Genomic DNA, 57,671 nt, shown 5'->3' on the forward strand with positions numbered 1-57,671 from the left:
CCGTCCCCCCCCCCCCCCCCCCCCCCCCCCCCCCCCCCCCCCCCCCCCCCGGGCCAGCAGGCCGGCGCCCAGTGCGCCCGACGGGTTGGCTGCGGCTGCGCCGGTTGTGGTGGCGGGCATCGCAACGGGGACTGCGGCGGCCAGCGCCATGACCTGGCCGGGTTCGGCCTCCCACAGCAAATCGGCGATGTCTTCCAGCGTGGCGGTGTCGGCCAGCACGGTGGCGTCGCGGCCCCGGTACAGCAGGCGGCCGTCGGCGGCGGTGGAGATGGCGGACGGCAGCACCGGGTCGCCCCATTGCATCGCTTGCGCGGAGACCGCCTCGATCTTGCGGCGGCCGTTGCTGCGCGCGGCCATGCGCAGGATGTCGTCGCGGTGGTAGCGGCTGCGGCGCGGATCGACCTCGTCGGACTTGGCGCGTATCTTGCCCCGGCTGACGTTGGCGTACAGCGTTTGCGGCAGGACATTCAGTACGTGCAGCGCTTCCGCCGCTGTCATCCAGACCATCTCGGTTCCCTATGTTGACACTTCAAGTCAAGATTGACGCCCTCGGTGGGCGCTTCTAAGCTGGAACAGCATATCAATTACAGGAGCGTTCATGTCTAAAATGTTGGAGGCTATCGCGTCCGCGCTGTCGCTGCCGTCGGCGGAGTGCGTGACGTTGGTTGGCGCCGGCGAGCTGCCGTCGTGCTACGCGGTGACGGAGCTGGCGGCGGCGTCGGTGGGTGCGGCGGCGCTGGCGGTGCGGCAGCTGATCGCGGCGCAGGGCGGACGGCCGGCGCGGGTGGCGGTCGACCGCCGGCTGGCGTCGATGTGGTTCGGCTGGTCCTTGCAGCCGGTGGGCTGGGAGCGTCCGCCGTTGTGGGACCCGGTGGCCGGCGACTACCGCACGGCCGACGGCTGGATACGCTTGCATACGAACGCCATCCATCACCGCGACGCGGCGCTGGCGGTGCTGGTTGCGCCGGTGGAACGCGCGGCGGTGGCGCGGGCGGTGGCCGGCTGGCGTGGCGCCGATCTGGAGGCTGCGGTGGTGGCCCGTGGCGGCTGCGCGGCCATGATGCGCTCGGCTGAAGAATGGGCGGCGCACGAACAGGGCAGGGCGGTGGCGGCCGAGCCGCTGGTGGCCTGGTCCGCGCGGGACGGCAGCTTCAAGGCGGGCTGGGCGCCGACGCCGTCGCGCCCGCTGGCGGGGCTGAAAGTGCTGGATCTGACGCGGGTGCTGGCCGGGCCGGTGGCGACCCGCTTTCTGGCGGGTTATGGCGCGGATGTGCTGCGCATCGATCCGCCGTCGTGGAACGAGCCGGGCGTGATCCCGGAGGTCACCCTGGGCAAGCGCTGCGCGCGGCTGGACCTGCGTCTGGCGCGCGACCGTGCCGTGTTCGAAACGCTGCTGGCGCAGGCCGACGTGCTGGTGCACGGCTATCGCCCGGCGGCGCTGGAGGGGCTGGGATTCGGAGAGGACGCGCGGCGGCGCCTGAATCCGGGGCTGATCGACGTGGCGCTGGATGCGTACGGCTGGACGGGGCCGTTGAGCGGACGGCGCGGCTTCGACAGCCTGGTGCAGATGAGCGCGGGCATCGCCGAGCGCGGCATGCGTTGGAAGGGCGTGGACCAGCCGGTGCCGCTGCCGGTGCAGGCGCTCGATCACGCGACCGGCTATCTGATGGCTGCGGCAGTGGTGCGCGGGCTGGTGCAAAGGCTGGAAGAGGGACGGGCGACGCAGGCGCGGCTGTCGTTGGCGCGCACCGCGTTGCTACTCGCCGAGCTGTCGCCGGCGGAGGTGGCGCCCGCGCAGCCGCTGGCGCCGGCCTGCGACGCGGACCTGTCGCCGGAACTGGAGCAGACCGCGTGGGGCCCGGCGCGTCGCTACCTGCCGCCGGCAACCATCGACGGCGCGCCGATGGCCTGGGACCGCCCAGCCGCCGAGCTCGGCTCATCGCCCCCCGGGTGGGGTCAAGTCTGACATTCGGACACGAGCGCTGCCGTAAGCGGCGCCTACGGCAGCGCTCGTGTCCGAATGTCAGACTTGACCCCAATGTTGTTTGGCGGCGAGGAGGGCGGGAAAAGCCGCTCTGTTCGGCGCTTTGGAATACCGCTGGTGTTGCATACTATGTAACCAAATCAGGCGGAACGTATTATGGCGACCTCCAGCATCAACTCCAGCTCCAATACCGGCAGTTCGACGGTGTCGAACGATATCTACAATCGCGTCCAGCAGACCATGGCTTCGCAGAACAAGGCGGCGACCAAGCTCAATACGACGCTGAAGAACGATCAGACCAAGCTGTCGGCGCTGGGCCAGCTGCAAAGCGCGCTGGCCAACTTCCAGCAGATCGCCTCCGGGCTGACCGGCAGCGGCTTGAGCACCAGCGCTGCCACTTCGGTCAAGAGCGTGTTGACGGCCGCTTCCACCGGCGCGGCCAAGGCCGGCACCTATGCGATCAACGTCAAGCAGCTGGCCCAGGGACAGTTCCTGACCAGCGATGCTTTCGCGGCGGACGACACCAAGATCGGCTCGGGCGCCACCACCACCGTCAAGATCGATTTCGGCACCGCCGGCGGCGACAAGGGCTACGTCCTCAACAGCGCGGCGGCCGCCAAGTCCGTCACCATCGACAGCAGCAACAATACGCTGGACGGCATCGCCGCCGCGTTCAAGGCGGCCGGCGTGGACGTCAAGGTGGTCAAGGGCGACGACGGCAAGTTCTCGCTGGCGATCGCCGGCAAGAGCGGCGCGGCCAACAGCATGCGCATCAGCGTCAGCGGCGACGCGGCGCTGAAGAACCTGCTGGCCTTCGATCCCGACGGCGCCCAGAAACTCAAGCAGACCAGCGCCGGCATGGACGCCATCGTCAACGTCGACGGCAAGGACGTCACCAGTGCCAGCAACACCGTCGACAAAGCCATCCCCGGCGCGACGCTGACGCTGACCGGCGCCGGCAAGACCGACGTCACCATCACCCAGGACGCCAGCCAGATCGGCGCCAACCTGAAGTCCTTCGTCAGCGCCTACAACGATCTGAACAAGAAGCTGCAGGCGCTGCAAAAGGGCGACCTGAAGTCGGACACGGCGCTCGGCCAGGTCACCAGCCAGCTGGGCATGCTGCTGAAGACGGGCGGCGGCAGCGTGTCGCTGTCGGCGCTGGGCGCTGCCGGCGTCAGCCAGGACGGCAGCGGCCAGCTGGTGGTCGACGACAAGAAGCTCACCGCCGCGCTGGCCACCGATTCGGCCGCCGTCGGCAAGCTGTTCACCAATGGCGGCAAGGGCATCGCCGACCTGCTGTCGGCCAAGGCGGCGGCGCTGACCTCGGACAGCAGCGTGATCAGCAAGGAGGCCGGCCTGCTGGGGCGCGAAATCAACAGCATCAACGGCAAGCGCACCGTGCTGACCAAGGCGCTGACGGCCCAGGCCACCGCGCTGGTGGCGCTCTACACGGCCCAAGCCAAGACCGGCGCCGGCAGCGCGGTCAACGGCGCGGCCGGCAGCTCCGGCACGCTGTTCGATATCTTAGGCTGATTTTTCTAACGAATTCCTTGCGTCCGAACTGGCTATGCCCGATCATCACGGCTTGTGATTGATTCCAAACGGAGGGGCTATGGCAGGGAAGTTCGTTGGTGCGGTGCTGGTGGCGGCTGGCTTGATGGCCGGTGCAGGACAGGTTGCAGCTCAGGCGCAAGAGGAAAAAGTCCTCAACATCTATAACTGGTCGGACTATATCGCCGACGATACGGTTAAAAATTTTGAAAAAGAAACCGGCATCAAAGTCCGCTACGATGTGTTCGACAACAACGAAATCCTCAACTCCAAGCTGGCCGCCGGCAAGTCGGGCTACGACATCGTGGTGCCGACCGCGCAATGGGCGCGCCTGCAGATCGACGGCAAGCTGCTGCGCAAGCTGGACAAGTCCAAATTAAGCAACCTGAAGAACCTGGACCCGGCCATCCAAGCCAAGCTGGCCAGCATCGATCCGAATAACGATTACCTGGTCGACTGGCTGTGGGGCTATACCACGGTCGGCATCAACGTCAACAAGGTCAAGGCCGCGCTGGGCGGCATGCCGATGCCGGACAACGCCTGGGACCTGATCTTCAATCCGAAGTATGCGTCCAAGCTCAAATCGTGCGGCGTGTCCTTCCTCGATTCGCCGTCCGAGGTGCTGCCGGCCGCGCTGCTTTACCTGGGCAAGCCGGCCTACTCGAAGAACGCCGCCGACTACGCCGAGGCCGGCAAGCTGCTGCAGGCGATCCGCCCGAATGTCACGCTGTTCAGCTCGTCCGGCTACATCAACGACATGGCCAACGGCGCGGTCTGCGTGGCGCTGGGCTGGTCGGGCGACATCAACATCGCCCGCCAGCGCGCCATCGACGCCAAGAACGGCAACGTGATCGAGGTGCTGGTGCCGAAGACCCAGGCCGCGCTGATGTTCGACACCATGGCCATCCCGGCCGACGCTCCGCATCCGAACAACGCCCACCTGTGGATCAACTACATCATGCGTCCCGAGGTGCACGCCAGCCTGACCAACAAGGTGTTCTACGCCAATCCGAACACGGCCAGCCTGAAGTTCGTGCGCAAGGATATCGCCGGCAACAAGACGGTGTTCCTGTCGGACGCGGACAAGCAGCGCATGGCCGCGCCGGAGGCGGTGCCGGCCGATATCCGCCGCAACATCACGCGCATCTACACCAAGTTCAAGACCGGCCTGTAAACGACGATCGGCGCGAGAGGCGGGTCCTGCAGGACACGCCGCTGGCGCCGATGCTGCTTCAATGAAGCGTTTGCTATTCGTGATAGCGGTCGACCAATTTGTGTTTGCTGCCGCGCGTTTCCTCGACGATTTCATACACTACCAAGGCAATCATCCCGCCGAAGATGCCCATCGCGAGCAAGGTGAACATGGTAGCCCTCCCTCAAGTTGTTACGATTAAACTTTAGCAGATGGTTGCCGCTTTACAAGCTCGGCGGAAACTTTTATTTCACCACCAAGTCCGCCGCCATCACCGCCTTGAGGTAGACGCTCATGGCGTTGCCGGGGTCGCGCTGGGCGAACCACCAGGCGCTGGCCTTGCGGATGTCCCATTCCAGATCGTCGCCGGTCAGCAACAGCGAGGCGGCCTGGCCCAGCGTCGGCTGGTGGCCGACCACCAGCACCGAATCCTTGTTGGCCGGCCAGTTGGCGGCCTTGAGGATGTCGGACGGATCGGCGCCGGGCGCCAGGTCGCTGTGGATTTTGAATTTGCGCCCCAGCGCCTCCACCGTCTGCAGCGTGCGCAGCGCGGGGCTGCACAGGATGCGGCAGCTGTCGGGCAGCTGCGAGTCGAGCCACTGGCCCATGCGGCGCGCCTGTTTCTGACCCTTGGCGGTCAGCGCCCGTTCCAGATCGGCCATGCCGGGTTGCGCCTCCTCGGCCTCGGCATGCCGCCACAAAATGAGATCCATGTTTTTCTCCTGAACGACCTGTGAAAAAAGATCCCCTGGTCCGCCCGCGGGCGGCGCTGCCTGCTATTCCTCCAGATGGGCGCCGGCCATGCCCAGCGTGTCCATCAGGTGCTGCTGGGCGCTGAAGGGCAGCTGCTTGCCGCGCGCCTTGCGGCGCTGGTAGTGGCCGTCCGCTTCCAGCTCCCAAGCGTTGATATTGTCCTTTAAATAAGGATTCAAGCCTTCGTTCAGCACGCGCCGCTTGAGCGCCTTGTCGAGGATGGGGAAGGCCACCTCGATGCGGCGGAACAGGTTGCGGCTCATCCAGTCGGCGCTGGCCAGCATGACGTCGTGCGCCAGGTCGTTGCGGAAATAATAGATGCGGCTGTGCTCGAGGAAGCGGCCGATGATGGAGCGCACCTTGATGTTTTCCGACAGGCCGGGCACGCCGGGCTTGAGCATGCAGGCGCCGCGCACGATCAGGTCGATCTTGACGCCGTCCTTGGAGGCGGCGTACAGCGCGCGGATCACCGATTCGTCGACCAGCGCGTTGATTTTAACAATAATCCGCCCCGGCCGTCCGGCGCGCGCGATGCGCGCCTCGTTGCGGATGGCCTTGATGATCTCGTTGTGCAGCGCGAACGGCGCCAGCCACAGGTGCGTGAGCCGGTGCGGCTTGGTCAGGCTGGTCAGGTGGATGAACACCTCGTTGACCTCCTGGCTGATGCCCGGATGGCAGGTCAGCAGGCCGAAGTCGGTGTAGAACTTGGTGGTGGTCGGGTGGTAGTTGCCGGTGCCGAGGTGGGCGTAGAAGCGCAGCTTGCTGTCCTCGCGGCGTATCACCAGCGCCACCTTGGCGTGGGTCTTGAGGCCGACCACGCCGTACACCACCTGGGCGCCGGCCTGCTCCAGCTTGTCGGCCCAGTTGATGTTGGCCTCCTCGTCGAAGCGCGCCTTCAGCTCCACGATCACCGTCACCTCCTTGCCCAGGCGCGCGGCCAGGATCAGCGATTCCATCAGGTCCGAGTTCATGCCGGTGCGGTAGATGGTCTGCTTGATCGCCACCACGGCCGGGTCGAGCGCGGCGCTGCGGATGAAGTCGATCACGGTCTGGAACGACTGGTAGGGATGGTGCAGCAGGATGTCGCTCTCGCGCAGCGCGGCGAAGATGTCCGGGCTGCCCGGCTTTTGCGCGATGCCGGGGTAGAACGGCGGGAAGCGCAGCGCCGGGTTGTTGACGTGGTCCATGATCTCGGTCAGCCGCACCAGGTTGACCGGGCCGTTGACCGCGTACAGCCGGCTCTGGTGCAGGCCGAACTGGTCGAGCAGGAATTGCGACAGCTCGGGCGGGCAGTTCTTGGCCACCTCCAATCGCACCGAGGTGCCGAACTGGCGCCCCTGCAGCTCGCCCTTGAGCGCCTGGCGCAGGTTTTTGACCTCGTCCTCGTCGACCCACAGGTCGGAGTCGCGGGTGACGCGGAACTGCGAATAGGCGATCACCTCGCGCCCGGCGAACAGGTCGGAGATGTGGGCGTGGATGATGGACGAGAGCAGGCAGAACGACACGCCGCCGCTCTTGGACAGATGGTCGGGCAGGCGGATCACGCGCGGCAGCACGCGCGGCGCCTTGACGATGGCGATCGCCGTGCCGCGCCCGAACGCGTCCTTGCCGGACAGCGAGACGATAAAGTTGAGACTTTTGTTGACCACCTGCGGGAAGGGGTGGGCCGGGTCCAGGCCGATCGGCGTGAGCAGCGGCCGCACCTCGGTGTCGAAGTATTCCTTGACCCAGGCGCGTTGCGCCTCGTTGCGCTCGTTGTGGCGCACCAGGTGCACGCCGTTGGCGGCCAGCTGGGGCAGCACTTCCTGGTTGAGGATCTCATACTGGTGGGCCACCAGCGCGTGGCACTCGGCGCTGATGCGCGACAGCGTGGCCACCAGCGCCGGGTGGTTGGACAGCGAACCCTCGACGCTGCCGGCCGCCAGCAGGCTGGCCACGCGCACCTCGAAGAACTCGTCCAGGTTGCTGCTGGCGATGCACAGGTAGCGCAGCCGCTCCAGCAGGGGAATGCTCTTGTCTTCGGCTTGCGCCAGCACGCGCCGGTTGAACATCAGTTGCGACAGTTCCCGGTCCAGAAAAGCGGAGTTCTTGTTTACTTCAGCATGCAAGTCAGGCTTCATGTCTTTTTGTTCACTTTGCAGGTAGTCTCATTCTAGCCTGTATTGCGGCAGAATGATGCAACAGTGTAAAGAAGAAATATGACAAGTCCGTGACAACCTTTGTCATAAATGACGGCATGGACGCGCCAATTATGACATCGGCGGCGTAATATATGGCGGCACATGGCCTGTTTTCAGAGGGGCGGGGGCGCTGAAACCGGGGCGGATAACTATTTTTGACATATTTCGTTCATGTCATAAACCTGTCATATAGTCCCGGTAGACTGCGCAGCATCCTAACCTGTCATAAAACAAAGGACTTGAAATGCGACTCAAACAACTGATCTCTTCCCTGGTAGTAGGCGTGTCTGCCGTCATGGCATTCTCGTCCGCCGCTTCCGCCGCCGATATGACCGGCGCCGGCTCCTCGTTCATGTACCCGATCGCCGCCAAATGGGCCGATATGTACAAGAGCGCTTCCGGCAACGTGCTGAACTACCAGTCGGTCGGTTCGGGCGCCGGCATCAAGCAGATCAAGGCCAAGACCGTGGACTTCGGCGCGTCGGACAAGCCGCTGAGCGCCGCTGAACTGGACGCCGAAGGCCTGATGCAGTTCCCTGCCATCATGGGCGGCGTGGTCACCGTGGTCAACCTGGACGGCATCACCCCAGGCCAGCTGAAGCTGACCGGCCCGCTGGTGGCCGACATCTACCTGGGCAAGATCACCAAGTGGAACGACGCCGCGATCGCCGCGCTGAACCCTGGCGCCAAGCTGCCGGCCGAAGAAATCACCGTGGTGCACCGCGCTGACGGTTCCGGCACCACCTTCCTGTTCACCGACTTCCTGTCCAAGACCAGCCCTGAATTCAAGACCAAGATCGGCGCCGACGCTGCCGTGAAATGGGCCGTGGGCGTGGGCGGCAAGGGCAACGAAGGCGTCGCCGCCAACGTGCAGCGCATCAAGGGTTCGATCGGCTACGTCGAGTGGGCCTTCGCCAAGAAAAACAAGATGTCGCACACCCAGCTGAAAAACAAGGACGGCAACTACCTGCAGCCTGACGACGAGTTCTTCAAGGCCGCCGCCGCCAACGCCGACTGGGCCAAGACCCCGGGCTTCGCCGTGGTGCTGACCGACCAGCCAGGCAAGAACGCATGGCCGATCACCGGCGCGACCTTCGTGCTGATGCACAAAGCCCAGGCCGACGCGGCCAAGGGCAAGGAAGTGGTCAAGTTCTTTGAGTGGGCGTTCAAGAACGGCGCCACCGCCGCGACCGATCTGGACTACGTGCCTATGCCACCGTCGGTCGTCAAGCTGATCCAGGATTCCTGGAAAGCCAACCTGAAGGATGCGTCGGGCAAGGCCATCTACTAATCAGGACCTCCCTTCGCTGCCGGCCACGGCGGCGAGGGGGCTAGCCTGCGCCGCCCGACCGGGCGCCGCAGGCTAGCTTACATCAACGAGACAAACCACAATGAGCGCTGATATCACTTCCACGCCCCTGACCCCATCGGAGCCGCTTATGCAGGCCAGCACCGCCCAGGCGAGTGCCGCGGAGCACGCCGCGTTGCGCGCTCTGCAACGCACCATGCGCAACCAGCGCATCCAGGATTTCATCTTCCACAAGACCACCATGCTGTTCGCGCTGTCCGTGCTGGCGGTGCTGCTGGGTATCATCATCTCGCTGGTGGTGGGCGCCTGGCCGGCGTTCAAGGAATTCGGCCCGGGCTTCATCACCACCGTCGAGTGGGATCCGGTCAACGAAAAATACGGCGCGGCGATCGCCATCGTCGGCACCCTGGCCACCTCCGGCATCGCGCTGCTGATCGCCTTCCCGGTCAGCTTCGGCATCGCGCTGTTCCTGACCGAGATCTGCCCGGCCGGCCTGCGCCGTCCGCTGGGCACGGCGGTCGAGCTGCTGGCCGGCGTGCCGTCCATCATCTACGGCATGTGGGGCCTGTTCGTGTTCGCGCCGCTGTTCGGCGACTACGTGCAGCCGCTGCTCAAGAACACCGTCGGCCACCTGCCCATCATCGGCCAGTTCTTCAGCGGCCCGACCATGGGCATCGGCGTGCTGACCGCGGCGCTGATCCTGGCCGTGATGATCATCCCCTTCATTTCCTCGGTGATGCGCGACGTGTTCGAGATCGTGCCGGCCGTGCTGAAGGAATCGGCTTACGGCCTGGGCTGCACGCGCTGGGAAGTGGTGCGCAAGATCGTGCTGCCTTACACCAAGACCGGCGTGGTCGGCGGCGTCATGCTGGGCTTGGGCCGCGCGCTGGGCGAGACCATGGCCGTGACCTTCGTCATCGGCAACGCCAACAAGCTGTCGTGGTCGCTCTTCGCGGCCGGCAACTCGATCGCCTCGACGCTGGCCAACGAGTTCGCCGAAGCCGACACGCCGCTGCACACCTCGTCGCTGTTCGCGCTGGCGTTGATCCTGTTCGTCATCACGTTTATTGTTCTGTCCTCCGCCAAGCTGATGTTGGCGAGCATGTCCCGCAAGGAAGGCGTCAAATGAAGCAAGCCACTCACTCGTCGCCGGTCAATCCGGTTTACCGCAAGCGCCTGCTGGCGCACCGTGTCGGCATCGCCCTGTCCGTGCTGGCGATGTCGGTCGGCCTGCTGGTGCTGGCCTGGATCCTGGTCACGCTGGCCGTCAAGGGTTTCGGCGCGCTCAACCTGCACCTGTTCACGCAGCCGACGCCATCGCCCGGCAGCGAGGGCGGCGGCGTCTCCAACGCCATCGTCGGCAGCCTGATGATCGTCGGCCTGGCGACGCTGGTGAGCACGCCGATCGGCATCCTGGCCGGCATCTACCTGGCCGAGTACGGCGAAGAAAACAAGATCGCCAGCCTGACCCGCTTCGTCACCGACATCATGCTGTCGGCGCCGTCGATCGTGATCGGCATGTTCGTGTGGGCGCTGTACGTGGCCACCGTCAACCACTACTCGGGCTACGCCGGTTCGCTGGCGCTGGCGCTGATCGCGATTCCGGTGGTGGTGCGCACCACCGACAACATGCTGCGCCTGGTGCCCAACAGCCTGCTGGAAGCGGCCTTCGCGCTGGGCGCGCCGCGCTGGAAGGTGGCCATGCTGGTGCGCCTGCGCGCCGTCAAGGCCGGCGTGATCACCGGCGTGCTGTTGGCCGTGGCCCGCATCTCCGGCGAGACCGCGCCGCTGCTGTTCACCGCGCTCAACAACCAGTTCTTCAGCGCCGACATGAACCGGCCGATCGCCAACCTGCCGGTGGTGATCTACGGCTTCGCCATGAGCCCATACGACAACTGGCGCGAGCTGGCCTGGGGCGGCGCGCTGCTGGTGACCTTCAGCGTGCTGGCGCTGAACATCCTGTCGCGCACCCTGTTCAGCCAAAAAGTCCCGAATTAAACCTGATAAAAGCGATCAACAATGAATACGCAACTGAGCCAAGAGAATGTGGTAGCCGCGAACGGCAAACGTAAAACCATCGAGATTTCGGGTCTGAATTTTTTCTACGGTAAAACCCAGAGCCTGACCAACGTCAACCTGGACATCCACGAGAAGCAGGTCACGGCCTTCATCGGCCCTTCCGGCTGCGGCAAGTCGACGCTGCTGCGCACCCTGAACCGCATGTACGACCTGTATCCCGGCCAGCGCGCCGAGGGCTCGATCATGTACCGCGGCCGTAACATCCTGGAAGAGGGGCAGGACGTCAACATGCTGCGCGCCAAGGTCGGCATGGTGTTCCAGAAGCCGACCCCGTTCCCGATGTCGATCTACGACAACATCGCCTTCGGCGTGCGCCTGTACGAAGACTTGTCCAAGGGCGAGATGGACGAGCGCGTGGAATGGGCGCTGAAGAAGGCTGCGCTGTGGACCGAGGTCAAGGACAAGCTGAGCAAGTCCGGCCTGTCGCTGTCGGGCGGCCAGCAGCAGCGCCTGTGCATCGCGCGCGGCGTGGCGGTCAAGCCGGACGTGCTGTTGCTGGACGAGCCGACCTCGGCGCTGGACCCGATCTCGACCTCGAAGGTGGAGGAGCTGATCAGCGAACTCAAGCAGGATTACACCATCGCCATCGTCACCCACAACATGCAGCAGGCGGCGCGCTGCTCGGACTACACCGCCTATATGTACCTGGGCGAGCTGGTCGAGTTCGGCGAGACCGACCAGATCTTCATGAATCCCGCGCGCAAAGAGACGCAGGACTACATCACCGGTCGCTTCGGCTGATCGCACTTATAATAGCAAATCGACTACGGAGAGCAGCATGATCGGTGAACATTCATCCAAACAGTACGACAACGAACTGGAAGCCATACGCAGCAAGGTGCTGCTGATGGGCGGCATCGTCGAGACCCAGTTCCTCGACGCCATGACCTGCTTCCGCATCGGCAATCCCGAGCGCGCCGACCGCGTGATGCGCGAGGACGACGCCGTCAACCAGCTGGAAGTGTCGCTGGACGACGCCTGCAGCCACCTGATCGTGCGCCGCCAGCCGGCCGCCAACGACCTGCGCACCATCATGGCGACCATCAAGGTCATCACCGACCTGGAGCGCATCGGCGACGAGGCCACCAAGATCGCCCGCACCGCCAAGGCGCTGCACGCGCGCGGCGCGGTGACCGTCAACCACTACGAGATGGTGCGCGGCATCGCCAACAACACCAGCGACATGCTGCACGATGCGCTGGACGCCTTCGCCCGCAACGACGGCAAGCAGGCCCTGCAGCTGATCGCCCAGGACGCGGTGATCGACCACGAGTTCCGGTCTATCATGCGCAACCTGATCACCTTCATGATGGAAGACCCGCGCACCATCTCGGCCGCGCTCGATACGCTGTGGGTGGCCAAGGCCATCGAGCGCATCGGCGACCACGCCAAGAACATCGCCGAATACGTCATCTACGTCGTCGAAGGCAAGGACATCCGCCACACCAAGACCGCACCGATACCGGACGACGTGCCCGAGCAAGCTGAGTAAAAATAGAAGAACATGGCATCTGATAAAACCACCGTACTGATCGTCGAGGACGAGCCAGCCATTGTCGAGCTGGTGACGTTCTCGCTGCGCGAGGCGGGCTGGAACTGCTGCGCCGTGCAAAGCTGCGCCGAGGCCTGGGACTTCATCCAGACCAAGACCCCGCAGCTGATTCTGCTGGACTGGATGTTGCCCGACCAGACCGGCCTGCGCCTGCTGGCGCGCATCCGCTCCGACCGCCAGTTCAATGAAATCCCGGTCATCATGCTGACCGCCAAGAGCATGGAAGAGGACAAGCTGGCCGGCCTCAACAGCGGGGCCGACGACTACGTCACCAAGCCGTTCTCGCCGCGCGAGCTGCTGGCGCGCGCCAAGGCGCTGTTGCGCCGCAAGAGCCCGGAGCACGCCCAGGCCACCATGCGCGCGGCCAACGTGATGCTGGACCCGGTCAGCTGCACCGTGTCGATGGACGAGCAGAAGATCGACATCGGCCACGCCGAGTACAAGCTGCTCAAGTTCCTGCTGGCCCATCCGGAGCGCGTGTTCTCGCGCAGCCAGCTGCTCGACAAGGTGTGGGGCGACCATGTGGTGATCGAGGAGCGCACCGTCGACGTCCACGTGCTGCGCCTGCGCAAGGCCTTGAAAGAGGCCGAGCATCTGATCAAGACGGTGCGTAGCGTGGGCTACATGCTGTCGGAGAAATAATGAATCCAAAATTGGTGTTCTGGGTGCCGGCGGCACTGCGCACGGCCATCATCCTGGCGGCCTGCGCGGCGCTGGGTTGGATGTTCGGCTGGATCAACGGCCTGGTGCTGGCGCTGCTGGCCATGATGGTGATGGTGTTCGTGCAGCTGACCTATTTGTACCAGCTCAGCAACTGGATGGACGATCCGCAAAGCGCCAAGCTGCCCGACGGCTGGGGCGCGTGGACCAACATCTTCTCGCGCCTGTACCGCATGCGGCGCGACGACGAGAAGAACCAGGCCGAGCTGACCGAATGGCTGGCGCGCTTCCGCCAGGCCATGCATCTGCTGCCGGACGGCGTGGTCATCATGGACGACGTGCTGTTCCTGGAGTGGTGCAACCCGGCCGCCGAGAAGCACCTGGGCCTCACGCACGAGCGCGACAAGGGCATGCGCGTGACCAACCTGGTGCGCAGCCCGGATTTCATGGACTACATCATCCTCGGCCGCTACGAGCAGCCGCTGACGATCAGCTTCCGCGAGCGCAAGCTGATCGTGCATATCATCCCGTTCGAGAACCGCCGCCAGATCCTGGTGACGCACGACGCCACCGAGACCGAGCGCATCGAGGAAATGCGGCGCGACTTCATCGCCAACGCCTCGCACGAGCTGCGCACGCCGCTGACGGTGATCGTCGGCTTCCTGGAGATCGCGGCGTCGGAAGGGCTGGACGCGGCCACGCGTTCGGCGCACCTGAAGCTGATGACGGAGCAGGGCCATCGCATGCAGCATCTGATCGAGGACATGCTGACCCTGTCGCGGCTGGAGTCGGTGGACTATCCGATGCGGCCGGAGCAGGTCGACGTGGCCAAGCTGATGGAGCAGGTGCTGCGCGACGCGCGGGCGCTGTCGGCCGGCAAGCACGAGATCACGATGGCGGTCAACGGGCCCGACGTCATGGGCAGCTACGAAGAGCTGCACAGCGCGTTCGGCAACCTGGTGTCGAACGCCGTGCGCTACACGCCGGCCGGCGGCAAGATCCACCTGGTGTGGCGCGAGTTCGATGGCGGCGTGAAGTTCCTGGTGGAGGATACCGGCATCGGCATCAGCCCCGAGCACATTTCGCGCTTGACCGAGCGCTTCTACCGCGTCGACAAGAGCCGCTCGCGCGAGACCCAGGGCACCGGCCTGGGCCTGGCGATCGTCAAGCACGTGCTGCTGCGGCACGGCTCGACGCTGCAGATCAAGTCGGAGGCGGGCAAGGGCAGCACCTTCATCGTCTGCCTGCCGAAGACCGCCATCGTGCACGCCCAGCCGGAGCTGCTGCTGAACTAGTTATGGAGCCGGCACATTTCGAACGATTGTGCGAAGATTGCCCGACATATCCGTGGCTTCTATCACGCCGGATTGCACGCCATCTGCCTTCAGGATTTGCCCGATGATCAATGTCTCATGGCCCGTTCCGGCCAGACGCTCGCGATAAAGCTCCGAGGTGAAGATGATGTTGGCGCGGCAGTCCGGCGCCACGGTGAACTGTGCACGGGCCTCAAAGCGGGGAGCAATGAACATGTTATTCCCCGCAAAATTCAAATTTGCCGCATAAGACAGGCTTTCAAAACCGATATTGTAAAATTTATTTCCATTGAATGGATCTGTCTGGTACGCGCCCTTGGCGGTGGCGATACCGGTTTCTCCCCAGATGCCCCCGCCGGTGATGGTATTCTCGTTGACCCAAGGAAGATCACCATCAACCAGGTTGGGGGCATTGCTGACCTTTCCCGTCATGAGCAGAACACCGACCCTGTTGTGTTGCAGCGCGTTGAATGTGATCCTGTTGTATTGCGTGCCCAGCTTACGTCCTTGATAAGCCGAACCCTGCTGCCCCGTGGCGGTGAGTCGTATGCCGTTGAGAAAGCCCGCTGCGTAATGTACCTTCACTTCCGAAAAAGTGGCATCCTCCAGCGTGATGCCGGAGTAGGTCATGCTTGAATAATCCGGCGCATCGGTCCATTGCTGTCCTTCGATAGTCTCGAGGTCCACCACCTGGCGGCCGCGGATGATGAAACCGTCCGAATTCCGGAATACCAATCTTCCTTTGGACTTGATGGTGAGTACTTTATTCTCCAGCAGGACGATAGGCCTGGAAAACTGATAAATCCCGGGAGGAATAATGATTTCCGAGCCGGATGGCGCGTAAGCCAGAACCTTGTCCATCGCGTCCGAATTATCTGCCGCGCCTTGTTTGAGCCACCATCCGGCGTTGATGGGTCCCGTAACGTAGCGCGTGTACAGCTTGTTGGCGCCATCTTGAATGACAGTGGCCGAGTCGGCTGTCAGACCGGCAGCGGCGGACAAAATGAACAGGCCTTCCTTGCCTGCATCGGTCAAATAGATGGAATTTTGCGCGGTTTTTAAATTTGGCAGGGCTGCCAGGGTGGAAATTGCCTGTCCATATGCAACGGTTGCGGCTGGCAGTAAGGCTGCCATGAGGAAGATTTTACCGATTTTCATTTACAAAACTCCAAAGTTGACGGAGTTGCATTTTATGACTTATTTGCTATGTCGATTCTCTCCAATAGACGCTGTTCTCTATTCGCCCGGCGGCCGCTGCTTCCTTTCCAGTGCGGCCTCGCATACGGCCAGCTGGCGGATCACGATGGCGGTCAACGGCCCCGACGTCAAGGGCGGTAGCTTGATCGTCTGCCTGCCGAAGACCGCCATCGTGCACGCGCAGCCGGAGCTGCTGAACTATGGCGCCCGCTCAGGCGCGCAGGAACCAGCCATACGGAAATCCATAGCGCCAGACGTTCAACAGTTCGGCGCTATCGGCGACGCCGACGATGTCCATGATGCGCTGCAGGTAGGCTAGAAACTGATCGCGTTCTTCCGATTCGCCGCCATCGAATTTTTCCAGCGCGGCCTTGAATGTCTTGAGGACGAAGGAGCGCCGCGCATGGGACGGAAGATCGGCCGCCAGTGTGGCGATGAGCGCATCGACCTCCGCCTGCGAAAGCGACCGCACGTTTTCGTTCCGCGCCCCCGGATAAAAGCGCGGCAGGTCAGGCAGGAATTTCTGTTCCTGCTTCAGCTCGGCGAGCTGGGCCAGCATACGCGGCGTGACGGCGATGTCGTGGTCGGCGAACCCGGTGGGCCATACCTGAAAAAGCAAACCGGAGACACTACTGGCGATAACGGCGCCGACAGCCAGCACGGCCGCAAGCAGTATATTTCTGAAACAGGAAATCATTTAGTCACGGATAGCTGAAGAAGAGGAAATGCACGGCATTGAGCGCGAAGTGCACGAGGATGGGCGCCTCGATGCGCTGCGTGGCGTGATAGGCGTAGGCATAGCCCAGGCCAGCGATCGCGGCCAGCGCGGCGTACAGCGGGCCGCCCGCCAGGTGCGCGGCGCCGAACAGCAGCGCGGAGCAGATCAGCGCCACCCATGAACCGTAGCGCACGCCGGACAGCGCCGACGCCAGCCGCGCCTGCACAAAGCCTCGGAAAAAAGCCTCTTCGGCGACGACGGTAAAGCACAGGTTCACCGCGAGGAAGGTCGGCGTGGCCGCCGGCAGCTTGAACGCGGGATGCACGAAGCCTGCGCCGGTGGCCAGGGCCATTACGACCCCCACGGTGAGCAGCAGCACCGGCCAGGTTTTTTTCAGCACGCCGCCGAACTCGGGCCATGACGTCGCGCGCCGGCAGATGAAGGCCAGCAGGATCAGGCCGACCGCACCCTTATCGAAATTCGCGTATTGCGTGAACGGCTTGCCGCCGGCCGAGAACACGGCGTCCGCGATCACCACCGGGTTGTTAAAGCCCGGCAGCTTGTGGATCGCCAGCGCAAAGGCCAGCGCCAGCGTGGCCGCGCCGAACAGTATCCGCAGATATTTTTGGGAGACGCCGTCCGTCAGCCAGGCCGTGGCGGCGAACAGCGCCAGCGCCACCAGCGCGGGCGCCTGCAGCACGCCGGCCTGCCAGCCGCACAGCAGCGCCACGGCAAACACCGCTTGCCATGGCGCGAACAAAGAACGGGACGAGGATTGAATCCAGACCGCCCCCACGGACAGCGCGAGGACGATAAAGGTGAGTAGTGTGAGTGTCGGCATTACTGAAGGAATCGGTGAATTGAATTTCCTTCAATAATATCATCCGGCTAAGCCGTTTAGAACTTATACCCGAAGCCGGTCATCAGCATCGGCGTGGTCTTGCGCTTGGTCAGCGGGCTGTCGGCGGCGTCGCCGGTCAGATGGGAGACGCCGAGCATGGAGTACATCGACCAGTTCTTGTCCAGCACGTGGTTCCAGTTGACGCCGGCCGTGACGTTGGCGAAGCCGCCCTTGGCGGTGTAAGCCTTGTAGCCGGACGCGGCGCTTTGCGCGGCGGTCACGCCGAAATAGGTCTGCATGTGCTTCTTGTCGGCATACTGGGTCGAGACGCTCATGCCGACCTGGTCGCTGGCGGTGGTGTACAGCGGCATCGACGCGCCCAGGCTGTAGGTGGCGCCGTGTTCGCGGTGCGCCAGGTTCTGCGTGGTGCTCACGCTCAGACCGACGGTGCCGACCTGGTAGCTGGCGCTCAGCGCGACCTGGGCCGAGCCCGAAATGTCGCCCATGCCCTTGAGCGCGTCGGAGCCGTCGAAGGCGTTGCGCTTGTGGTCGGCGCGCGCGCCGCCGTAGCTCAGCGCCGCGCTCAGGCCGACGTTGGCGACTTCGGTCTGGTAGCCCAGGCCGCGCATGGTGCTGATGAAGGCGCCGTTGGCGAAGGTGCGCTCGAAGTAGGGCAGCGGCACCACGCGGCTTTTCTTGGCGCCGGCGTATTCCGGCGCGTAGGCGATGCCCGCGCCCAGGGTCATGCTGTCGCCGGCTTCGGGCGCGGCCTTGGGCGCCGGCGAGGACGGCAGTTCGAGGGCGTCGGCATAGCTGTTGCTGCTGACGGCGCAAAGGGAGGCGAGAGCGAGGGTGACGGCAAGGCGCATGGAAAATCCTGTGGTGTGGTGATTCGGAGGTCCGCCGGCGCATGGTTGGAGGTGGCCCGGCGTATGACGGAGCGCAGTGTCGCAACATTTCCCGTCCGCCGCTATCGGCTTGTCTGAAGTATCATCTGCTGAATTCTTTGGTACCGCGTGGCGGTGCCTGATACCTGGAGCCGACCATGTCCCTGACCCTGTACTACCACCCGCTGGCCTCGTTCTGCCACAAAGTGCTGATCGCGCTGTACGAAAACGCCACGCCTTTCGACAAGCGCCTGATCAACCTGGGCGAGGAGGGCGACCGCGCCGAGCTGGAGGCGATCTGGCCGCTGTGCAAATTCCCGGTGCTGCGCGACCACGAGCGCGGACGCGACGTGCCGGAGACGTCGGTCATCATCGAATACCTGGACCGCTATTTCCCCGGCCCGCAGGACCTGATCCCGGCCGACTGGGAGGCGGCGCTGGACGTGCGCCTGTGGGACCGCTTCTTCGACAACTATGTGCAGGAGCCGGTGCAGACCATCGTCGGCGGCCACCTGAGCGGCATGCAGTGCGACCAGACCAGGGAGCGCACCAAGCTCAAGACGGCCTACAAGATGATCGAGAAGCGCATGGCCACGCGCCGCTGGATGTGCGGCGACGCGTTCAGCATGGCCGACTGCGCGGCGGCGCCCGCGCTGTTCTACGCTGCCACGCTGCTGCCCTTCCCCGAGGAATACCAGCAGCTCAACGACTACTTCGAGCGGCTGGTGGCGCGGCCGTCGGTCCAGCGGGTGCTGGACGAGGCCAAGCCGTACTTCTCGCTGTACCCGTTCGTCGACGACATCCCGGAACGGTTCTTGTAGACAGCCCTCAGTTCTTGTTGCCCTTCTCCTCTGCGCTCTGCATGGAGGCGGGCTGCGCCATCGATCCACTTTGCGCCGCCAGGTTGGCGAACTGCCGCGATTGATCGTGGATCTCCTTGGACACCGCCTTGTGGGTGCGCAGCTGCTGGTCGGCCTGGTCGGCGGCCTTCTGCGTGACCGCCACCGCCAGCTCGGACGCGGTGCGGGCCGCCTGTGGCGCATGCTGCTGCACCACCCGGTTGATGCTGGACTGGAAGTCGGTGGCGATCTGGTTCACTTGCTGCTGCCAGCTTTGCACCTTCTGCATCAGCTGGTCGGCGTCGGGGATGTCGCCGGCGCTGCGCTCGGTGGCCGGGGTCAGCAGCGCGACGCGGCAGGCTTCGGTGGAAGCCTGGAGCCAGTTCCTGCCGAAATGCAGGTTCACATCGGACAGTTGGCGCACCGAGTGCAAGGTTGCGAGGGTCAGGTCGCTGAAGTAGTCGATACGGGCTTCCACGTGATTCTTTGCCGCTGGCGAAATGGTTTCCACAAACGAATTCATGTACTTCTCCTGGTGGGTGTGGGGCCAAACTGGGCGTGCTCGCGCAGGCGCTCTGGCCGGACGCCTGCGCTGTTATCTTCGCAGGTCGGGAAGCTTTTTGCTACACCAGAGCTTGCGGGCATGATTCGTTAAATCTGGCCAACAGATTATCCGCTTCGCCACGCCCTCGTCCGTCTCGCCACATAGCGATGGACCGGCGAACGGCCGCTGCGCTAAGGTGGCGTTGTCCCCATCACACATGAAAGCCACTCCATGAAAAGAAGAAGCTTGCTCAAGTCGGTCGCGGCCTTGCCGCTGATGTCGCTCACGTCGCTGCCGGCCTGGAGCGCAGCGCGCGCGCCGGGCCGCCGCGTGCGTCCCGGCGACGCCGGCTGGCCGTCGAGCGCCGCCTGGCAGCAGCTGCGCCAGCGCGTCGATGGCCGCCTGCTCAAGCTGGAGGCGCCGTTCGCCGCCTGCGCCGGAAACGCGGCCGCGCCGGCCTGCGTGGCCGCGCTGGAGCAGCTCAGCAACACCTACGCGATCGGCGACCAGGCGGCCCTGACCCAGACCAGCGGCTGGCTGGACGCCTGGTCCTCGCAGCCGAGCGCCTACGCGGTGGCGGCGCGCAACACGGCTGATGTGGTGGCGGCGGTCAACTTCGCGCGCGAGCACCACCTGCGGCTGGTGGTCAAGGGAGGCGGCCACAGCTATCAGGGCACCTCGGACGCGCCCGATTCGCTGCTGGTGTGGACCCGCCAGATGAACGAGGTGACCTTGCAGCCGGCCTTCGTCGCGCAGGGCTGCGACGACGCGCCGCAGCCTGCCGTCACGCTGGGCGCGGGCGCGATGTGGATCGACGCCTACGACGCCGTCACCACGCGCGGCGGGCGCTACGTGCAGGGCGGCGGCTGCACCACGGTGGGCGTGGCGGGACTGGTGCAGAGCGGCGGCTTCGGCAGCTTCTCGAAAAACTACGGGACCGCCGCAGCCGGCCTGCTGGAGGCCGAGGTGGTGACCGCCGACGGCCAGGTCCGCATCGCCAACGCCTGCACCAATCCCGAGCTGTTCTGGGCCTTGAAGGGCGGCGGTGGCGGCAGCGTCGGCGTGGTCACGCGACTGACGCTGCGCACGCGCGAACTGCCGGAGACTTTCGGCGCCGTGTTCTTCACCATCAAGGCGGCGTCGGACGAGGCTTACCGCGCGCTGATCGCGCAGGTGGTGGCGTTCTACGCCAGCGCCTTGTTCAACCCGGCCTGGGGCGAGCAGATCGGCTTCAACACCGGCAACACGGTGGACGTGTCCATGGTGTTCCAGGGCCTGGACCAGAAGCAGGCCGAGGCGGTATGGGCGCCGTTCCTGGCCTGGCTGGGCGAGCGGCCCGAGTATGCGCTGGAAAAACCGTTCCGCACGGTGGCGCTGCCGGCGCGGCAGTTCTGGAACCTGGCCTTCTTCAAGAAATATGCGCCGGGCTTCATGCTGGCCGACGAGCGTCCCGGCGCGCCGGCCCACCACGGCGTGTGGAAGGGCGACGCGGCCGACGCGGGCTGGTTCATCCACGGCTACCAGTCGGCATGGCTGCCGGCCGACTTGCTGGCGGCCGAGCAGCAGGCGCAGTTGACCGACGCGCTATTCCGCGCCACGCGGCACTGGCGCGTGGGCCTGCACTTCAACAAGGGCCTGGCCGGCGCCTCGGCCGCCGAGCTGGCCGCCGCGCGCGACACGGCGATGAACCCCGACGTGCTGGGCGCCTTCGCGCTGGCCATCATCGCCGGCGGCGACGGCCCGCGCTATCCCGGCATGCCGGCAGCGCCGGACGCGCAGGATGCGGCAACGGCCGCGCAATCGGCCGCAAAGCGAGGCCGCGAACGGGCCGCCGCCATTGGCCGGGCGATGGCCGCGTTGCGCCAGGCCGCGCCCAAGGCCGGCTCCTACGTGTCGGAGAGCGACTACTTCATCGCCGACTGGCAGCGCGCGTTCTGGGGCGCCAACTACGAGCGGCTGGCGCGCGCCAAGCGGCAGTACGATCCGGACGGCCTGTTCTTCGTGCGCCACGGCGTCGGCAGCGAGGCGTGGAGCGACGACGGCTTCACCCGCAAGGCCTGACGCCGGCCCGCCTCACGGCGCCACTGGAGAAGGGCGGCGCGGCACCAGCAGCAGCTCCTGCTGGCGCCCGCCGATGTAGCGCACGCCGGCCTGGTCGAAGTAGGCGTCTTCCTCCAGCATGATGCGCACCGGCTGCGCGTAGCCCGCGATCTCGCTCGCCGCACTGAGCTCGATCGAGTACGCGGTGCGGTGGCGCAGCGCCTCGTCGCCGGTGCCCGGCACGCCGCCCTGCATGTCCCACATGCCGATGGCGGGACCGGCCGCGTGGCCGTGGTAGCCGATCGGATGGGTGTAGATGATCGGGTTCAGGTTCTCGGCGCGTGCCTGCGCCAGCGCCGCGGCCAGCACCTGGTTGCCGATGCGGCCCTGGCGGAACTGCGCGGTCAGTATGTCCTGCAGGCGGTTGGCGCGGCCGAAGGCCTGCACCAGCGCGGCCGGCGCGGCGGTCTCGCCGGGCTTGAGCACATAGGCATGCTGCTGCACGTCGGTGTTCAGGCGCAGGTAGGTGATGCCGATGTCCACATGCAGCAGGTCGCCCGGCAGGATCACGCCGCCATCCGGCTGGTCCTTGCCCTTGCCCTGGCGCTGGATCTCGACCGACGGATGGAACCAGGTGTCGTAGCCCAGGTCGCGGATCTTCTGGCGGAACCACCACACCACGTCCTCGCTGGTGGTCACGCCGGGCGTGATGACGCGCTCCGAAAAACCTTCGGCGATGATGCGGTGCGTGGCCTCGATCAGCTGCGGGTAGATCCTCATCTCGCTGTCGGTGCGGGTCTCCAGCCAGCGCACCGCCAGCGGCTCGGCCGACACCACCCTGGCGCGGTACTCGGGCGGCAGCGCCTGAAGCAGCTCGGTATAGTCGGTGTGGTCGATGCCGTCGGCGTGGCCGAAATGGCGCGAGGTGTCCAGAGCGATCCGGTGCGGCTTGCGCTGCCGGACCAGCGCCACCAGCGCGTCCCACTGGGCGGGGAACTTCTTCATGTCCCACGCCGCCGCGATGCTGTCGCCGACGTTGTAGCGCGCCACCGCCAGCCGCTCCACGCGGCCGCTGGACGGATCGCGGTGGAACAGCAATATCGTTCGGCGTCGCGCGTTGAGCCACTCGGCCGGCAGCATCGTCTTCAGCACCGGGTCCTCGTTGTATTCGCGCGAGACCACGATCCACATATCGATGCCGGTCTGCGCCATCATATCCGGCAGCAGCGTGTCGAAGCGTTCGGCCAGCAACTGGTTGATCACGGCCGCTTGTTCGCGCAGCGGCAGCACCTGCGCCGGCGCGTGCGCGGCGGCCAGCAACAGGGATAGCGCAAGGAGATATTTTTTCATCCGCTCATTTGACCACAGCGCGTGGCGAAGTCAATCAGCCAGTTGCATGCTTGCCAAAAAAGCATGCCTGCGCTAGGCTGGAGCCATGTCCAAACAAGGAGGAACCATGACCTCGATTTTCTACCTGCATGGCGGTCCCGGAATGAGCGTCGCAGTCGAACGCACGCGCTACCCGCAGGCGCCGCAAGTGCAATGGTGGCAGCAGCCGCCGGCCGCGCCGTGTGCGCCGCATCCCTATCTGGATCTGCTGGAAGCCGCGCTGGTCGAATTGCGCCGCAGCGCGCAGGCGCATGGCGCGCCGATGACGCTGATGGCCAGCTCCTTCGGCGCGCACCTGGCCACCCACCTGGCGCAGCACGCGCCGGAGGCCGTGGAGCGCGTGGTGCTGCTGGCGCCGACATACAACCCCGAACAGGCCGCGCTGCGCTTGGCGCGGCGCGCGCTGGCGGTACACGCAGGCCACGCCGATGCGGACAAGGTGGTGGCGGCGCTGGCCGCCTACGACGCGGCGCCGGGCCGGGCGCGCTTCTGGGACGTGTTCGGCGCGCTGCAATCGCTGCCGGACGTGCCGACGCTGTATTTCGGCCCGAACGCCGGCGATGCGCCGCGCCACTTCGTCGAGGTGCTGCAGCAGCCGGGCGGATTTGATGGCCCAAGCGCGGTCGCCATCTCGGACGATTTCGCCGCCAGTTTCCGGCCACCCGGCCGCAGCGCCTTCAACGGCCCGGTGTCGGTGCTGTTCGGCCGCCACGACCCGATGATCGACGCCGAACACGATGGCCCGATCTGGCGCGCCATCTTCCCGCAGGCCAGCCTGCGCATGGTCGACAGCGGCCACTTCCCGTTGCTGGAAACGTCACTCGAAGCCTGCTTGGAGTAGTCGCCGTCATTCCCGCCTGCGCGGGAATGACGTTGTTTGGCGGCTCAGCGCGAGAAGTACGCGTCGATCTCTTCCAGCGTCTTGCCCTTGGTCTCGGGCAGCAGGAAGGCGGCGGTGAGGAAGTACAGCAGCGCGCAGCCGGCGCCGTAGAAGAACAGCGTGGCGTAACCATACTGTCCGACGGTGGGCAGAAACACCGCCGCAATCACGGTCGACACAAACTGGTTGATCAGCAGCGCCACGCTCATGCCGTTGGAGCGGATACGGTTGGGCATGAGCTCCGACAGCGCCAGCCACACGCACACGCCCGGGCCGACCGCGAAGCTGGCCACGAACAGGCAGATCGCCAGCGCCACCTGCCAGCCGTGCGAGGCCGGCGGCACCGCCGCCAGGTGGGCCTGTTCGATGCGCAGCGGCGCCCCGGCCCCCTCGGCCGGATCGGCGAACGGATTCAGATGCAGGCGGCGGAAAAAGGCGCCGATCACACTGTCCGCCTGCACCGTGTCCTCACGCGCGACATGCAGCAGCGGCAGCGCCGGATCGTCGCTGCGGCGGCTCTGCACATTGGTGAACGGCCCGTAGGAATAGGCGATCGACAGCTGCATGGCCGCGCCGTCGGTCGGGGTGGCGCCCAGCGTGCGCAAGGTCTCCGGGTCGAGACGCAGCTCCAGGCCATCGCCCTGGGCGCGCGCCTGCAGCATGGCGGAGACGTCGCGCTGCTCGCCCTCGACACTGCGGAACAGCAGGCCGGCCGTCACCAGCGCCACCACGATGCCGCCGGTGCCGAGCATCATCAGGAACTTGCGGCCCTTGCGGTCCACCAGCGCCACCGCCACCACCGTCAGCACCGCGTTGAGCACCTTGAGCGCGACGTCGGCCATGTTGGCGGTGGCGCCGGGCAGGCCGGCTTGATTCAAAATCGTGACCACGTAAGCCAGGATGGAGTTGATGCCGGTCGCCTGCGTCAGCGCCAGCACCAGACAGGCCAGCAGGAAGGGCAGCACGTAGCGGCGGCTCAGCAGACGGTCGTTGGCCGCCGCGCCATCGGCCGCGGCGGCGGGCGACAGCGCTTGTTCGATCTCGCGCAGTTCCGCGTCCGCCTCGGCGGCGGGACGGGTGCGCAGCAGCGCGGCGCGGGCCTGCGCGATGCGGCCCTTGCGCGCCAGCCAGCGCGGCGACTCCGACAGCAGCAGCCCTCCCAGCGTGAACACCACCCCCGGCGCAAGGCACATCCAGAAGATGCTGCGCCACGCGTGGTCCTTGGCCGCGAACACGGCGTCGGCGCGCGCCGACGCCTGCAAGGTTTGCGCGGCGGCGGTCGCGGTTTCCACCGCCTGCGCCTGGAACAATCCGATCAGCGCGGCCGCCACCAGGCCGATGGTCAGCAGCAGCTGGAACAGCGCCGCGCCGCGTCCGCGATGGCGCGCGTGCAGGCACTCGGCCAGGTACAGCGGCACCACCACGCCGATCAAGCCGCCGCTGATGCCCTGCAGCAGACGGCCCAGCATCAGCGCCAGGTAGCCGTCGGCCAGCGCGATCAGCGGTATGCTCAGCGTGAACAGTGCGCCGGCCAGCACCATCGCCGCGCGGCGCCCCACCAGGTCCGCCAGCGCGCCGGCGAACAGCGACGACAGCACGGACCCCAGCAGCACCGCCGCCACGATAAAGCCCAGCTGCTGCGCGCTCAGCTTCCACGCCACCGACGCCGTCGACTCCAGATAGGGCAGGGCGCCGGCGATGATGCCGACGTCGATCCCGTACAACAGCCCTCCCATGCCGGCTATGAACAGCAGGAAGCCCATGGCGCGGGCGGGGGCGTTGGACAGGGTGGCTTGCATCGGGACTCCGTTCAGTGGGAAGTAAGATCGATGGCCTGGCCTTCAACGAAGACGGCCACCGGCTGCAGATCGGCATTGAGGACTACGATGTCGGCCCAGGCGCCCGGCGTCAGGCGGCCCCGTTCCGGTTCGCCGATGTAGTCGGCGGGGTAGAGCGACAGGCGGTTGGAGGCGTCGGCCAGGTCCAACCCGAGGCCGACGAAATTGCGCAACGCCTGGTCCATGGTCAGCACCGAACCGGCCAGCGAACCGGTGGCCAGCCGCACGCAGCCCAGGCACTTGTAGACGCGCTGGCTGCCCAAGCCGTACTCGCCGTCCGGCATGCCGGTGGCCGAGGTGGCGTCGGTCACGCCGTACAGGCGCGGGATGGCGCGCAGCGCGGCGCGGATCGCGCCCTCGTGCACATGCTGCAGGTCGGGGATGATCTCGGCGTATTCGGCGTGCGCCAGCGCGGCGCCGGCGATGCCGGGATGGCGGTGGTTGAGCGCCGTCATGCCGTTGAACAGGTGGGTGAAGCCGGCCGCGCCGGCGTTGAGCGCGGCCACGCCGTCCTCGTAGCTGCCGTTGCTGTGGCCCAGCTGCACGCGGATGCCCATTTGCTTGAGCATGGGGATCAGCGCCAGGTGGCCGTCAACTTCGGTGGCGATGGTCAGCGCGCGGATCGGGGCCAGCTCGTGGTAGCTGCGCACCAGCTCCAGGCTGGCCACCGCCACCGCGTCGGCCGGCTGCGCGCCCAGCTTGTGGATGCTCAGGAACGGGCCTTCCAGGTGCACGCCCAGCACGCGCGCCGCGCCGTCCGGGCGCTCGGCGATCACGCCGGCCAGGCCGGTGAGCGCGCGGCGGATCGAATTGTCGGTGGCCGTCATGGTGGTGCCCAGCAGCGCCGTGGTGCCGTGGCGCGCGTGGCTGCGCGCCACCGTGGCGCCGGCGTCGCCGCCCTGCATGATGTCGACGCCGGCGGCGCCGTGCACGTGCAGGTCGATGAAGCCGGGCAGGATGGTCAGGCTGGCGTCTGCGCCGGCGTCTGCGTGGATGGATTGGATGCGCTGGTCGAAGGCGATGCTGCCCGTGATCCAGCCTTGTGGGGTAAGGATTTTGCCGCTGATTGACACTTTTATTCCGCTATCAGGAGTTCGATGCCCGCCGCCAGCAGGCCGTCGCGGTATTCCGCGCTGATGCTGGCGTCGGTAATGACGGTGTGGACGCGGTCCAGCTGCACGATGCGGTGCAGGCTGACGCGCCCGAACTTGGAGGCGTCGGCCAGCACGATGATCTTCTTGGCGCGCTCCACCATCTTGTGGTTCAGGCTAGCCTCGGCCTCGTGGTGGGTGGTGACGCCGAATTGCAGGTCGAGGCCATCGACGCCGAGGAACAGCTTGTCGAAGCTGTAGGCCTGCAGGCAGGCCTCGGCCTGCGTGCCCTGGATCGACAGCGACTGCTTGCGCAGCAGGCCGCCCGTCAGTATCAGGTCGACGCCGGGGGCGTCGGCCAGCTCCCAGGCGATGTTCAGGCCATTGGTCATCACCGTCACGTTCTGCGCCTCGTGCAGGTGGCGCGCCAGCGAGATGGTGGTGGTGCCCGAATCGATGATGATGTTGTCGCCCGGCTGCACCATGCGCGCGGCCCAGGCGCCGATGCGCTCCTTCTGCTCGTGGTTCAGCGCGTCCTTTTGCGGAATGGTCTGCTCGGGCGGCGGCGTGCGCGCCAGCGTGGCGCCGCCGTGGCTGCGCGTGGCCAGGCCTTGCGATTCGAGCGCACTGAGGTCGCTGCGGATGGTGACGGCGGACACGCCCAACTGGTCCACCAGCGCGGCCACCTGGACCGAGCCGTGACGGGTGAGCGCCTGCAGGATGGAGGCGCGGCGTTGACTGGTATTTCGCATTGTTCTGCTGTCAGATGATCAAAGATGTCGAGCTTAACAGATCGCGGCCGCGCTGCCAGCAGGCGCGGGGGCATTTGACGCGGAATCGTGCGCGGTGTTGCGGTCGCAGGCGCGCGCATATTGCGCCAGCACGCGGCCGATTTTGTGCTCCAGCAGCGCCTCGGCCCTGGCGGCCAGCTGGCCTTGCAGCACCTGCAGATACTGCTCCGGCAGGTGTTGGCTCAGCAGCGACAGCGGGATCGCCAGCGCATCGAGGTTGGTGCACAGGCGCTCGACGGCGGCCGTCACCGCCGGCTCGCCCCAGTAGTAGCGGCAGCGGTCACTGAGGCCGTAGCGGCGCAGCAGGCGCTGTTCGGCGCTGCTGCCGGGGTAGTGTTTGGACCAGTGCTTGGGCTGCGCCAGCATGGTCTCGTCGAGCACCTGCATCAGGCGCGAGGCCTGGCCGGCCGGCACCAGCTCCTCCTCGATGCGGCACAGCGCCTGCAGGCCCTCGCGCAGCGCGAAGGTGGCCGCCGGGCCGACCTTGAGGATGGCGAAGTGGTCGCGCACCATTTCGTGCAGCGCCGATTCGCGCTGGTAGTCGGTGGAGTGGGCCTCGAACACCAGGCCAGGCTGGCCGGCCACGAAGGCCGACAGCGCGACCGCCTGCGCCGCGTCGTAGTGCTGGATGTGGGTGTGGTCGAAGTCCACGCCCGGCTGCACCACCATCGCGATCACGCGGCGCCAGGCGTCGTGCAGCTCCATCGCGAAGAAGGCAAGGCGATGCACGTCCAGCGTGCGCGCGGCGGCCTTGGGCGAGGTGACCGCGCCGGCCTGCGCCAGGTTCGCTTCGCCGCCGGGGATAGGCACTTCGGTGCCGATCACGTACACCGGCGGCGGCAGGCCGGCCTGCGCGGCCGCCTGCTCGGCCACCGCGCACAGGCGCGCCGAGCGCGCGGCGATGGTCTCGTCGCTCAGGTGCTGCGGATCGTCGGCGCAGCGCATGCTGCAATCGAGGTGGATCTTGTGGAAGCCCGCGGCGGCGTAGGCGGCGATCAGCGTCTCCGCGTGCTGCATGGCGGTGGCCGCGTCCAGTCCCTGCCAGGCGTTGGGGCCGAGATGGTCGCCGCCCAGCACCAGCCGCTCCAGCGGGAAGCCCTGGCCCTGCGCCAGGTTGTGCACATAGTCGCGGAAGGCGGACGGCGTCATTCCGGTGTAGCCGCCGAACTGGTCGACCTGGTTCGAGGTGGCCTCCACCAGCAGCACGGTGCCGTAGTCGGCCGCCACCCGCATCGCCGCGCGCAGCACGCTCGGATGGCTGCAGCACACGCTGTACAAGCCGACGGCCTGGCCGCGCCGGTGGGCGGCGACGATCTGCTGGACGGGGGACAGGGATTCGGTAGTTTTCATGGTCGCTTGCTTGGTCGGTTGCTTGATCGGTCGATGACGGATCAGGGGTTGGGGAACTGCTGGCGGGCGAGCAGCGCGGCGCCGCGCGCGCCGCCGGCGTCGCCGAACTTGGGCGGCAGGATGGGCGGCACGCGCACGCCGGGGAACAAGTGGCGGCGCATCGCGGCCGGCAGCTGGTCGTACAGGTGGGCCAGTTGCGACAGGCCTCCGCCCAGCACGATCGCGTGCGGGTCCAGCGTCAGTACCAGCGTGGCCAGCGCGTGGCCCAGCAGGTCGGCGTGCAGCGCCATGGTCCTGGCGGCGATGGCCGAACCGGCGCGCGCCTGCGCCACGATGGCCGCCGGCGTTTCGTCGCCGCCGCCCAGGTGCAGATGCAGCCGGCTCATGCCGGGGCCGGAGACGTAGCGCTCCAGGCAGCCGCGCCGTCCGCAAGGGCAGTCGAGCACCGGCAGCGCGGCGGCGGCCGATGGCGGCGACAGCTGCGCGGCCGGCAGCGGCCAGTGGCCCCATTCGCCGGCCACGCCGTTGGCGCCGCGCAGCAGGCGGCCGTCGACGCAGTAGCCGCCGCCGGCGCCGGTGCCGATGATGGCGCCGAACATGGTCGGCTGGCCGTGCGCCGCGCCGCCTTGCGCCTCCGACAGCGCGAAGCACTGGCAGTCGTTGCCGATGGCGACCGGGCGCTCCAGTGCGTCCTTGAGCGCGTTGGCCACGGCGCGGCCGTTCAGCGCCGGCACGTTGGAACTGAGCTGACGCCCGGTGGCGCTGTCGATCACGCCCGGCAGGCCAACGCCCACCGGCGCCCGCAGGCCCAGCGCCTTGTCGGCGCGGCCGACCAGGCCCTGGATCGCCAGCAGGAACTCGGCGAAATCGGTGCCCGGCGTGGCGATGCGCTCGCGGTGGACCTCTTTCAGTTCATGGCCCGCTTCGGCAAACGCCACCAGCTCGATCTTGGTGCCGCCGATGTCGATGCCGTGATAGCCGCGTGGTTCAGAATTCGTCATGGCGGTAGATGGTGACGCCCTGCACGACACGGTTGACGGTGCCGCCGGCGAAAGGATTATCGGGACGCAGCTGCAGCAGCGCCGACTGGTGCAGCGCATACTGCTGCGCCATCAGCAGCCACAAAGGCGCCAGCCACGCATCGGGCCAGGCCGGCGCATCGATGCCGATGTCGGCGCCGGCGCCCACGGTCAGGCAGCGGCCCGCCACCTGGTCGCGCTGGAGCTCGAGCAGCAGGTCGTGCTCATAGCGGCGCGACAGCGGATCGGAACTGCGGAACAGCACCACCAGCGTCTCGGCGTTGAGCGCGGCCTTGGGGCCGTGGCGGAAACCGAGCGCGCTGTTGGCCATCGCCAGCACGCTGCCGGCGGTCAGTTCGAGGATCTTGAGCGCGGCCTCCTTGGCCAGCGCTTCCAGCGGGCCGCTGCCCAGGTAGACCACGCGCGACACGCGCTGCGCGGCCAGTTCCGCCACCGGCGCCGACCACGCGGCCAGCGCCTGCTCGCCCAGCGTCGCCAGCGTGTCGAGGCGCTCCGGCTGGAAGTCGGGATCGAGCACGCACAGCGCCGCCAGCAGCATGCAGGTGAAGCTGGAGGTCATGGCGAAGCCGCGGTCGCAGCTGGCGGCCGGCATCATCAGGTTGAAACTGGCGGCGTCGCCCTCGGCCTGCGTGGCCAGCGCGCCGTCGGCGTTGCAGGTGATGTTGAGGAAGCGCGCGGTCGGCACCATGTCGCGCACCAGCTGCACGGCCGCCGTGCTTTCCGGGCTATTGCCGCTGCGGGCGAAGGACACCACCAGCGTCGGCGCGCTGCGCTCCAGGTACAGCGCCGGATGCGTCAGCAAACTGGTGGTCGAGATGGCGCGTACCTGGCACGGCCAGGCCGCGTTGATTTCGTCGGCGATGATCTCGCCCACATAGGCCGAGCTGCCGGCGCCGGTCAGGATCACGCGCTGCTGCGGATTGCCCAGGGTGTCGCCGAGGAAGGCGGCGATGCTGTCTTTTTCGGCGGCGAGATGCGCCGCCAGTTCGCGCCAGAGGGCTGGCTGATGGACGATTTCTTCGGCGGTATCGAGGCCGCCGATATCGCGCCAGGCTTGGGGGGCACGCTGGAGTAGGTTGGTCATCGAAAGAATTAGTCTGGTTAGGTCATCGAAAGAATAAGGTTTAATTTTCGAAATGTCAAATTCGAAAGCGAAAAGAAAGTTATGGCATCGGCGCAACAACGTCTGTTGTACCAGTTTTGCCACGTAAACGAAAGTTTGTTATTCGATCAACTATCAATACGAAAGATTTGCCGCATATTTTTAAAATTTTCGCTTTCTTTTTGTTGACCTGCTTTGTTTTTATTCCTAGAGTAATTGCATCGCAACGGTTTTTCTTTCGAGAAGCAAACTATGAAACAGATTTTCGCCACCGCCGCCTTGCTGGCCAGCGCCCCCCTGCTGGCCGCCCCGATCGGCAATTTGCGCACCGTCACCGCAGGCGCCGGCCAGCAGTGGGACCTGCTTACCGACACCGGCGCCCACATACAGGTTAGCCTGCCGCGCGCCGACGTGCTGCATATTTGGGCCGGGCCCAAATCCGGCCTGACCGGCGCCGGCGACAAGGCCGCGCCCATCGTCGTCGCCACGCCGGCCGCCACGGTGGAGCACAGCGTCAGCGAGCAGACCGACCATATCCTGATCCGCACGCCGGCCCTGAGCCTGCGCATCGACCGCAAGCCGCTGCGTTTCAGCCTGTTCCGCGCCGGCGACGCCCAGCCGCTGTGGCGCGAGATCCAGCCGCTGGAACTGGGCGACAAGCAAAGCGTGCAGACGCTAAGCAGCGACAAGGCCGAGCGCTTCTTCGGCGGCGGCCAGCAGAACGGCCGCTATGAATTCAAGGGCAAGCAGCTGCAGGTGTCGTACTCCGGCGGTTGGGAAGAGGGCGACCGTCCCAGCCCCGCGCCGTTTTTGATGAGCTCACGCGGCTGGGGCATGCTGCGCAACACCTGGTCCGACGGCAGCTACGATCTGCGCCAGAACGACCAGATATCGCTGGAGCACGACGAGGCGCGCTTCGACGCCTACTACTTCGTCGGCAAGGATCTGCGCGACGTGCTGGCCCGCTACACCGAGTGGACCGGCCGCGCGCGCATGCTGCCGCGCTGGGCGCTGGAATACGGCGACGCCGATTGCTACAACGACGGCGACAACGTCAAGAAGCCGGGCACCGTGCCCAAAGGCTGGAGCGACGGCCCGACCGGCAAAACGCCGGACGTGATCGAGAGCGTGGCGCGCCAGTACCGCGAGCACGACATGCCGGGCGGCTGGATACTGCCGAACGACGGCTACGGCTGCGGCTATTCGGCGCTGCCGGAGACGGTGCAGGGCCTGGCCAAGTATGGCTTCCGCACCGGCCTGTGGACCGAGAACGGCGTCGAGAAAATGGCGTGGGAAGTCGGCACCGCCGGCACCCGCGTGCAGAAGCTGGACGTGGCCTGGACCGGCAAGGGCTATCAGTTTTCGCTGGACGCCAACAAGTCGGCCTACGACGGCATCCTGAATAACTCCGATGGCCGTCCGTTCATCTGGACCGTGATGGGCTGGGCCGGCACCCAGCGCTACGCGGTCACCTGGACCGGCGACCAAAGCGCCAGCTGGGACTACATCCGCTGGCACGTGCCGACGCTGATCGGCTCCGGCCTGTCCGGCCAGGCCTACGCCACCGGCGACGTCGACGCCATCTTCGGCGGCAGCCCGGAGACCTACACGCGCGACCTGCAGTGGAAGAGCTTCACGCCGGTGCTGATGGGGATGTCCGGCTGGGCGGCTGCGGAGCGCAAACATCCGTGGTGGTTCGCCGAGCCGTATGTCAGCATCAACCGCCGCTACCTGAAGCTGAAGATGCGCCTGACGCCCTACATGTACACGCTGATGCGCGAGACGGAGCAGAGCGGCGCGCCGCTGGTGCGCGGCCTGATGTGGGACAACCCGGACGATCCGGCGGCCTACACCGAAGCCTACAAATACCAGTACCTGCTGGGCCGCGACCTGCTGGTGGCGCCGGTGTACCGCAGCCAGGCGGTCAGCCAGGGCTGGCGCCGCGCCATCCACCTGCCGCAGGGCCGCTGGTTCGACTACTGGGACGGCCGCCAGGCCACGGCCGGCAAGGGCGGGCGCGATATCGACCTCGCCGTCACGCTGGACAAGCTGCCGGTGTTCGTGCGCGCCGGCGCCATCCTGCCGATGTACCCGGAGATGCTGTACGACGGCGAAAAGCCGAAGGACGTGCTGACGCTGGACCTGTATCCGCAAGGCGCCTCCGAATTCACGCTGTACGAAGACGACGGCAACACCCGCAAATACCAGGAGGGCGCCTACAGCCAGCAGCTGATCCGCATGAACGCCGCCGGCGACGGCGTGCAGGTCGAGGTCGAACCGGTGGTGGGCAGCTATGCCGGCCAGCCCGCGCGCCGCGCCTATGCCTTGCGCATGTTGTCCCGCCAGCGTCCGGCCGCCGTCAGCACCGGCAGCGCCGTGCTGCCGCCGCTGGCCGACCGCGCCGCCTTCGACGCCGCCGCCGAAGGCTGGTACTTCGACGCCGCCGAGCGACTGGGCACGCTGCACGTCAAGACGGCCAGCCAGGACATCCGCCAGCCGCTGCGCTTCAACGTGCAAGCCGGCGCGCCAACGGTGGCCGACGACGCCTTCCCGTCCGCGCCGGTGCTGGGCCGCGCCATTCCGGCCGACGCCATGATGGTGATGAATCGTCCGTCCGAGGAAACCGGCTACCCGCTGGAAAACGCCTTCGACAACAACCCCGCCACCTGGTTCCGCACCACGCGCAGCCCGGCGGTGCAGGGCGGGCCGCACGAATGGGTGATCGGCTTCACCGAGCGCCGCCTGATCGACGGCATAGAGATCGCACCGCGCAACGACCAGCACTGGCAGCACGGCCAGATCCGCGACTACGAGATCTACATGGGCGACAACAACGGCGACTGGGGCCAGCCGATCAAGCGCGGCCAGCTCAAACTCCAGAAGGAAGCGCAGACCATCAGCTTCCCGCCGGCCGCCGGCCGCCTGCTGCGCTTCCGCGTCATGAGCACGCAGAACCCCGAAGGCGACGGCGCCTCCGCCACCGATCCGATGGTCACCGCCGTCGGCACGCCGGCAGCGCGCGCCTACAACGCCGCCGTGCCGAGCGAGGTGCAGCCGGTCACGCTGTCCGAGTTCCGCGTGATGGCCTACCAGCCGAAGGAAGGCCCGGAAGTACAGCAGTTCCTGTCCGACCTGGCCTTGCCCAAGGGTGTCAGCCGCGACCAGCCGGTCCACGGCAAGGAGATGCGCATGAACGGCCTGTGGTTCCGCAAGGGCTTGGGCGTCGGCCCATCCAGCCGCGTGGACCTGCAATTGTCCGGCAACTGGAACCTGCTGCGCGCCGACCTTGGCGTGGATGACAGCTGCCGCAGTGCGGGCGGTTTGCAGTTCCAGGTCTGGAGCGGCGAGCGGCTCCTGTACGACAGTGGCCTGATCGCCGCGCCGGCCGTCGTCAAGCCGGAAATCGATGTGCGCGGACTGAGTCAACTCAGCCTGCGCACCCTGGGCGCGCGCGGCAGCAAGCCGGCCCAGGTCTGCGGCAACTGGGCCAACGCGGTCCTGATCGGCACCGAGGGCAGCACCGTCCGGCCACACTGACCTCACCTCAATTTTTACAAGAAAGAGCCCCTCTTCGGATCGGGGAGGGGCTGTTGCAGCCTCAATAAACCACTAATAACAGGGAGACTATGATGCACATGAAAAAACTGGTGGCCGCGATGGTGGCGGTGGGTCTGGCTTCGGCCGCGTTGGCAGCCGACGATCTGGACGAGCAGGGACAAAAGAGCGCCAAGGAGGACAAGATCCCTCGGGTCGAAGTGACCGGCTCCAGCCTGAAACGCATCAACGCCGAAACCGCGTCGCCGGTGCAGGTGATCGACGCCAAGCAGATCGAAAACATGGGCGCCCGCACGCTGCTGCAGGTGCTGGACAACCTGCCGGCCGCGCGCCCCGCCCAGCAGGACTTCCGCTCGATGTTCACCGGCTCCGACGGCGCCTCGCAGGCGAACCTGCGCGGCCTGGGCGCGCAGGGCACGCTGGTGCTGCTGAACGGCCGCCGGCTGTCGTTCTACGGCGCGCCGGCCGGCTTCCAGACCATGTTCGTCAACATCGACGCCATCCCGGCCGCCGCCATCGAGCGCATGGAGGTGCTGACCGACGGCGCCTCGGCCGTCTACGGTTCGGATGCGGTGGCGGGCGTGATCAACGTGATCACCAAGAAGAGCTACAAGGGCCTGGAGGCCCGCGCCACCGCCGACACCTCGAGCAACGTCAGCGCCTACGGCGAGCGCCAGGCCAACGTCATCTACGGCCTGGGTGATTTGAACAGCGACGGCTACAACGTCTACGGCTCGGTCAACGTCTACCAGCGCGACCGCATCGCGCTGGCAGACACTTACCTGAAGCGCCCCGACTACTTCTACGTCAACAACCCAACCTTCGTCTCCGGCATGCGCATCGGCACCGGCAGCGAGCCTGGCGTGATGAATCCGGGTACGCTGTTCGTCTTCGATAAATCCAAGAACAACGCCCGCACCCAGCGCGCCGTCAACGGCTGCAACACCTCCATCACCGAGGCCGCCGGCAGCCGCTGCGTGTGGAACACGCTGCCGTACCAGCTCGACACCGGTCCCACGTCGGATCGCGTCACCGGCTACCTCAGTGGCCGCATGAAGCTCGGCGGCGACCTGGAAGGCTTTGCCGAAGCGGCCTACACCCACATCAAGCTGCGCGGCGAGAACGGCCCGCGCAGCTTCAACAGCGGCAGCACCAGCAACTGGTTCGCGCGCAACACCGGCACCACGCTCAACACCTTCGTCACGCCGTACCTCGGCCCGAACAACGTCTACCTGAAGGGCAAGCTCGATGCCGACATGGCGGCCAAGATGGGCGGCGCCGCAGGCCTGAACTACATCATGCTCGACGCGCCGGGCCACTTCGGCCAGACCAACGAGGACGACAACTACCGCGGGCTGGTCGGTCTGCGCGGCAGCATCGGCGGCGGCTGGGACTTCGAGACGGCGCTCAGCGTGGCGGGTAGCCACTCGACGCTGTACCAGACGATTAACATCAACACACAGGGCTTCGCCAAGGCCTTCGGCCCGTTCACCACCGACGCGGCGACCGGCCGCACCTACATCGCCGACAACCCGGCCTACAAGTTCGGTGAAATCAGCGACGCCAATGGCGCGCTGCTGCGCGCAGCCTATCCGACCTTCGACATCCAGTCCTGGACCAAGTTGATCACCTGGGACGGCAAGATCGAAGGCACCATCGCCAAGCTGGGCGAACGCGAAGTGCGCGCCGCCTTCGGCGTGAACCTGATGCGCGAGAGCTTCTACACGCCCGGTAATCAGGACGCGGCCGACGGCCACATCACGCAGCAGGGTGGCTCCTGGTTCGACGGCCAGCGCAACGTGGCCGCCGTGTTTGGCGAGGTGGTGGTGCCGGTCACCGACACGCTGGAAGTGAACGCCGCCGCGCGCCTGGACAAGTACCCGAACTTCGCCGCCAACCTGGCGCCCAAGATCGGCGTGCTGTGGCGCGCGCGTCCCGAGGTGATGGTGCGCGGCACCTACTCGGAGGGCTTCCGTGCGCCCAACCTGGCCGAATCGGGTAGCGGTGGCGTGTTCGCACAGGTGGGCGGTATCCGCGACACCGTGCGCTGCGACGAGACCAACGCGATGGCCAAGGTGCTGATGAAATCCGTCTCGCCAGCCGAGGTGGAACTGGGCAAGAACCTGCTCAATTCGAACTGCTCGACCACGGTCGGCGGCCTGACGCCGCCCAACCCGTCGCTGCGCCCGGAGAAGGCCAAGATATCCACCGCAGGCCTGGTGCTGCAGCCGGTGAAGGACGTCAGCATCTCGGTCGATTACTGGTTCGTCTATCGCCGCAACGAGATCGTGCGCCAGGACTTCAACGAACTGTTCACGCAACTGGTGGACAAATACGGGCCGACGCTGGCCGGCACCGCCGCTGCGATCCGCAATCCGATCTCCGATGCCGACCGCGGCAACATGGCGGCGGTCGCCGCCATGTGTAACAACCCCGCCAACGCTGCGGCTTGTTCCGGCGGCGTGCCGAAGTACTCGGTCGGCAACCTGGGTGGCCTGATCAACTCCTACTCGAACCGCGGCCGCACGCTGCTCGACGGGGTCGACATCGATGCCCGCACCCGCTTTTCGCTGGGCGAGTACGGCAAGTTAAACACCGGCGTGTCGGCCACCATCCGCCGGCGCGAGACCTACAACTCGGAAGACGGCACCGGCTTCACCGGCAACGTGGTCGGCTTCTACGACTCGCCACGCGTGCGCGCCACCTTCAATGCCGATTGGGCGTACCGCAACTTCGTCACCAGCATGTTCGTCAACTACACCGGCAAGACCAAATGGGCTTACGGCCCTTGGGACAAGGACAACACGCCGGAAAAATGCACTGCCGCCTCGGTCGCACTTCCCGAGAACCTGTGCGGCGGCGCGCCGTCGTACTACACGGTCAACCTGGGCTTGAACTGGAAGCCGATGAAGCACCTGGAGCTGGGCCTGAACATCAAGAACCTGCTGAACAAGCAGCCGAGCTACGATCCGAACGGCTGGGAAGGTTATAACCACAGCCAGAACCTGTTCGGCCGCATGTACTCGTTCTCGGCGAACTACAAGTTCTTCTGACCCGCTACAATCAACGATCACTTCCAAGGAAGAACTGATGGACAGACAATTCAATCGGCGCGATTTCCTCACTGCGGGAGCCGCGCTTGCGGGCAGCTTGATGCTGCCGAAGGTGTTCGCCGCCACGCGTGAGCGGGTGCGCATCGGCATGATAGGCACCGGCATGCGCGGCCAGGTGCTGCTGCAGGAACTGCTGCGCCGCGACGACGTCGAAGTTGTCGCGCTGTGCGACATCGATCCGGCCATGCTGGGCCGCGCGCTCAAGCAAGTGGAAAAATCCGGCAAGGCCAAGCCCAAAACCTTCGGCGAGGACAGCGACCCGCAAGCCTACAAGCGTATGCTGGACGCCGGCGCGCTGGATGGCGTGATCATCGCCACGCCATGGGAATGGCACGCACCGATGGCCATCGCCGCCATGCAGGCCAAGGTGCCCGTGGGCTGCGAGGTGGTGGCCGGCATCACGCTGCAGGACCACTGGGATGTGCTGAACACCCAACTGAAGACCAACACGCCGTATATGCTGCTGGAGAACGTGTGCTTCCGCCGCGACGTCATGGCGGTGCTGCAGATGGTGCGTTCCGGCTTGTTCGGCGAGCTGGTACACCTGCAGGGAGGCTACCAGCACGACCTGCGCGCGGTGAAGTTCACCAACGGCGATCCGGCCAAGCCGTATGGCGGCGTGGACTTCGGCGCCAAGGGCTGGTCGGAAGCGAAGTGGCGCACCGAGCACTCGGTGCAGCGCAACGGCGAGCTGTATCCCAGCCACGGCATCGGCCCGTGCGCGATGTACGCCAACATCAACCGCGGCAACCGCTTCACCCGCATCAACAGCTTCGCCACCAAGGCGCGCGGCCTGCACGACTACATCGTCAAGCAGCCCGGCGGCGCGGCCAGTCCGAGCGCGAAGGTGCAGTTCAAGCTGGGCGACGTGGTCACCACCACGCTGGCCTGCGAGAACGGCGAGACCATCATGCTGCAGCACGACACCTCGCTACCGCGCCCGTATTCATTGGGCTTCCGCGTGCAGGGCACGGACGGGCTGTGGATGGACGTGAACCATTCCATCCACATCGAGGGCAAGAGCAAGCCGCACCAGTGGGAGGACTTCCAGCCCTGGCAGGACAAGTACGACCATCCGCTGTGGCGCAAACACGCCAGGGACGCGGAGGGCGCCGGCCATGGCGGCATGGACTTCTTCGTCATTCAGTCCTTCATCGAGGCGCTAAAGGCGAGGGCGCCGATGCCGATCGATATCTACGACGCGGTGACGTGGAGCGCCATCTCGCCGCTGTCGGAGCAGTCTATCGCGCAGAACTTCCAGACGCTGGACTTCCCCGACTTCACGGCCGGGGCCTGGAAGACGCGCAAGCCGATCTTCGCGCTGTAAGGTAGGTTACAATCTGCTGCGCCTAAACCCAGCACCAGCAGATTGAACTCCTACATGCCATCACGCCGCCTTTCCCTTGTCGCTTTAACCATCTTCGCCGCAGCCGCCATGGTCGGCTGCAAGACCAATCCTTCGATTGAAACCCCTTCGGCGCCGCTGGCGGTGCCGGAGCCGCTGCCGCCCAAGAAGATCAAGATCGGCCTGGCGCTGGGCGGCGGCGCCGCACGCGGCTTCGCCCACATCGGCGTGATCAAGGCGCTGGAGGCGCAGGGCATCTACGCCGACATCGTGGTCGGCACCAGCGCCGGCAGCGTGGTCGGCGCGCTGTACGCGGCCGGCAACAGCGGCTTCCAGTTGCAGAAGGTGGCGATGGAGATGGACGAGGCGGCGATCTCCGACTGGGCCGTGCCGCTGTTCGGCAAAAGCTCCGGCGTGCTGAAAGGCGAGGCGCTGCAGACCTACGTCAACAAGGCGGTCAACAACCAGCCGATCGAGAAGCTCAAGATTCCGTTCGGCGCGGTGGCATCGGACCTGAAGACCGGCCAGCCCATCCTCTTCCAGCGCGGGAACACGGGCATGGCGGTGCGGGCGTCGTCCTCGGTGCCGGGCGTGTTCCAGCCGGTGGTCATCAACGGCCGCTCCTACGTGGACGGCGGCCTGGTGGCGCCGGTGCCGGTGCGCTTCGCGCGCGACATGGGCGCGGACTTCGTCATCGCCGTCAACATCTCCACCCAGGCCGACGTGCAGGCCACCGTCAGTTCGCTCGACGTGATCATGCAGACCTTCAGCATCATGGGCCAGCGCATCAACCAGTACGAATTGAAGGATGCGGACGTGGTCATCTCGCCTAGCCTGGGCAAGATGGCGGGCAACGACTTCGCCGGCCGCAACCAGGCGATCCTGGCGGGCGAACAGGCCGCCGCGCAGGTGATGGCGCAGATCAAGCAGAAACTGGAAGCCAAGCGCAAACCATAGCGGTACAATATCCGGTCCAAGAATAAGGAAGAGCACATGCAAACCAAACCATACCTGTCGCTTGCCGACATCAAGAAGATCGCCGCCGGCGCCGAAGCCGAGGCAGTGGCCCATAACTGGCCGGTCGTGATCGCCATTGTGGACGACGGCGGCCATCTGCTGTGGCTGCAGCGCCAGGACGGCGCCGCGCCGCTGTCGTCGCACATCGCGCCGGCCAAGGCGCGCGTGTCGGCGCTGGGCCGCCGCGAATCGAAGATCTATGAAGACATGATCAACAACGGCCGCACCGCCTTCCTGAGCGCTCCGGCGCCGATGGCGGACGGCCTGCTGGAAGGCGGCGTGCCCATCATCGTTGACGGCCATGTGGTAGGCGCCGTCGGCGTCTCGGGCGTCAAGTCGGCCGAGGATGTGCAGGTCGCCAAGGCCGGCATCGCCGCGCTGAACTAAGCAACACCGTCCCACAAGAATGCCGCCTGGCTCAAAACCAGGCGGCATTTTCTATTGGAGAATCAAGGCAGCATGCAGACCGCATGTCTATAATGTGATATCGCCAGCGATATCGCTGCGATGCCATGACACCTGCGTTGCTTGACGACGTGTCCGTTTGGGAAGCGTATTTGCGAGGAGACGGTGATGGCCGCAAAAAGTGATAGCAAAGTTCGGGCAATTCTTGCTCGTCCTTATGTGCGCAGACTCCTGCCGGACGAAGCGGGTGGCTACGCCGCCTATATCCATGAGTTTCCAGGATGCGTTGCCGAGGGCAAGACTGCCGATGAGGCATTGTTTAATTTGGATAAAGCTGCCGCGTCATGGCTCGCTACAGCTGCCGGCCGAGTCGACACCAAAGTCCAGCGCCAATATTGCAAGTAAATAAAGCGCCCCCGCCAGTGGGGATTTTGCAGGTATTTCGCCGGCGGTCCATTGCCAAGCAGGGGAGATTTGGTTATAATTCAAAGGTTTAGCCAATCTCACCTCTACCGTAGCGACTACCACTCACTCCATCATCAATTGACCTTCCACCCCGGCCTGCGACGGCGGGGGACACACGACGGTCGTCTGACGTGGCGCAGCTACGGTAACTTTATCAGGAGTTGCCCTTGCCGCCATTTTTTTCTGGCCCTGCCGTTCCAGCCATACTGGCCCTCGCTGACGGAACCATTTTCAAAGGTTTTTCGATCGGCGCCGCCGGCCATACGACCGGCGAAGTGGTCTTTAACACTTCCATGACCGGCTATCAGGAAATCCTGACCGATCCCTCCTACAGCCGCCAGATCGTCACGCTGACGTATCCGCATATCGGCAATACCGGCGTCAACCCGGAAGACGTCGAATCGACCAAAGTCCACGCAGCCGGTTTAATCATCCGTGACCTGCCGCTGATGGCGTCCAATTTCCGCTCCACCCAGTCGCTGTCCGACTACCTGAAGGCCGAGAACATCGTCGCCATCGCCGGTATCGACACCCGCAAGCTGACCCGCATCCTGCGCGAGAAGGGCGCCCAATCCGGCGCCATCCTGGTGGGCACCCAGGGCAACGAGCCGTCCGCGACGCAAGCGCTGGACCTGGCCCGCTCCTTCCCCGGAATCACCGGCATGGACCTGGCCAAAGTCGTCACCGTCAAGTCGCAGTACGAGTACACCGAAACCGAATGGACGCTGGGCCAAGGCTACGGCAAGCTCGTAGATCCCAAGTTCCACGTGGTCGCCTACGACTTTGGCGTCAAGCGCAACATCCTGCGCATGCTGACCGCGCGCGGCTGCAAGGTCACCGTGGTGCCGGCGCAAACTTCCGCCGCCGACGTGCTGGCCCTGAACCCGGACGGCGTGTTCCTGTCGAACGGCCCAGGCGATCCTGAGCCGTGCGACTACGCGATCGCCGCCGCCAAGGTCTTCATGGAGAAGAAGCTGCCGCTGTTCGGCATCTGCCTCGGTCACCAGATCATGGGCCTGGCCTCGGGCGCGAAGACGCTGAAGATGAAGTTCGGCCACCACGGCGCCAACCACCCGGTGCAGGACCTGGACAGCAAACAAGTGCTGATCACGTCCCAGAACCACGGCTTCGCCGTCGACCCGGACACCTTGCCGGCCAACTGCCGCGTAACCCACAAATCGCTGTTCGACGGTTCGCTGCAGGGCTTCGCCCGCACCGACACGCCGGCCTTCTGCTTCCAGGGCCACCCTGAAGCATCGCCCGGCCCGACTGACGTCGCTTACCTGTTTGACCGCTTCATCGGCATGATGGAAGCAACGGAGAAAAAATAAGATGCCTAAACGTACAGACATTAAAAGTATTCTGATTATTGGCGCTGGCCCGATCATCATCGGCCAGGCTTGCGAGTTCGATTATTCCGGCGCACAGGCCTGCAAGGCCCTGCGCGAAGAGGGCTACAAAGTCATCCTGGTCAACAGCAATCCAGCGACCATCATGACCGACCCGGAAATGGCCGACGTCACCTACATCGAGCCTATCACCTGGCAAGTCGTCGAGCGCATCATCGCCAAGGAAAAGCCGGACGCGATCCTGCCGACCATGGGCGGCCAGACCGCGCTGAACTGCGCGCTGGACCTGCATCGCCACGGCATCCTGGACAAGTACAAGGTTGAACTGATCGGCGCCACCCCGGAAGCCATCGACAAGGCCGAGGACCGCTCCAAGTTCAAGGACGCGATGACCAAGATCGGCCTGGGTTCGGCCAAGTCGGGCGTTTCGCACACCATGGAAGAATCGTGGGCCGTGCAGCGCACGCTGGGCTTCCCGGTCATCATCCGTCCGTCGTTCACGATGGGCGGCACCGGCGGCGGCATCGCCTACAACGAAGAAGAATTCGAGACCATCTGCAAACGCGGCCTGGAAGCTTCGCCGACCTCCGAACTGCTGATCGAAGAATCGCTGATCGGCTGGAAGGAGTACGAGATGGAAGTGGTGCGCGACAAGGCGGACAACTGCATCATCATCTGCTCGATCGAAAACCTGGACCCGATGGGCGTGCACACCGGCGACTCGATCACCGTGGCGCCAGCGCAGACGCTCACCGACAAGGAATACCAGATCATGCGCAACGCCTCGCTGGCGGTGCTGCGTGAAATCGGCGTCGACACCGGCGGCTCCAACGTGCAGTTCTCGATCAACCCGGCCGACGGCCGCATGATCGTCATCGAAATGAATCCGCGCGTATCGCGTTCGTCGGCACTGGCGTCGAAGGCCACCGGCTTCCCGATCGCGAAAGTGGCGGCCAAGCTGGCTGTGGGCTTCACGCTCGACGAACTGCGCAACGAGATCACCGGCGGCGCGACCCCGGCCTCGTTCGAACCGTCGATCGACTACGTCGTCACCAAGATCCCGCGCTTCACGTTCGAGAAGTTCCCGACCGCCGACCACCACCTGACCACGCAAATGAAATCGGTCGGCGAAGTGATGGCGATCGGCCGCACCTTCCAGGAATCGTTCCAGAAAGCGCTGCGCGGCCTGGAAGTGGGCGTCGATGGCCTGAACGAAAAAACCAAGGACCGCGAGAAGATCGAAGAGGAACTGGGCGAGCCTGGTCCTGAGCGCATCTGGTACGTGGGCGACGCGTTCGCCCAGGGCTTCACGCTGGAAGAAGTGCACAACCTGACCAGGATCGATCCGTGGTTCCTGATCCAGATTAAAGAGATCGTGGACCTGGAACTGTGGATGGACACGCAGAAGCTGGAGCAGATCGACCGCAACACGCTGTACAAGCTGAAGCAAAAGGGTTTCTCGGATCGCCGCCTGGCCTTCCTGCTGCAGACCGATGCCAAGACCGTGCGCGCCAAGCGCCATGAGCTCAACATCCGTCCCGTGTACAAGCGCGTGGACACCTGCGCGGCGGAGTTCTCGACCAACACCGCCTACATGTACTCGACCTACGATGAAGAGTGCGAGTCCAACCCGACCGACAAGAAGAAGATCATGGTGCTGGGCGGTGGCCCTAACCGTATCGGCCAGGGTATCGAATTCGACTACTGCTGCGTGCACGCGGCGCTGGCGATGCGCGAAGACGGCTACGAGACCATCATGGTCAACTGCAATCCGGAGACCGTGTCGACCGACTACGATACCTCCGACCGCCTGTACTTCGAGTCGCTGACCTTGGAAGACGTGCTGGAAATCGTCGAACTGGAAAAACCGGTCGGCGTGATCGTGCAGTACGGCGGCCAGACCCCGTTGAAACTGGCGCTGGACCTGGAAGCGAACGGTGTGCCTATCGTCGGCACCTCGCCGGACATGATCGACGCCGCCGAAGACCGCGAGCGTTTCCAGCAGCTGCTGCACAAGCTGAATCTGCGCCAGCCGCCTAACCGCACCGCGCGCACCGAAGCCGACGCCCTGGCGCTGGCACAGGAAATCGGCTACCCGCTGGTGGTGCGTCCTTCCTACGTGCTGGGCGGCCGCGCGATGGAAATCGTCCACGAGCAGCGCGACCTGGAGCGCTACATGCGCGAAGCGGTCAAGGTATCGCACGATTCGCCGGTGTTGCTGGACCGCTTCCTGAACGACGCCATCGAGTGCGACGTCGATTGCATCTCCGACGGCGAAACCACCTTCATTGGCGGCGTGATGGAACACATCGAACAAGCCGGCGTGCACTCGGGCGACTCGGCCTGCTCGCTGCCGCCTTACTCGCTGGCGCAGGAGACCATCGATGAACTGAAGCGCCAGACCGCGCTGATGGCCAAGGGCCTGAACGTGGTCGGCCTGATGAACGTGCAGTTCGCGATCCAGAAGCAGGAACGCGACGGCGAACTGCGCGACGTGGTCTATGTGCTGGAAGTGAACCCACGCGCCTCGCGCACCGTGCCGTTCGTGTCCAAGGCCACCGGCCTGCAGCTGGCGAAGATCGCCGCGCGCTGCATGGTCGGCCAGACCCTGGCGCAGCAGGGCATCACGCACGAAGTCGTGCCGGCTTACTTCAGCGTCAAGGAAGCCGTGTTCCCGTTCGTGAAATTCCCTGGCGTCGACACCATCCTCGGACCTGAGATGAAATCGACCGGTGAAGTTATGGGCGTCGGCAAGACCTTCGGCGAAGCCTTCGTCAAGTCGCAGATGGGCGCCGGCATCAAGCTGCCGAAGTCGGGCAAGGTGTTCCTGTCGGTGAAATCGTCGGACAAGCCACGCGCCGTGAAAGTGGCGCGCGACCTGGTGGACATCGGCTTCACGCTGGTGGCGACCAAGGGCACGGCGGCCGTCATCGCGGCGGCCGGCATCCCGGTCACGCCGGTGAACAAGGTGGTCGAGGGCCGTCCGCACGTGGTCGACATGATCAAGAACCACGAAATCGTCCTGGTGATCAACACGGTGGAAGAGAAGCGCAGCGCCATCACCGACTCGCGTGCCATCCGCACGTCGTCGCTGGCCTCGCGCGTGACCACCTACACCACCATCGCCGGCGCGGAAGCGGCGGTCGAGGGCATCCGTCATTTGGACGAGTTGCAAGTGTACGATTTACAAGGGCTGCATAAAACCTTACACTAAGGTTCTTTCGTCGCCTCGGTGACGGGAAACAGTACCTTTTAACCACAGAGCTCGCGCTGCAGGTTGGCGTGGCCTCTGTGGTTTTCCATTGTAACAACAGAGTAAATATAAACATGACTTCAGTTCCACTTACCAAGTTCGGCGCAGAGCTCCTGAAAGAAGAGCTGCACCAGTTGAAGACCAAAGAACGCCGTATCGTGATCGACGCGATTGCTGAAGCGCGTTCGCATGGCGATCTGTCGGAAAACGCCGAGTACGATGCCGCCAAGGAGCGCCAGGCGTTCGTCGAAGGCCGCATCGCGGAACTGGAAGGTAAGCTGAGCGCAGCGCAGATCATCGATCCGACCCAGCTCGACGCCGATGGCCGCGTGGTGTTCGCGTCGACCGTGGACCTGGAGGACCTGGAATCGGGCGCGAAAGTGACCTACCAGATCGTCGGCCTGGACGAGGCGGACCTGAAACTGAGCAAGGTGTCGGTGACTTCGCCGATCGCCCGCGCGCTGATCGGCAAGTCGGCCGGCGACGTGGTGGAAGTGCAGGCGCCGTCCGGCCCGCGCGAATACGAAATCCTGGAAGTGCGATACATCTGATGCTGCTTGCGCGTACACGTTTGCTGGTCGCGACGCTGTGGGCGGGCAGTTTGTGGGCGGTCGGCTATCTGGCCGCGCCGACGCTGTTCGCCACGCTGAGCGACCGGGTGCTGGCCGGCACCATCGCCGCCAGCCTGTTCAAGAATCAAGCCTGGCTGTCGATCGCCTGCGCGCTGGTGATGCTGGTGCTGCTGTGGGTGAGCAAGGGTGCGGAGACGGGCGGCATCTTTGCTGGCTCGGCCGCCAACTCGGCCGCCAAGACGCGCCGCATGTTGCTGCTGATCGTCTCGACGATGCTCGCTTGCACGCTGGTGTCGCACTTCGGCCTGCAGCCGATGATGTCTGCCTTGCGTGCCGCGGCGGGGCCGGGCGGTGTGATGGATGGCGCCGCTCAGAACGAGTTCGGCGTGTTGCACGGCATTTCCAGCAGCATCTACCTGGTGCAGAGCTTGCTGGCCGCGTGGCTGGTGGTGAAACAGTAACGGTTAAATAGTAATACGGTAATAACAGTTTCGTCCTTTCCCAGGCGGGAAAGGACGATGCATCTGGCTTATTTCGAGCCCAGTGCGCTCTTCTTGGTCGACTTCTGCAGTGGCTTGGCGCGTTTGATATTGCCGCCTTGGGTCACGCGTTCATTCCCCTTGAGCAGTACCTTGGTCACCGACGGACGCTTGGTGCCGCTTGGGCTGGGCTTGACGATGGTCACTTCGCGCAGGCCCTTGCCGGAAGTCGAACGGGCTTTTTCCGTTTCAAGCTTCGGACGGTACAGCACCAGCAGCTTGCCGATGTGTTGCACCGGCGCCGCATCCAGCTTTTCGCAGATGGTGTCGTACATTTCGGCGCGGGCTTCGCGGTCGTCGCCGAACACGCGGACCTTGATCAGGCCGTGCGAGTCCAGTCCCAGCGAGATTTCCTTGAGGACGTTGGCTGTCAGCCCAGCCTCGCCGATCAGGACGATGGGCTTGAGACCATGCGCTTCGGCGCGCAGAGCGCTGCGCTCAACAGGTGTAAGTTTTTGCATAATATATTTTTAGTGGTTCCCTTAAAGGCAGTATTCTACGCGAATGAAGAAGAAGAAATTAAACAAAAACTGGTTGCACGACCACATTAACGACCCTTACGTGAAATTGGCGCAAAAAGAGGGCTACCGCGCCCGCGCCGCATTCAAGCTCAAGGAGATCGATGAGGACGAGCACCTGATCAAGCCCGGACAGGTCATCGTCGACCTCGGCTGCACCCCCGGCAGCTGGGGGCAGTACACGCGCCGCAAGCTGGCCGGCAAGGAGGGCGGGGGCATCAACGGCACGCTGATCGGCCTGGATCTGCTGCCGATGGAGCCGATCGCCGACTTCCACTTCATCCAGGGCGATTTCCGCGAGCCCGAGGTGCTGCAGTTGTTGGAAGATCATGTCAAAGGTCAAAAAGTCGACCTGGTGCTGTCGGACATGGCGCCCAATTTGTCCGGCATCCCGGATTCGGACGCCGCGCGCATGGAACATCTGATCGATTTGGCAATTGAATTCTCCCAGGCCCACCTGAAACCGACCGGCTCGCTGCTGGTGAAATGTTTTAAAGACATGGGTTTTAACGATATCGTGCTCAAATTCCGCCGCGAATTCAAAACCGTGATCCAGAAAAAACCGAAAGCGAGCCGCGATAAATCCTCCGAGATTTTCCTGCTGGGGCGCGGCCTGAAAAATCCGACCGACGGCATGAGCTCGTCGCAACCGCTGGAATTGGACGATTTCCCCCACGCCCGCCCTTGATATTTGACGCATGGCCCGCACATCGGCACGGTGGCGATCAGTTTTGACTTGATCGCACCGGTATTTTGGTCAAATAATGTGTTTTACGGCTGGAATTTTGGCCGCACGCGCAGGCGGGCTTCTGGCACCGCCTGCTTATTGCGAGTAAAATCGGGTTTCTAGCTATCGGTTAAAAGATGCGCCTGCATCCAAGGAGTTTTCGTGAATAACATGTTTTCCAAATCAGCCATCTGGGTGGTAGTGGTCCTGCTGCTGCTGATGCTGTACAAGCAGTTTGACAGCCACGGCGTCACCGCCGGCGCCAAACCCATCGCTTATTCCGATTTGCTGGATGAGGTCAAGGCCAAGCGCATCAAGGATGTGGTGATCGAAGGCGCCAACATCACGGCCACCCGTAGCGACGACACCAAGGTGCGCGCCACCGCCACCGGCCTCGACCGTGGCCTGGTCGGCGACCTGCGCGACAACGGCGTGCACTTCGACGTGCGTCCGCCAGAAGAACCATCGTTCCTGCAGCAAGTGTTCGTGTCCTGGTTCCCGATGCTGCTGCTGATCGGCGTGTGGATCTTCTTCATGCGCCAGATGCAGGGCGGCGGCAAGGGCGGGGCGTTCTCCTTCGGTAAGTCGAAGGCGCGCATGATGGACGAAACCAACAACACCGTCACCTTTGCCGACGTCGCCGGTTGCGACGAGGCGAAGGAAGAAGTCAACGAGATCGTCGACTTCCTCAAGGACCCGAGCAAATTCCAGAAACTGGGCGGCCGCATTCCGCGCGGCGTGCTGATGGTCGGTCCTCCGGGCACGGGTAAAACCCTGCTGGCGCGCGCCATCGCCGGCGAAGCCAAGGTGCCGTTCTTCTCGATCTCCGGTTCGGACTTCGTCGAGATGTTCGTCGGCGTGGGCGCGTCCCGCGTGCGCGACATGTTCGAGAACGCCAAGAAGCATTCGCCTTGCATCATCTTCATCGACGAGATCGACGCTGTCGGCCGCCATCGCGGCGCCGGCATGGGCGGCGGCAACGACGAGCGCGAACAGACGCTGAACCAGCTGCTGGTGGAAATGGACGGCTTCGAAGCGTCGTCCGGCGTGATCGTGGTGGCCGCCACCAACCGCGCCGACGTGCTGGACAAGGCGCTGCTGCGTCCGGGCCGTTTCGACCGTCAAGTCTCGGTCGGCCTGCCGGACATCCGCGGCCGCGAACAGATCCTGAACGTCCACATGCGCAAAGTGCCTATCGGCACCGACGTCAAGGCCGACATCCTGGCCCGCGGCACGCCTGGCTTCTCGGGCGCGGACCTGGCCAACCTGGTCAACGAGGCCGCCCTGTTCGCCGCGCGCCGCAGCAAGCGCCTGGTCGACATGATCGACTTCGAGGACGCCAAGGACAAGATCTTCATGGGGCCGGAACGCAAGTCGATGATCATCCGCGAGGAAGAGCGCCGCAACACCGCGTATCACGAGTCCGGCCACGCCGTGGTCGCCAAGCTGTTGCCGAAGGCCGATCCGGTCCACAAAGTGACCATTATGCCGCGCGGCTGGGCACTGGGCCTGACCTGGCAGCTGCCTGAGCACGACAATATCTCGGGCTACAAGGACAAGATGCTGGAAGAAATTTCCATCCTGTTCGGCGGCCGCATCGCCGAGGAAATCTTCGTCGGCCAGATGTCAACCGGCGCCTCGAACGACTTCTCGCGCGCCACCAAGCTGGCCCGCTCGATGGTGACCCGCTTCGGCATGTCCGACAGCATGGGCGTGATGGTCTACGAAGACAGCCAGAACGACGGCTTCTTCGGCGGCGCCTCGAAGACGATTTCGGAAGCGACCCAGCAAATGGTCGACGCCGAGATCCGCGCCATCCTGGATCAGCAATACAAGCTGGCGCGCAAGCTGCTGGAAGAGAACCGCGACAAGGTCGAAGTGATGACCAAGGCGCTGCTGGAATGGGAAACCATCGATGCCGATCAGATCAACGACATCATGTCCGGCCTGGAGCCGCGTGCGCCGAAAGCCGGCGTGACGATCCGCAAGCATCCGCCCAGCGACGGCGGCTCGGGCGTATCGCCCAGCGTGACTGCGCCAGCCTGATACGTGGCTGAACGCTGAGATGGAGGGTGGGGAGCGATCCTCGCCCTTTTTTTATTTTTCTTCCGGTTTTACATGCGATCCACTTTACAGTTCGGCCGTTTCAACTACCCGTGGCGGGGCGACCGTGCCCGCGCCCGCGTGATGGGCATCCTCAACGTCACCCCCGATTCCTTCTCGGACGGCGGCCAGCACCAGTCGCTGGAGTTCGCCATCTCCCACGCCGAGCAGATGATTTTGGACGGGGTGGATATCATCGACGTCGGCGGCGAGTCCAGCCGTCCGGGCGCTCCGCCGCTGCCGCTGGCGCAGGAGTTGCAGCGCGTGATGCCGGTGCTGTACGCGCTGCGCGACCTTGGCCCGGCCATCTCGGTCGATACCTACAAGCCAGAGGTGATGCGCGAAGCCATCATCGCCGGCGTCGACATGATCAACGATATCAACGGCTTCCGCGCGCCGGGCGCCATCGCTGCGGTGCGCGATAGCGACTGCGGCTTGTGTATCATGCACATGCAAAGCGACCCCCAGCACATGCAGCTGGCGCCCAGCTACACCGACGTGGTGGCCGAAGTCACCGCCTTCCTGCGCGAGCGCATCGAAGCGCTGACAGCGGCCGGCATTGATCCGCGTCGACTGTGCATCGATCCGGGTTTTGGATTCGGCAAGACTGTGGAGCATAATTACGCCTTGTTGAAAGCCACTGCGCAGCTGATCGCGGAACTGGACGTGCCGCTGCTGGCCGGGCTGTCGCGCAAATCGATGGTGGGTGCGGTGACCGGCAGGCCGGTCGAGCAGCGCATGGCCGGCAGCGTCGGCGGCGCGCTGGCCGCGGTGGCGCAGGGCGCGTTGATCGTGCGCGTGCACGATGTGGCGGAAACGGTGGATGCGCTTAAAGTATGGCAGGCAGGAACTAACCTACAACGATAAAGAGAACACACAATGTCACGTAAATATTTTGGAACTGACGGCATCCGCGGCCTGGTGGGCGTGTCGCCGATTACGCCGGACTTCGTCATGCGCCTCGGTTATGCGGCCGGCAAGGTGCTGGCCAGCACCCGCAGCGGCTCGGTGCGTCCGACGGTTTTGATCGGCAAGGATACCCGCATCTCCGGCTATATGCTGGAGGCGGCGCTGGAGGCGGGCTTCTCGGCCGCCGGCGTCGACGTCATGCTGGCCGGCCCGATGCCGACCCCGGCCATCGCCTACCTGACGCGCGCGCTGCGCCTGTCGGCCGGCGTGGTGATTTCGGCGTCGCACAACCCGTTCCAGGACAACGGCATCAAATTCTTCTCCGACCAGGGCACCAAGCTGCCGGACGCGGTCGAGCTGGAAATCGAAGCCGCGCTGGACATGCCGATGGATTGCGTGTCGTCGGAAAAACTGGGCCGCGCCAAACGCCTGGACGACGCCCACGGCCGCTATATCGAATTCTGCAAGAGCACCTTCCCGAACGAGCTGGACCTGCGCGGCCTGAAGCTGGTGGTCGATTGCGCCCACGGCGCAGCCTACAACATCGCCCCGCACGTGTTCCACGAGCTGGGCGCTGAAGTGGTTGCCATCGGCAACAAGCCGGACGGCTTCAACATCAACCTGGGCCACGGCGCCACCGCACCGGAAGCCATGGCCGCCGCCGTGCGCGCCCACGGCGCCGACCTCGGCATTGCGCTGGACGGCGACGCCGACCGCCTGATCATGTGCGACGCCAACGGCCGCCTGTACAACGGCGACGAGCTGCTGTACCTGATGGTCATGGACCGCCTGGCGACCGGCCCGGTGGCGGGCGCGGTTGGCACCTTGATGACCAATATGGCGGTCGAGGTGGCGCTGAAAGAGAAGGGCATCGGCTTCGCCCGCGCCAAGGTGGGCGACCGCTATGTGCTGGAGGTGATGAAGGACAAGGGCTGGCTGCTGGGCGGCGAGGGCTCGGGCCACCTGCTGTGCCTGGACAAGCACACCACCGGCGACGGCATCATCTCGGCGCTGCAAGTGTTGTCGGCGCTCAAGCGCGCCGGCAAGTCGCTGGAGGAGTGCGCTGGCGACCTGGTGATCTTCCCGCAGACGCTGGTCAACGTGCGCGTCTCGCCTGGCTTCGACTGGACCAAGAACGCGGCCATGGTCGCGGAGAAGGAACTGGTCGAGCGCGAGCTGGGCGACAGCGGCCGCGTGCTGATCCGCGCCTCCGGCACGGAACCTTTGATCCGCGTGATGGTCGAAGCACGCAACGCCAGCGATGCGCAGTCGATGGCGCGCCGAATCGCGGACAAAGTGGAAACCCAGCTGGCTGCGTAAAATTTCAACAGTGTAATAATTTGCTGGCCTTGCATTGACGTAGAGGGAGGCAAGCGTTAGAATACTGTCTTCGGAGTGTGGCGCAGCCCGGTAGCGCACCTGGTTTGGGACCAGGGGGTCCAAGGTTCGAATCCTTGTACTCCGACCAAAAACTTTAAAACGGGTTGTCGAAAGACGACCCGTTTTTCATTTGTGGCACGGATCAAAGTCGTCACAAAGCTGCCGCTAGTGGTTAGAATACTGACTACATGAAAACCGCCTGTCGTTCAACGGATAGGACCTCGCTCTTCTAAAGCGATCATGGGGGTTCGATTCCCTCCGGGCGGACCATTCATCTCCCTCCAAGCCGCCATTTTCACAGATCTGCAGTTGATGGCCGCTTGCATCTTGCTAGTGTGGTGGTCCGGCAACTAGGCATGTAAAACATGCGAAATAATAAATCGTGCTACGCTAAGAGCGTCGAATATTGATGGTATGGGCATTTAGGTACGTTTTTTTAAACTACTTCGAATGAGTTTCCTTATGCTAAATAAATTCCTCTGCACGGGCTTTTTGGCCGCCAATTGCCTGGCCGCCCAAGCCGAACAAAACTGGACCTTCACCTTCACTGGTTTTTACGACCAGGAAGCCAACATCTTTTTGCCTGAGCAGCGGCTCACCGGCAAATTCTCCGGCACCGATCTGAATGGAAACGGCATCCTTGAACAGAGCGAGGTCAGGGGGCTGCATGTGGACGGCGTCGCCGATTTCAGCAACTGCCATCCCGAGCAATATTATGTTTGCAGCATCTCCAGCTTTTCTTACCGTTTGGGTGGAAAACTATACTTTGACGCCAGCTGGGCCGGCTGGGATCCGGAGGGCTACCTCGACACCGGGCGCAGCGTGCGGACCTATGATGTCGATTATTACCATCGGCGGGTAGGCCCATGGCCAGGTAACCTCACCGAGCACCACCTGCTCTGGACGCCGCAAACCCAACAAACGATCCTGGGACCAGTGCCCGAGCCTGCCAGTTACGCAATGTTGGGCCTTGGTCTGCTAGGCCTGATGTTGTACAAGCGCCGCCAGAGCGTTTAAGCCTCGAAGCAAGCACAAGCATCACCCGGCCGGCAGGGAACTGCCGGCCGGGTGATGCTTATCGCCGTTTGCGGCTCTCCCCGAATGTGAAAGGCACAGACCTTCTTGGTCCGAGAGGAGGCCTTGGTTCGCGCATATTATTGGTACACTGCTGCATCTGAAAATTTTGAGAGAAGAAAATGATATCCGGCACAGTTCCCAATAATGCGACTACCGAAGAGACTTGTTCCTGGTTGAGTGCGCAAAACGGCAAGCCGTGGAATCTGGCGCGTTTGCTTGAAGCGGGTTTGACTCCCCATGTATGGCTGGACTATTCGGAGGAATATGCCGGATTATTTGCCGAAGGAATTACACGATATCCGGCGCCGATATTCTTTATCGAGGACACGCAGCGCTTGATCGCCGGTAGCGGCGATGTATTAATCCGGATGACGCGCGATTCGGATCGGATATCATTTAAACTCAAGCCGCCAGGCATCACCATGCCCCTGGATGCATTGCGTTTCTTTCAAAGGGATATAACCGACTTATTGGAAAGAATCTTGCACCCGAAAGAGGAGGTGGCCGCTCCCGCGCCTAAAGAGATACTGAAGGGACTCACCAGGGACGAAGTGCTTCATATATTCGGCGGCATGGCCAAGCTGGATCTGGAAAAATCCCTCGCCAGCGGCATCGGCATATTTGGCGACGATGGCGCAAGAGTCCGAAAGAATTCCCGGGCCGGCAAAAATACCCATCTGTGGAATCCGGTCACCCTGGCGCTGGGATTGAACGACGTTTATCGCGTGCCGATGTCGCACCTGAAGAAAGCCTTCGCCACCCAGCCGGACTTGCGGCCATGGAAAGCCGCGTGGCTGGAGTCCCTCGCTCTGCTGGGAGAGTAGAATTATGCCAATAATTAGCTTGTACGCGCCGCTTTCTGGCGCGCATCCCTAGGAGCGTCGAATGATCATCGATAGTTTGAACTTCACACCCTGGTCCGCGCTGCTGGGCGGCGTCCTGATCGGTGCGGCAGCTGCGGCGCTGATTTTGTTGAATGGCCGTATCGCCGGCATTAGCGGAATTATTGGCGGCCTGTTACACCCGGTGCGGGGGGATATGCTATGGCGTATCGCTTTTGTCTGTGGTCTGATATTGGCGCCTTGGACCTATGGATTGTTTTATGCGTGGCCCAGTGTGCAAATCGATGCGGATTATGGCGCATTGGTCGTGGCGGGTTTATTGGTTGGTATCGGCACGCGCTACGGCTCCGGCTGCACCAGCGGGCATGGCGTATGCGGAATATCCAGGCTTTCCCCGCGTTCGCTTGTGGCGACGGCTATATTCATGACGGCGGGTTTTGTCGGCGTCTATCTTATTCGGCACGTATTATGATTATCTCTTTTCTTTGCGGCTTGCTGTTCGGTTTTGGCCTTATTATTTCTGGCATGGCTAATCCAGCCAAGGTATTGGGTTTTCTGGATTTGGCGGGCAAATGGGATCCTTCGTTGATATTTGTAATGTGCGGCGCGATTGCGGTGGGTTTTTTTGCTTTCTCCTATATCGGCCGCCGCAAGACCACATTGCTGGGGACTGAAATAAAGCTGCCTCCCGCCACTAAAATCGATCGTCGCCTGGTATTCGGTTCGATATTATTCGGCGCGGGCTGGGGAATTGCCGGTTTCTGCCCGGGCCCGGCCCTTGTGGGGCTGGGCATGGGCTTGCCGAAGGCGATGGTGTTCGTTCTGGCGATGCTCGCCGGGATGGGAATATTCGAGCTGATCGAGCGCCGGCGTGGTGGATAAGTTATTGCTGCGACAAAATTGCGCAATGGCTTATTTTGCTTTTGAAACAGCAGCTTAGCGCCGCCTGGTTCGGCTTGTTAACAAGCTTATCCACAGAAATTGTTAACAACCGGGACTTGCAGGCCGGTTAGAAACGGTAGCGCGCCGTCAACTGCACCGAGCGGGGCGCGCCTGGCAGGTTCAGGTTCTTGCTGCTGCCGTGGCCGGCCACGATGTAGGCCTTGTCGAGCAGATTCATCACGTTCAGCGTCAGGTCTATGCCTCGGTCGCGATAATAGGCCATGGCGTCCGCCGTCACATAGCTTGGCAGCACTACGGTATTTCCCGGATTGGCAAAGCGGTCTCCAATATAGTTGAGTCCGCCGCCGACGCCAAAGTGGCCGGCCAGCGCCTTGCTCAGCCACAGATTGGCGCTGTGTTTGGGCGTGAGTGTCGGCCGTTTGCCCTGGACCTGCTGGCCGTCATCCTTGGCGATCGAGGTCAGCATCGATGCGTCCAGATAGGAATAGCCCGACCAGGCCTGCCACCCGCCGCCCAGATCGCCGCTGAAGGTCAATTCCAGTCCATTGGTGCGCTGAGTGCCTAGAGGGATCAGCTTGCTCGTTACCGGATCGGAGGACTTCATATTGGTGCGCGTCAGCTGAAACAACGAGACGCCTGCCGACGCGCGGCCGTCGAACAGCTCGTATTTGGCGCCGATTTCCTTATTTTTGGTCACTTCCGGCGCGATGTCGGCGTTGTTGACCGCCAGCGCGAAACCTTCGCCGGACGGCTGGAACGAGCGGCTGAACGAAGCGTAGTAAGACTGGGCGCTGCCCGGCTGGTACACAAGCCCGGCGCGCGGACTCCAGTTGCGGTCGGTACGGGCCACGCTGGCCACGCCAACCCGGCGCTCGACCGTTTCTTGCTCAAATTTGTCGTAGCGGACCCCGGCCAAGGCTTTCCACTGCGGGGACATCGTCACCAGGTCCTGCACATAGGCGCTGCCGACCTTGAAAATCCCCAGATTGTTCGCGGTAGGCGCGCCGCCGGCGGTGAATGGCACGACCGGTGCGATAGGGCTGAACAATGACACAGTCGCCACATTGGCTTGCGAGCGCACCAGCTGGTCCTTGTTCTGCTTGCCGAATTCCACGCCGTACAGCAGCTGATGCTGCATGCCGGCCATTTCCGCGTGTTGTGTCAACTCGGTCTGGTTGGTGTAACCGTCTTCATCGCGCGCGACATTGCCGCGCGTCAGCGAGGCCGTCCTGGCCGTTTCGTTGACCGAACCGATCAGCGTGTTGTTACGGTCCAGCGTATAGTCGTAGTGGCGGAACGCGTTGCGGATCGAAAACTGCTGGTTGAAGCGGTGATCCAGCGTGAAACCGAAGGCGTGTACGCGCGCTTCGCTGTAATCGAAATCCTTGGCATCGGCGGCGCCGTAGTAGGTGCCCGGTGCCACGTCCACTGCGCGGCCTTGATAGGATGGGATGCCGAAGTCGGTCAGGCGCTTGTCATGCAGGTAATCGGCCTGCAGCAGCAACAGCGTATCGGAGTCGAGCTTGAATTGCAGCGATGGCGCCAGCGCCTCGCGTTTCAGGAATTGCTGGTTGCGGTAGCTGTCGGAGTCTTCTACCGCGCCCGTGATGCGGAAGGCCGCGCCGCGCTCGGCCAGATTGCGCGCCAGGTCGAATTCGGCGCGCTTTTGGCCCCAGCTGCCGCCTTGCAGGCTCACCTCATTGCGGTCCATGCCCGGTTTTTTGGTGATGCGATTGATCAAGCCGCCGGACGAGCCGCGGCCATACAACACGGAGGCGGGACCCTTGACCACCTCGACCTGCTCGATATTCGATAGATCGCGGAAATACAGCGCATCGTCGCGCATCCCATCGATAAACTGGTCGCTGATGGCGCTAAAGCCGCGTATCGTCACCTGGTCGCGCTGGCCGTCGCCGGTCGACAGGCCGATGCCGGGCACGCTCTTCAGTACATCCTGAAGCGACCGCGCGCCCTGGTCGTGCAGCAACGCCAGTGGGACCACATTGACGGTTTGCGGAATATCGCGCAGCGGCGCATCGATCTTGGTGGCGCTGCTGGAAGAGATGGGGCGGTAGCCGCTATCGGCTTCGCCAGTGACGGTGACAACGGCCATCGTCTGTTCCGGCGCCGCGCCGGTTTGCGCCAGCGCGGCGTTGGAAAGGGTGAGGCTGGCCAGCAGCAACGCCAGCGGTTTTTTGTTCAGTGCCATGATGTCCTTGAAGTAGTGTGTGGCTGGCTACTTCGTCGGATGACACTTTCGCTGGCTAGATGAGAATCGTTATCAACTGGATTATGCCTTCAAAGCCAAGGTCAGTGCAAGCCGGGCAGCACTTGTACGTCGATTCCTGAGTACATCGCCGGCGCGTGATACACCCGTTGCGTGGCCTTCTGGAAATCCTCAGGCCGGGCTTTCGGGATGTCCACGAAGGTCTGCGGATTCAAGTCCACCAGCGGGAACCACGAGCTCTGGATTTGC

The 57,671-nt window shown here is 64.4% G+C and carries 48 protein-coding genes and 2 tRNA genes (1 of these 50 cut by a window edge); 33 read left to right on the forward strand and 17 right to left on the reverse strand.

Features of this window, described 5'->3' with window-relative positions; all coding sequences use genetic code 11:
- The first annotated feature begins 607 nt into the window (after window positions 1–607).
- From AC07WS_RS15460 to AC07WS_RS15470, 3 genes are all read left to right on the forward strand, one after another.
- Entirely contained in the window at window positions 608–1,966 is a 1,359-nt protein-coding gene (locus AC07WS_RS15460) for a CoA transferase (protein WP_494730016.1), read from the forward strand.
- A gap of 174 nt (window positions 1,967–2,140) precedes the next feature.
- Window positions 2,141–3,520, forward strand: coding sequence for a flagellar filament capping protein FliD (fliD, locus tag AC07WS_RS15465; protein ID WP_494729939.1), 1,380 nt, complete (start codon window positions 2,141–2,143; stop codon window positions 3,518–3,520).
- Between the two features lie 79 nt (window positions 3,521–3,599).
- Window positions 3,600–4,712, forward strand: a complete 1,113-nt coding sequence (locus AC07WS_RS15470; RefSeq protein ID WP_494729940.1) for a polyamine ABC transporter substrate-binding protein — start codon at window positions 3,600–3,602, stop codon at window positions 4,710–4,712.
- Window positions 4,713–4,975: 263 nt separating this feature from the next.
- Here the strand turns inward: AC07WS_RS15470 and sixA are convergent, their stop codons facing one another.
- On the reverse strand, window positions 4,976–5,443 hold the full coding sequence (sixA, locus tag AC07WS_RS15475) for a phosphohistidine phosphatase SixA (protein ID WP_494729941.1): 468 nt from the start codon (window positions 5,441–5,443) through the stop codon (window positions 4,976–4,978).
- A 63-nt stretch (window positions 5,444–5,506) separates the two neighbouring features.
- The gene (gene ppk1 / locus AC07WS_RS15480; protein WP_494729942.1) at window positions 5,507–7,603 is read right to left on the reverse strand and encodes a polyphosphate kinase 1; all 2,097 of its coding nucleotides are present in this window, start codon (window positions 7,601–7,603) and stop codon (window positions 5,507–5,509) included.
- A gap of 304 nt (window positions 7,604–7,907) precedes the next feature.
- On the opposite strand from ppk1, the gene pstS reads away from it, so the two are divergent.
- The 7 genes from pstS to phoR all read left to right on the forward strand — a co-directional run bounded on the left by pstS (window position 7,908) and on the right by phoR (window position 14,558).
- A complete protein-coding gene (pstS, locus tag AC07WS_RS15485; RefSeq protein ID WP_494729943.1) occupies window positions 7,908–8,954 on the forward strand; it encodes a phosphate ABC transporter substrate-binding protein PstS in 1,047 nt (348 codons plus the stop codon).
- A gap of 148 nt (window positions 8,955–9,102) precedes the next feature.
- Window positions 9,103–10,101, forward strand: coding sequence for a phosphate ABC transporter permease subunit PstC (gene pstC / locus AC07WS_RS15490; RefSeq protein ID WP_494729944.1), 999 nt, complete (start codon window positions 9,103–9,105; stop codon window positions 10,099–10,101).
- On the forward strand, window positions 10,098–10,970 hold the full coding sequence (gene pstA, locus AC07WS_RS15495) for a phosphate ABC transporter permease PstA (protein ID WP_494729945.1): 873 nt from the start codon (window positions 10,098–10,100) through the stop codon (window positions 10,968–10,970). The genes pstC and pstA overlap by 4 nt, the downstream gene beginning before the upstream one ends.
- Window positions 10,971–10,991: 21 nt before the next feature.
- On the forward strand, window positions 10,992–11,792 hold the full coding sequence (gene pstB / locus AC07WS_RS15500) for a phosphate ABC transporter ATP-binding protein PstB (RefSeq protein ID WP_494729946.1): 801 nt from the start codon (window positions 10,992–10,994) through the stop codon (window positions 11,790–11,792).
- Between the two features lie 37 nt (window positions 11,793–11,829).
- On the forward strand, window positions 11,830–12,543 hold the full coding sequence (phoU, locus tag AC07WS_RS15505; RefSeq protein ID WP_117009872.1) for a phosphate signaling complex protein PhoU: 714 nt from the start codon (window positions 11,830–11,832) through the stop codon (window positions 12,541–12,543).
- Window positions 12,544–12,555: 12 nt separating this feature from the next.
- On the forward strand, window positions 12,556–13,245 hold the full coding sequence (locus tag AC07WS_RS15510) for a response regulator (RefSeq protein WP_117009873.1): 690 nt from the start codon (window positions 12,556–12,558) through the stop codon (window positions 13,243–13,245).
- On the forward strand, window positions 13,245–14,558 hold the full coding sequence (gene phoR, locus AC07WS_RS15515; protein WP_494729947.1) for a phosphate regulon sensor histidine kinase PhoR: 1,314 nt from the start codon (window positions 13,245–13,247) through the stop codon (window positions 14,556–14,558). The genes AC07WS_RS15510 and phoR overlap by 1 nt, the downstream gene beginning before the upstream one ends.
- Here phoR and AC07WS_RS15520 read toward each other — a convergent pair whose 3' ends face one another.
- The 4 genes from AC07WS_RS15520 to AC07WS_RS15535 all read right to left on the reverse strand — a co-directional run bounded on the left by AC07WS_RS15520 (window position 14,559) and on the right by AC07WS_RS15535 (window position 18,201).
- Window positions 14,559–15,734 carry a right-handed parallel beta-helix repeat-containing protein gene (locus AC07WS_RS15520; RefSeq protein WP_494729948.1) on the reverse strand — a complete coding sequence of 392 codons (1,176 nt, stop codon included), beginning with the start codon at window positions 15,732–15,734 and terminating at the stop codon, window positions 14,559–14,561.
- Between the two features lie 250 nt (window positions 15,735–15,984).
- Window positions 15,985–16,470: a DUF4844 domain-containing protein gene (locus AC07WS_RS15525; protein ID WP_494729949.1), complete on the reverse strand. Its 486-nt coding sequence runs from the start codon at window positions 16,468–16,470 to the stop codon at window positions 15,985–15,987.
- Between the two features lie 4 nt (window positions 16,471–16,474).
- Entirely contained in the window at window positions 16,475–17,332 is an 858-nt protein-coding gene (locus AC07WS_RS15530; protein WP_494729950.1) for a CPBP family intramembrane glutamic endopeptidase, read from the reverse strand.
- A 56-nt stretch (window positions 17,333–17,388) separates the two neighbouring features.
- Window positions 17,389–18,201, reverse strand: coding sequence for a MipA/OmpV family protein (locus AC07WS_RS15535; RefSeq protein ID WP_494729951.1), 813 nt, complete (start codon window positions 18,199–18,201; stop codon window positions 17,389–17,391).
- 176 nt (window positions 18,202–18,377) lie between these two features.
- On the opposite strand from AC07WS_RS15535, the gene AC07WS_RS15540 reads away from it, so the two are divergent.
- A complete protein-coding gene (locus tag AC07WS_RS15540; RefSeq protein WP_494729952.1) occupies window positions 18,378–19,040 on the forward strand; it encodes a glutathione S-transferase family protein in 663 nt (220 codons plus the stop codon).
- Window positions 19,041–19,047: 7 nt separating this feature from the next.
- Here AC07WS_RS15540 and AC07WS_RS15545 read toward each other — a convergent pair whose 3' ends face one another.
- Entirely contained in the window at window positions 19,048–19,581 is a 534-nt protein-coding gene (locus AC07WS_RS15545) for a phasin family protein (RefSeq protein ID WP_494729953.1), read from the reverse strand.
- Window positions 19,582–19,833: 252 nt separating this feature from the next.
- Here AC07WS_RS15545 and AC07WS_RS15550 point away from each other — a divergent pair, with 252 nt between their 5' ends.
- Window positions 19,834–21,663 carry an FAD-dependent oxidoreductase gene (locus tag AC07WS_RS15550; protein ID WP_494729954.1) on the forward strand — a complete coding sequence of 610 codons (1,830 nt, stop codon included), beginning with the start codon at window positions 19,834–19,836 and terminating at the stop codon, window positions 21,661–21,663.
- Window positions 21,664–21,675: 12 nt separating this feature from the next.
- Here AC07WS_RS15550 and AC07WS_RS15555 read toward each other — a convergent pair whose 3' ends face one another.
- Complete coding sequence (locus AC07WS_RS15555; protein ID WP_494729955.1) at window positions 21,676–22,992, reverse strand: M24 family metallopeptidase; 1,317 nt, start codon at window positions 22,990–22,992, stop codon at window positions 21,676–21,678.
- Window positions 22,993–23,098: 106 nt separating this feature from the next.
- Here AC07WS_RS15555 and AC07WS_RS15560 point away from each other — a divergent pair, with 106 nt between their 5' ends.
- Window positions 23,099–23,872 (forward strand): alpha/beta fold hydrolase, encoded by a 774-nt coding sequence (locus AC07WS_RS15560; protein WP_494729956.1) that lies wholly within the window; start codon window positions 23,099–23,101, stop codon window positions 23,870–23,872.
- Between the two features lie 44 nt (window positions 23,873–23,916).
- Here AC07WS_RS15560 and AC07WS_RS15565 read toward each other — a convergent pair whose 3' ends face one another.
- From AC07WS_RS15565 to AC07WS_RS15590, 6 genes are read right to left on the reverse strand one after another with little or no spacing between them, the layout of a single operon-like run.
- Window positions 23,917–25,710, reverse strand: a complete 1,794-nt coding sequence (locus tag AC07WS_RS15565; protein WP_494729957.1) for an MFS transporter — start codon at window positions 25,708–25,710, stop codon at window positions 23,917–23,919.
- 11 nt (window positions 25,711–25,721) lie between these two features.
- On the reverse strand, window positions 25,722–26,828 hold the full coding sequence (nagA, locus tag AC07WS_RS15570; RefSeq protein WP_494730017.1) for an N-acetylglucosamine-6-phosphate deacetylase: 1,107 nt from the start codon (window positions 26,826–26,828) through the stop codon (window positions 25,722–25,724).
- Entirely contained in the window at window positions 26,825–27,592 is a 768-nt protein-coding gene (locus AC07WS_RS15575) for a DeoR family transcriptional regulator (RefSeq protein ID WP_161087480.1), read from the reverse strand. Before AC07WS_RS15575 ends, nagA begins: the two co-directional genes overlap by 4 nt.
- A 33-nt stretch (window positions 27,593–27,625) precedes the next feature.
- On the reverse strand, window positions 27,626–28,981 hold the full coding sequence (locus AC07WS_RS15580; RefSeq protein ID WP_494729958.1) for a D-tagatose-bisphosphate aldolase, class II, non-catalytic subunit: 1,356 nt from the start codon (window positions 28,979–28,981) through the stop codon (window positions 27,626–27,628).
- A gap of 41 nt (window positions 28,982–29,022) precedes the next feature.
- Complete coding sequence (locus tag AC07WS_RS15585) at window positions 29,023–29,982, reverse strand: ROK family protein (RefSeq protein ID WP_494729959.1); 960 nt, start codon at window positions 29,980–29,982, stop codon at window positions 29,023–29,025.
- Complete coding sequence (locus AC07WS_RS15590; RefSeq protein WP_494729960.1) at window positions 29,969–31,105, reverse strand: SIS domain-containing protein; 1,137 nt, start codon at window positions 31,103–31,105, stop codon at window positions 29,969–29,971. Before AC07WS_RS15590 ends, AC07WS_RS15585 begins: the two co-directional genes overlap by 14 nt.
- Before the next feature lie 270 nt (window positions 31,106–31,375).
- Between AC07WS_RS15590 and AC07WS_RS15595 the strand changes: the two genes are divergently transcribed.
- The 10 genes from AC07WS_RS15595 (at window position 31,376) to AC07WS_RS15640 (ending at window position 46,658) form a co-directional block, all read left to right on the forward strand.
- Window positions 31,376–34,660, forward strand: coding sequence for a TIM-barrel domain-containing protein (locus AC07WS_RS15595; RefSeq protein WP_494729961.1), 3,285 nt, complete (start codon window positions 31,376–31,378; stop codon window positions 34,658–34,660).
- 92 nt (window positions 34,661–34,752) lie between these two features.
- Window positions 34,753–37,731, forward strand: a complete 2,979-nt coding sequence (locus tag AC07WS_RS15600; protein ID WP_494729962.1) for a TonB-dependent receptor plug domain-containing protein — start codon at window positions 34,753–34,755, stop codon at window positions 37,729–37,731.
- Window positions 37,732–37,768: 37 nt separating this feature from the next.
- The gene (locus AC07WS_RS15605) at window positions 37,769–39,118 is read left to right on the forward strand and encodes a Gfo/Idh/MocA family protein (protein ID WP_494729963.1); all 1,350 of its coding nucleotides are present in this window, start codon (window positions 37,769–37,771) and stop codon (window positions 39,116–39,118) included.
- A gap of 54 nt (window positions 39,119–39,172) precedes the next feature.
- Complete coding sequence (locus AC07WS_RS15610; protein ID WP_494729964.1) at window positions 39,173–40,093, forward strand: patatin-like phospholipase family protein; 921 nt, start codon at window positions 39,173–39,175, stop codon at window positions 40,091–40,093.
- Window positions 40,094–40,129: 36 nt separating this feature from the next.
- The gene (locus AC07WS_RS15615) at window positions 40,130–40,540 is read left to right on the forward strand and encodes a heme-binding protein (protein ID WP_117009896.1); all 411 of its coding nucleotides are present in this window, start codon (window positions 40,130–40,132) and stop codon (window positions 40,538–40,540) included.
- Between the two features lie 186 nt (window positions 40,541–40,726).
- Window positions 40,727–40,963, forward strand: coding sequence for a type II toxin-antitoxin system HicB family antitoxin (locus AC07WS_RS15620; protein WP_494729965.1), 237 nt, complete (start codon window positions 40,727–40,729; stop codon window positions 40,961–40,963).
- Window positions 40,964–41,190: 227 nt separating this feature from the next.
- Entirely contained in the window at window positions 41,191–42,354 is a 1,164-nt protein-coding gene (gene carA / locus AC07WS_RS15625) for a glutamine-hydrolyzing carbamoyl-phosphate synthase small subunit (RefSeq protein WP_494729966.1), read from the forward strand.
- Between the two features lies 1 nt (window position 42,355).
- On the forward strand, window positions 42,356–45,586 hold the full coding sequence (carB, locus tag AC07WS_RS15630) for a carbamoyl-phosphate synthase large subunit (protein ID WP_494729967.1): 3,231 nt from the start codon (window positions 42,356–42,358) through the stop codon (window positions 45,584–45,586).
- Between the two features lie 113 nt (window positions 45,587–45,699).
- Window positions 45,700–46,176, forward strand: a complete 477-nt coding sequence (gene greA / locus AC07WS_RS15635) for a transcription elongation factor GreA (RefSeq protein ID WP_161082377.1) — start codon at window positions 45,700–45,702, stop codon at window positions 46,174–46,176.
- Window positions 46,176–46,658, forward strand: coding sequence for a DUF4149 domain-containing protein (locus AC07WS_RS15640; protein WP_494729968.1), 483 nt, complete (start codon window positions 46,176–46,178; stop codon window positions 46,656–46,658). The genes greA and AC07WS_RS15640 overlap by 1 nt, the downstream gene beginning before the upstream one ends.
- Before the next feature lie 68 nt (window positions 46,659–46,726).
- On the opposite strand, the gene AC07WS_RS15645 is transcribed toward AC07WS_RS15640, so the two are convergent.
- Window positions 46,727–47,197, reverse strand: a complete 471-nt coding sequence (locus AC07WS_RS15645; RefSeq protein ID WP_161098586.1) for a YhbY family RNA-binding protein — start codon at window positions 47,195–47,197, stop codon at window positions 46,727–46,729.
- Between the two features lie 43 nt (window positions 47,198–47,240).
- On the opposite strand from AC07WS_RS15645, the gene AC07WS_RS15650 reads away from it, so the two are divergent.
- From AC07WS_RS15650 to AC07WS_RS15695, 10 genes are all read left to right on the forward strand, one after another.
- Window positions 47,241–47,942, forward strand: a complete 702-nt coding sequence (locus AC07WS_RS15650) for an RlmE family RNA methyltransferase (protein WP_494729969.1) — start codon at window positions 47,241–47,243, stop codon at window positions 47,940–47,942.
- A gap of 201 nt (window positions 47,943–48,143) precedes the next feature.
- A complete protein-coding gene (gene ftsH / locus AC07WS_RS15655; protein WP_494729970.1) occupies window positions 48,144–50,027 on the forward strand; it encodes an ATP-dependent zinc metalloprotease FtsH in 1,884 nt (627 codons plus the stop codon).
- Window positions 50,028–50,099: 72 nt separating this feature from the next.
- Window positions 50,100–50,951, forward strand: coding sequence for a dihydropteroate synthase (folP, locus tag AC07WS_RS15660; protein WP_494729971.1), 852 nt, complete (start codon window positions 50,100–50,102; stop codon window positions 50,949–50,951).
- 12 nt (window positions 50,952–50,963) lie between these two features.
- A complete protein-coding gene (gene glmM, locus AC07WS_RS15665; protein WP_494729972.1) occupies window positions 50,964–52,313 on the forward strand; it encodes a phosphoglucosamine mutase in 1,350 nt (449 codons plus the stop codon).
- Window positions 52,314–52,384: 71 nt separating this feature from the next.
- Window positions 52,385–52,461 (forward strand) — tRNA-Pro (locus tag AC07WS_RS15670).
- Between the two features lie 107 nt (window positions 52,462–52,568).
- Window positions 52,569–52,643 (forward strand) — tRNA-Arg (locus tag AC07WS_RS15675).
- Between the two features lie 192 nt (window positions 52,644–52,835).
- Window positions 52,836–53,390, forward strand: coding sequence for a PEP-CTERM sorting domain-containing protein (locus AC07WS_RS15680; protein WP_494729973.1), 555 nt, complete (start codon window positions 52,836–52,838; stop codon window positions 53,388–53,390).
- Between the two features lie 179 nt (window positions 53,391–53,569).
- Window positions 53,570–54,274, forward strand: a complete 705-nt coding sequence (locus AC07WS_RS15685) for a hypothetical protein (RefSeq protein ID WP_494729974.1) — start codon at window positions 53,570–53,572, stop codon at window positions 54,272–54,274.
- 61 nt (window positions 54,275–54,335) lie between these two features.
- Window positions 54,336–54,764 carry a YeeE/YedE family protein gene (locus AC07WS_RS15690; protein WP_494729975.1) on the forward strand — a complete coding sequence of 143 codons (429 nt, stop codon included), beginning with the start codon at window positions 54,336–54,338 and terminating at the stop codon, window positions 54,762–54,764.
- Window positions 54,761–55,174, forward strand: coding sequence for a DUF6691 family protein (locus AC07WS_RS15695; RefSeq protein WP_494729976.1), 414 nt, complete (start codon window positions 54,761–54,763; stop codon window positions 55,172–55,174). Before AC07WS_RS15690 ends, AC07WS_RS15695 begins: the two co-directional genes overlap by 4 nt.
- 127 nt (window positions 55,175–55,301) lie before the next feature.
- On the opposite strand, the gene AC07WS_RS15700 is transcribed toward AC07WS_RS15695, so the two are convergent.
- Both AC07WS_RS15700 and AC07WS_RS15705 read right to left on the reverse strand, forming a co-directional pair.
- Entirely contained in the window at window positions 55,302–57,404 is a 2,103-nt protein-coding gene (locus AC07WS_RS15700; RefSeq protein ID WP_494729977.1) for a TonB-dependent receptor, read from the reverse strand.
- A gap of 101 nt (window positions 57,405–57,505) precedes the next feature.
- Window positions 57,506–57,671 carry the 3' portion of a CocE/NonD family hydrolase gene (locus tag AC07WS_RS15705; RefSeq protein WP_494729978.1) on the reverse strand. It continues 1,766 nt past the right edge of the window, so the window shows 166 of its 1,932 coding nt (coding positions 1,767–1,932); the start codon falls outside the window, past its right edge; the stop codon is at window positions 57,506–57,508.

It is taken from the genome of Duganella sp. GW821-FHT01E12 (genome assembly GCF_059422325.1).

Excerpts from the sequence above, each read along its gene's own strand:
- AC07WS_RS15460 (WP_494730016.1), top strand. The coding sequence starts at position 608 with ATGTTGGAGGCTATCGCGTCCGCGCTGTCGCTGCCGTCGGCGGAGTGC.
- fliD (WP_494729939.1), top strand. The coding sequence starts at position 2,141 with ATGGCGACCTCCAGCATCAACTCCAGCTCCAATACCGGCAGTTCGACG.
- AC07WS_RS15470 (WP_494729940.1), top strand. The coding sequence starts at position 3,600 with ATGGCAGGGAAGTTCGTTGGTGCGGTGCTGGTGGCGGCTGGCTTGATG.
- sixA (WP_494729941.1), bottom strand. The coding sequence starts at position 5,443 with ATGGATCTCATTTTGTGGCGGCATGCCGAGGCCGAGGAGGCGCAACCC.
- ppk1 (WP_494729942.1), bottom strand. The coding sequence starts at position 7,603 with ATGAAGCCTGACTTGCATGCTGAAGTAAACAAGAACTCCGCTTTTCTG.
- pstS (WP_494729943.1), top strand. The coding sequence starts at position 7,908 with ATGCGACTCAAACAACTGATCTCTTCCCTGGTAGTAGGCGTGTCTGCC.
- pstC (WP_494729944.1), top strand. The coding sequence starts at position 9,103 with ATGCAGGCCAGCACCGCCCAGGCGAGTGCCGCGGAGCACGCCGCGTTG.
- pstA (WP_494729945.1), top strand. The coding sequence starts at position 10,098 with ATGAAGCAAGCCACTCACTCGTCGCCGGTCAATCCGGTTTACCGCAAG.
- pstB (WP_494729946.1), top strand. The coding sequence starts at position 10,992 with ATGAATACGCAACTGAGCCAAGAGAATGTGGTAGCCGCGAACGGCAAA.
- phoU (WP_117009872.1), top strand. The coding sequence starts at position 11,830 with ATGATCGGTGAACATTCATCCAAACAGTACGACAACGAACTGGAAGCC.
- AC07WS_RS15510 (WP_117009873.1), top strand. The coding sequence starts at position 12,556 with ATGGCATCTGATAAAACCACCGTACTGATCGTCGAGGACGAGCCAGCC.
- phoR (WP_494729947.1), top strand. The coding sequence starts at position 13,245 with ATGAATCCAAAATTGGTGTTCTGGGTGCCGGCGGCACTGCGCACGGCC.
- AC07WS_RS15520 (WP_494729948.1), bottom strand. The coding sequence starts at position 15,734 with ATGAAAATCGGTAAAATCTTCCTCATGGCAGCCTTACTGCCAGCCGCA.
- AC07WS_RS15525 (WP_494729949.1), bottom strand. The coding sequence starts at position 16,470 with ATGATTTCCTGTTTCAGAAATATACTGCTTGCGGCCGTGCTGGCTGTC.
- AC07WS_RS15530 (WP_494729950.1), bottom strand. The coding sequence starts at position 17,332 with ATGCCGACACTCACACTACTCACCTTTATCGTCCTCGCGCTGTCCGTG.
- AC07WS_RS15535 (WP_494729951.1), bottom strand. The coding sequence starts at position 18,201 with ATGCGCCTTGCCGTCACCCTCGCTCTCGCCTCCCTTTGCGCCGTCAGC.
- AC07WS_RS15540 (WP_494729952.1), top strand. The coding sequence starts at position 18,378 with ATGTCCCTGACCCTGTACTACCACCCGCTGGCCTCGTTCTGCCACAAA.
- AC07WS_RS15545 (WP_494729953.1), bottom strand. The coding sequence starts at position 19,581 with ATGAATTCGTTTGTGGAAACCATTTCGCCAGCGGCAAAGAATCACGTG.
- AC07WS_RS15550 (WP_494729954.1), top strand. The coding sequence starts at position 19,834 with ATGAAAAGAAGAAGCTTGCTCAAGTCGGTCGCGGCCTTGCCGCTGATG.
- AC07WS_RS15555 (WP_494729955.1), bottom strand. The coding sequence starts at position 22,992 with ATGAAAAAATATCTCCTTGCGCTATCCCTGTTGCTGGCCGCCGCGCAC.
- AC07WS_RS15560 (WP_494729956.1), top strand. The coding sequence starts at position 23,099 with ATGACCTCGATTTTCTACCTGCATGGCGGTCCCGGAATGAGCGTCGCA.
- AC07WS_RS15565 (WP_494729957.1), bottom strand. The coding sequence starts at position 25,710 with ATGCAAGCCACCCTGTCCAACGCCCCCGCCCGCGCCATGGGCTTCCTG.
- AC07WS_RS15575 (WP_161087480.1), bottom strand. The coding sequence starts at position 27,592 with ATGCGAAATACCAGTCAACGCCGCGCCTCCATCCTGCAGGCGCTCACC.
- AC07WS_RS15580 (WP_494729958.1), bottom strand. The coding sequence starts at position 28,981 with ATGAAAACTACCGAATCCCTGTCCCCCGTCCAGCAGATCGTCGCCGCC.
- AC07WS_RS15585 (WP_494729959.1), bottom strand. The coding sequence starts at position 29,982 with ATGACGAATTCTGAACCACGCGGCTATCACGGCATCGACATCGGCGGC.
- AC07WS_RS15590 (WP_494729960.1), bottom strand. The coding sequence starts at position 31,105 with ATGACCAACCTACTCCAGCGTGCCCCCCAAGCCTGGCGCGATATCGGC.
- AC07WS_RS15595 (WP_494729961.1), top strand. The coding sequence starts at position 31,376 with ATGAAACAGATTTTCGCCACCGCCGCCTTGCTGGCCAGCGCCCCCCTG.
- AC07WS_RS15600 (WP_494729962.1), top strand. The coding sequence starts at position 34,753 with ATGCACATGAAAAAACTGGTGGCCGCGATGGTGGCGGTGGGTCTGGCT.
- AC07WS_RS15605 (WP_494729963.1), top strand. The coding sequence starts at position 37,769 with ATGGACAGACAATTCAATCGGCGCGATTTCCTCACTGCGGGAGCCGCG.
- AC07WS_RS15610 (WP_494729964.1), top strand. The coding sequence starts at position 39,173 with ATGCCATCACGCCGCCTTTCCCTTGTCGCTTTAACCATCTTCGCCGCA.
- AC07WS_RS15615 (WP_117009896.1), top strand. The coding sequence starts at position 40,130 with ATGCAAACCAAACCATACCTGTCGCTTGCCGACATCAAGAAGATCGCC.
- AC07WS_RS15620 (WP_494729965.1), top strand. The coding sequence starts at position 40,727 with ATGGCCGCAAAAAGTGATAGCAAAGTTCGGGCAATTCTTGCTCGTCCT.
- carB (WP_494729967.1), top strand. The coding sequence starts at position 42,356 with ATGCCTAAACGTACAGACATTAAAAGTATTCTGATTATTGGCGCTGGC.
- greA (WP_161082377.1), top strand. The coding sequence starts at position 45,700 with ATGACTTCAGTTCCACTTACCAAGTTCGGCGCAGAGCTCCTGAAAGAA.
- AC07WS_RS15640 (WP_494729968.1), top strand. The coding sequence starts at position 46,176 with ATGCTGCTTGCGCGTACACGTTTGCTGGTCGCGACGCTGTGGGCGGGC.
- AC07WS_RS15645 (WP_161098586.1), bottom strand. The coding sequence starts at position 47,197 with ATGCAAAAACTTACACCTGTTGAGCGCAGCGCTCTGCGCGCCGAAGCG.
- AC07WS_RS15650 (WP_494729969.1), top strand. The coding sequence starts at position 47,241 with ATGAAGAAGAAGAAATTAAACAAAAACTGGTTGCACGACCACATTAAC.
- folP (WP_494729971.1), top strand. The coding sequence starts at position 50,100 with ATGCGATCCACTTTACAGTTCGGCCGTTTCAACTACCCGTGGCGGGGC.
- glmM (WP_494729972.1), top strand. The coding sequence starts at position 50,964 with ATGTCACGTAAATATTTTGGAACTGACGGCATCCGCGGCCTGGTGGGC.
- AC07WS_RS15680 (WP_494729973.1), top strand. The coding sequence starts at position 52,836 with ATGCTAAATAAATTCCTCTGCACGGGCTTTTTGGCCGCCAATTGCCTG.
- AC07WS_RS15685 (WP_494729974.1), top strand. The coding sequence starts at position 53,570 with ATGATATCCGGCACAGTTCCCAATAATGCGACTACCGAAGAGACTTGT.
- AC07WS_RS15690 (WP_494729975.1), top strand. The coding sequence starts at position 54,336 with ATGATCATCGATAGTTTGAACTTCACACCCTGGTCCGCGCTGCTGGGC.
- AC07WS_RS15695 (WP_494729976.1), top strand. The coding sequence starts at position 54,761 with ATGATTATCTCTTTTCTTTGCGGCTTGCTGTTCGGTTTTGGCCTTATT.
- AC07WS_RS15700 (WP_494729977.1), bottom strand. The coding sequence starts at position 57,404 with ATGGCACTGAACAAAAAACCGCTGGCGTTGCTGCTGGCCAGCCTCACC.